This is a genomic window from Asaia siamensis, from assembly GCF_014635085.1.
Taxonomy (GTDB): domain Bacteria; phylum Pseudomonadota; class Alphaproteobacteria; order Acetobacterales; family Acetobacteraceae; genus Asaia; species Asaia siamensis.
Genome location: NZ_BMCH01000009.1, coordinates 1 through 57,671, shown reverse-complemented (window position 1 = coordinate 57,671; position 57,671 = coordinate 1). Strand labels below are relative to the sequence as shown.

At 59.9% G+C, this 57,671-nt stretch carries 46 protein-coding genes and 2 tRNA genes (1 of these 48 running past the window's edge); 26 read left to right on the top strand and 22 right to left on the bottom strand.

Annotation, left to right across the window (positions count from 1 at the left end):
* The 3 genes from IEV53_RS13950 to IEV53_RS13940 form a co-directional block, all read left to right on the top strand.
* Positions 1 to 29 carry the 3' portion of a Hint domain-containing protein gene (locus tag IEV53_RS13950; RefSeq protein ID WP_188427445.1) on the top strand. The gene continues 2,668 nt to the left of window position 1, outside the view, so 29 of the gene's 2,697 nt are visible here — the last part of the coding sequence; the start codon falls outside the window, past its left edge; the stop codon is at positions 27 to 29.
* Between the two features lie 245 nt (positions 30 to 274).
* A complete protein-coding gene (locus IEV53_RS13945; protein ID WP_188427444.1) occupies positions 275 to 1,237 on the top strand; it encodes a bile acid:sodium symporter family protein in 963 nt (320 codons plus the stop codon).
* A 159-nt stretch (positions 1,238 to 1,396) separates the two neighbouring features.
* Positions 1,397 to 2,575: a mechanosensitive ion channel family protein gene (locus IEV53_RS13940; protein WP_188427443.1), complete on the top strand. Its 1,179-nt coding sequence runs from the start codon at positions 1,397 to 1,399 to the stop codon at positions 2,573 to 2,575.
* Positions 2,576 to 2,830: 255 nt separating this feature from the next.
* Here IEV53_RS13940 and IEV53_RS13935 read toward each other — a convergent pair whose 3' ends face one another.
* Complete coding sequence (locus IEV53_RS13935) at positions 2,831 to 3,385, bottom strand: hypothetical protein (protein ID WP_188427442.1); 555 nt, start codon at positions 3,383 to 3,385, stop codon at positions 2,831 to 2,833.
* A 438-nt stretch (positions 3,386 to 3,823) separates the two neighbouring features.
* On the opposite strand from IEV53_RS13935, the gene IEV53_RS13930 reads away from it, so the two are divergent.
* Complete coding sequence (locus IEV53_RS13930) at positions 3,824 to 4,723, top strand: sugar phosphate isomerase/epimerase family protein (protein WP_188427441.1); 900 nt, start codon at positions 3,824 to 3,826, stop codon at positions 4,721 to 4,723.
* Positions 4,724 to 4,745: 22 nt separating this feature from the next.
* Here IEV53_RS13930 and IEV53_RS13925 read toward each other — a convergent pair whose 3' ends face one another.
* On the bottom strand, positions 4,746 to 6,428 hold the full coding sequence (locus tag IEV53_RS13925) for a Na+/H+ antiporter (protein WP_188427440.1): 1,683 nt from the start codon (positions 6,426 to 6,428) through the stop codon (positions 4,746 to 4,748).
* 95 nt (positions 6,429 to 6,523) lie between these two features.
* On the opposite strand from IEV53_RS13925, the gene IEV53_RS13920 reads away from it, so the two are divergent.
* The 6 genes from IEV53_RS13920 (at position 6,524) to IEV53_RS13895 (ending at position 18,414) form a co-directional block, all read left to right on the top strand.
* Positions 6,524 to 7,792 carry a metallophosphoesterase family protein gene (locus IEV53_RS13920; protein ID WP_188427439.1) on the top strand — a complete coding sequence of 423 codons (1,269 nt, stop codon included), beginning with the start codon at positions 6,524 to 6,526 and terminating at the stop codon, positions 7,790 to 7,792.
* Positions 7,789 to 11,178 (top strand): ATP-binding protein, encoded by a 3,390-nt coding sequence (locus IEV53_RS13915; protein ID WP_188427438.1) that lies wholly within the window; start codon positions 7,789 to 7,791, stop codon positions 11,176 to 11,178. Before IEV53_RS13920 ends, IEV53_RS13915 begins: the two co-directional genes overlap by 4 nt.
* Before the next feature lie 10 nt (positions 11,179 to 11,188).
* Positions 11,189 to 12,019, top strand: coding sequence for an SDR family NAD(P)-dependent oxidoreductase (locus IEV53_RS13910; RefSeq protein WP_188427437.1), 831 nt, complete (start codon positions 11,189 to 11,191; stop codon positions 12,017 to 12,019).
* Between the two features lie 80 nt (positions 12,020 to 12,099).
* Positions 12,100 to 15,402 carry an efflux RND transporter permease subunit gene (locus IEV53_RS13905; RefSeq protein WP_188427436.1) on the top strand — a complete coding sequence of 1,101 codons (3,303 nt, stop codon included), beginning with the start codon at positions 12,100 to 12,102 and terminating at the stop codon, positions 15,400 to 15,402.
* Positions 15,403 to 15,411: 9 nt separating this feature from the next.
* Positions 15,412 to 17,382, top strand: coding sequence for an alpha/beta hydrolase family protein (locus tag IEV53_RS13900; protein WP_188427435.1), 1,971 nt, complete (start codon positions 15,412 to 15,414; stop codon positions 17,380 to 17,382).
* 42 nt (positions 17,383 to 17,424) lie between these two features.
* Positions 17,425 to 18,414 (top strand): L,D-transpeptidase, encoded by a 990-nt coding sequence (locus IEV53_RS13895; protein WP_229719909.1) that lies wholly within the window; start codon positions 17,425 to 17,427, stop codon positions 18,412 to 18,414.
* A gap of 10 nt (positions 18,415 to 18,424) precedes the next feature.
* On the opposite strand, the gene IEV53_RS13890 is transcribed toward IEV53_RS13895, so the two are convergent.
* Positions 18,425 to 19,345 carry a LysR family transcriptional regulator gene (locus IEV53_RS13890; RefSeq protein WP_188427434.1) on the bottom strand — a complete coding sequence of 307 codons (921 nt, stop codon included), beginning with the start codon at positions 19,343 to 19,345 and terminating at the stop codon, positions 18,425 to 18,427.
* 108 nt (positions 19,346 to 19,453) lie between these two features.
* Here IEV53_RS13890 and IEV53_RS13885 point away from each other — a divergent pair, with 108 nt between their 5' ends.
* Both IEV53_RS13885 and aspA read left to right on the top strand, forming a co-directional pair.
* Entirely contained in the window at positions 19,454 to 20,494 is a 1,041-nt protein-coding gene (locus tag IEV53_RS13885; protein ID WP_188427433.1) for an aromatic ring-hydroxylating oxygenase subunit alpha, read from the top strand.
* 139 nt (positions 20,495 to 20,633) lie between these two features.
* Entirely contained in the window at positions 20,634 to 22,043 is a 1,410-nt protein-coding gene (gene aspA, locus IEV53_RS13880) for an aspartate ammonia-lyase (RefSeq protein WP_188427432.1), read from the top strand.
* Positions 22,044 to 22,126: 83 nt separating this feature from the next.
* On the opposite strand, the gene IEV53_RS13875 is transcribed toward aspA, so the two are convergent.
* Entirely contained in the window at positions 22,127 to 22,840 is a 714-nt protein-coding gene (locus IEV53_RS13875; protein ID WP_188427431.1) for an MgtC/SapB family protein, read from the bottom strand.
* 125 nt (positions 22,841 to 22,965) lie between these two features.
* Between IEV53_RS13875 and IEV53_RS13870 the strand changes: the two genes are divergently transcribed.
* Positions 22,966 to 24,465, top strand: coding sequence for a replicative DNA helicase (locus IEV53_RS13870; RefSeq protein ID WP_188427430.1), 1,500 nt, complete (start codon positions 22,966 to 22,968; stop codon positions 24,463 to 24,465).
* A 416-nt stretch (positions 24,466 to 24,881) separates the two neighbouring features.
* Here IEV53_RS13870 and IEV53_RS14835 read toward each other — a convergent pair whose 3' ends face one another.
* Positions 24,882 to 25,346: a hypothetical protein gene (locus tag IEV53_RS14835; protein ID WP_229719908.1), complete on the bottom strand. Its 465-nt coding sequence runs from the start codon at positions 25,344 to 25,346 to the stop codon at positions 24,882 to 24,884.
* Positions 25,347 to 25,409: 63 nt separating this feature from the next.
* On the bottom strand, positions 25,410 to 26,279 hold the full coding sequence (locus IEV53_RS13860) for an aldo/keto reductase (RefSeq protein ID WP_188427429.1): 870 nt from the start codon (positions 26,277 to 26,279) through the stop codon (positions 25,410 to 25,412).
* Positions 26,280 to 26,476: 197 nt separating this feature from the next.
* Here IEV53_RS13860 and hisG point away from each other — a divergent pair, with 197 nt between their 5' ends.
* The 7 genes from hisG (at position 26,477) to IEV53_RS13825 (ending at position 30,830) form a co-directional block, all read left to right on the top strand.
* Positions 26,477 to 27,184: an ATP phosphoribosyltransferase gene (gene hisG / locus IEV53_RS13855; RefSeq protein ID WP_188427428.1), complete on the top strand. Its 708-nt coding sequence runs from the start codon at positions 26,477 to 26,479 to the stop codon at positions 27,182 to 27,184.
* The gene (hisD, locus tag IEV53_RS13850) at positions 27,181 to 28,488 is read left to right on the top strand and encodes a histidinol dehydrogenase (protein ID WP_188427427.1); all 1,308 of its coding nucleotides are present in this window, start codon (positions 27,181 to 27,183) and stop codon (positions 28,486 to 28,488) included. The genes hisG and hisD overlap by 4 nt, the downstream gene beginning before the upstream one ends.
* Positions 28,489 to 28,633: 145 nt before the next feature.
* Positions 28,634 to 28,852, top strand: a complete 219-nt coding sequence (gene infA / locus IEV53_RS13845) for a translation initiation factor IF-1 (protein WP_023979930.1) — start codon at positions 28,634 to 28,636, stop codon at positions 28,850 to 28,852.
* A gap of 10 nt (positions 28,853 to 28,862) precedes the next feature.
* Positions 28,863 to 29,471: a Maf family protein gene (locus tag IEV53_RS13840; protein ID WP_188427426.1), complete on the top strand. Its 609-nt coding sequence runs from the start codon at positions 28,863 to 28,865 to the stop codon at positions 29,469 to 29,471.
* Complete coding sequence (locus IEV53_RS13835) at positions 29,468 to 30,544, top strand: ribonuclease E/G (RefSeq protein WP_188427425.1); 1,077 nt, start codon at positions 29,468 to 29,470, stop codon at positions 30,542 to 30,544. Before IEV53_RS13840 ends, IEV53_RS13835 begins: the two co-directional genes overlap by 4 nt.
* Entirely contained in the window at positions 30,541 to 30,726 is a 186-nt protein-coding gene (locus IEV53_RS13830; RefSeq protein WP_188427424.1) for a DNA gyrase inhibitor YacG, read from the top strand. The genes IEV53_RS13835 and IEV53_RS13830 overlap by 4 nt, the downstream gene beginning before the upstream one ends.
* A gap of 28 nt (positions 30,727 to 30,754) precedes the next feature.
* A tRNA-Phe gene (locus IEV53_RS13825) sits at positions 30,755 to 30,830 on the top strand.
* Positions 30,831 to 30,952: 122 nt separating this feature from the next.
* Here the strand turns inward: IEV53_RS13825 and IEV53_RS13820 are convergent.
* The 3 genes from IEV53_RS13820 to IEV53_RS13810 all read right to left on the bottom strand — a co-directional run bounded on the left by IEV53_RS13820 (position 30,953) and on the right by IEV53_RS13810 (position 32,536).
* Positions 30,953 to 31,345 carry a DUF805 domain-containing protein gene (locus IEV53_RS13820; protein WP_188427423.1) on the bottom strand — a complete coding sequence of 131 codons (393 nt, stop codon included), beginning with the start codon at positions 31,343 to 31,345 and terminating at the stop codon, positions 30,953 to 30,955.
* A gap of 139 nt (positions 31,346 to 31,484) precedes the next feature.
* Entirely contained in the window at positions 31,485 to 32,216 is a 732-nt protein-coding gene (locus tag IEV53_RS13815) for an SDR family NAD(P)-dependent oxidoreductase (RefSeq protein ID WP_188427422.1), read from the bottom strand.
* A gap of 92 nt (positions 32,217 to 32,308) precedes the next feature.
* Positions 32,309 to 32,536, bottom strand: a complete 228-nt coding sequence (locus IEV53_RS13810) for a hypothetical protein (protein WP_188427421.1) — start codon at positions 32,534 to 32,536, stop codon at positions 32,309 to 32,311.
* A gap of 132 nt (positions 32,537 to 32,668) precedes the next feature.
* Here IEV53_RS13810 and IEV53_RS13805 point away from each other — a divergent pair, with 132 nt between their 5' ends.
* Positions 32,669 to 33,607 (top strand): AraC family transcriptional regulator, encoded by a 939-nt coding sequence (locus IEV53_RS13805; RefSeq protein WP_188427420.1) that lies wholly within the window; start codon positions 32,669 to 32,671, stop codon positions 33,605 to 33,607.
* Positions 33,608 to 33,717: 110 nt separating this feature from the next.
* On the top strand, positions 33,718 to 33,921 hold the full coding sequence (locus IEV53_RS13800) for a hypothetical protein (RefSeq protein WP_188427419.1): 204 nt from the start codon (positions 33,718 to 33,720) through the stop codon (positions 33,919 to 33,921).
* Positions 33,922 to 34,083: 162 nt separating this feature from the next.
* On the opposite strand, the gene IEV53_RS13795 is transcribed toward IEV53_RS13800, so the two are convergent.
* Together IEV53_RS13795 and IEV53_RS13790 are read right to left on the bottom strand one after the other, a co-directional pair.
* Positions 34,084 to 34,353, bottom strand: coding sequence for a hypothetical protein (locus tag IEV53_RS13795; RefSeq protein ID WP_188427418.1), 270 nt, complete (start codon positions 34,351 to 34,353; stop codon positions 34,084 to 34,086).
* A gap of 75 nt (positions 34,354 to 34,428) precedes the next feature.
* A complete protein-coding gene (locus IEV53_RS13790; protein ID WP_229719907.1) occupies positions 34,429 to 36,588 on the bottom strand; it encodes a protein-disulfide reductase DsbD family protein in 2,160 nt (719 codons plus the stop codon).
* Position 36,589: 1 nt separating this feature from the next.
* On the opposite strand from IEV53_RS13790, the gene hrpB reads away from it, so the two are divergent.
* A complete protein-coding gene (hrpB, locus tag IEV53_RS13785; protein ID WP_188427417.1) occupies positions 36,590 to 39,118 on the top strand; it encodes an ATP-dependent helicase HrpB in 2,529 nt (842 codons plus the stop codon).
* Positions 39,119 to 39,329: 211 nt separating this feature from the next.
* Complete coding sequence (locus tag IEV53_RS13780; protein WP_188427416.1) at positions 39,330 to 40,760, top strand: sugar porter family MFS transporter; 1,431 nt, start codon at positions 39,330 to 39,332, stop codon at positions 40,758 to 40,760.
* Positions 40,761 to 40,781: 21 nt separating this feature from the next.
* On the opposite strand, the gene IEV53_RS13775 is transcribed toward IEV53_RS13780, so the two are convergent.
* From IEV53_RS13775 to IEV53_RS13730, 10 genes are all read right to left on the bottom strand, one after another.
* Positions 40,782 to 41,906 carry a hypothetical protein gene (locus tag IEV53_RS13775; RefSeq protein WP_188427415.1) on the bottom strand — a complete coding sequence of 375 codons (1,125 nt, stop codon included), beginning with the start codon at positions 41,904 to 41,906 and terminating at the stop codon, positions 40,782 to 40,784.
* Positions 41,907 to 42,020: 114 nt separating this feature from the next.
* Positions 42,021 to 42,347: a DUF4282 domain-containing protein gene (locus tag IEV53_RS13770; protein ID WP_188427414.1), complete on the bottom strand. Its 327-nt coding sequence runs from the start codon at positions 42,345 to 42,347 to the stop codon at positions 42,021 to 42,023.
* Between the two features lie 24 nt (positions 42,348 to 42,371).
* Positions 42,372 to 44,033 (bottom strand): hypothetical protein, encoded by a 1,662-nt coding sequence (locus IEV53_RS13765; RefSeq protein WP_188427413.1) that lies wholly within the window; start codon positions 44,031 to 44,033, stop codon positions 42,372 to 42,374.
* A 1-nt stretch (position 44,034) separates the two neighbouring features.
* Positions 44,035 to 44,919, bottom strand: coding sequence for an SH3 domain-containing protein (locus tag IEV53_RS13760; RefSeq protein ID WP_188427412.1), 885 nt, complete (start codon positions 44,917 to 44,919; stop codon positions 44,035 to 44,037).
* 211 nt (positions 44,920 to 45,130) lie between these two features.
* A complete protein-coding gene (locus IEV53_RS13755; protein WP_188427411.1) occupies positions 45,131 to 47,326 on the bottom strand; it encodes a TonB-dependent siderophore receptor in 2,196 nt (731 codons plus the stop codon).
* Between the two features lie 175 nt (positions 47,327 to 47,501).
* Positions 47,502 to 50,564 carry a D-2-hydroxyglutarate dehydrogenase YdiJ gene (gene ydiJ, locus IEV53_RS13750; RefSeq protein WP_188427410.1) on the bottom strand — a complete coding sequence of 1,021 codons (3,063 nt, stop codon included), beginning with the start codon at positions 50,562 to 50,564 and terminating at the stop codon, positions 47,502 to 47,504.
* Between the two features lie 119 nt (positions 50,565 to 50,683).
* The gene (locus tag IEV53_RS13745) at positions 50,684 to 51,037 is read right to left on the bottom strand and encodes a hypothetical protein (protein ID WP_188427409.1); all 354 of its coding nucleotides are present in this window, start codon (positions 51,035 to 51,037) and stop codon (positions 50,684 to 50,686) included.
* A 62-nt stretch (positions 51,038 to 51,099) separates the two neighbouring features.
* A complete protein-coding gene (locus tag IEV53_RS13740; protein ID WP_188427408.1) occupies positions 51,100 to 52,512 on the bottom strand; it encodes a HAMP domain-containing sensor histidine kinase in 1,413 nt (470 codons plus the stop codon).
* Positions 52,513 to 52,530: 18 nt separating this feature from the next.
* A complete protein-coding gene (locus IEV53_RS13735; RefSeq protein WP_025842033.1) occupies positions 52,531 to 53,211 on the bottom strand; it encodes a winged helix-turn-helix domain-containing protein in 681 nt (226 codons plus the stop codon).
* 121 nt (positions 53,212 to 53,332) lie between these two features.
* Positions 53,333 to 54,514, bottom strand: a complete 1,182-nt coding sequence (locus IEV53_RS13730; RefSeq protein ID WP_188427407.1) for a S1C family serine protease — start codon at positions 54,512 to 54,514, stop codon at positions 53,333 to 53,335.
* A 253-nt stretch (positions 54,515 to 54,767) separates the two neighbouring features.
* Here IEV53_RS13730 and rfaE1 point away from each other — a divergent pair, with 253 nt between their 5' ends.
* Positions 54,768 to 56,201 (top strand): D-glycero-beta-D-manno-heptose-7-phosphate kinase, encoded by a 1,434-nt coding sequence (gene rfaE1, locus IEV53_RS13725; RefSeq protein ID WP_188427406.1) that lies wholly within the window; start codon positions 54,768 to 54,770, stop codon positions 56,199 to 56,201.
* Positions 56,202 to 56,246: 45 nt separating this feature from the next.
* Entirely contained in the window at positions 56,247 to 57,404 is a 1,158-nt protein-coding gene (locus tag IEV53_RS13720) for an AGE family epimerase/isomerase (RefSeq protein WP_188427405.1), read from the top strand.
* A 143-nt stretch (positions 57,405 to 57,547) separates the two neighbouring features.
* On the opposite strand, the gene IEV53_RS13715 is transcribed toward IEV53_RS13720, so the two are convergent.
* Positions 57,548 to 57,624 (bottom strand) — tRNA-Met (locus tag IEV53_RS13715).
* Between the last annotated feature and the right edge of the window lie 47 nt (positions 57,625 to 57,671).

Below are 57,671 nucleotides of genomic sequence, written 5' to 3'. Positions count from 1 at the left end.
AAGTGGCCTGCTATCGCATCACGGCCTGACACGTCTTCCAGACCGGGCGGCTTCCTCCGCCCGGTCCGGTCATCCTGCCTGACCACGCTGCCACGAAGACACGACTGCTCCCAGCAGACTCCAGACAAACGGCGCGTTGCTGCTGCCAGCCACAGCCTGCGCGCCGTTCTTCCGCGCTGATCACGGAGTTGCGTCTCCCGATCGCGCTCACTCCGCGCAATAACCCGTCATGGCCTCTTGCCAAACCATGGCTTTGCGGTGGAAATCGCTCCCCATGCGCAAACTCGACCCTTTCCTGCTCAGCCTGATTGCCGCCATCGTGCTCGCGACGTTCCTACCCTGTCACGGGCTGGGCGCAACGCTGCTGACCCATCTGACGACGCTTTGCATCGCCATCATGTTCTTTCTGCAAGGCGCACGGCTTGAACCCGGAGCCGTGCTGGAAAGTGTGCGCGACTGGCGTCTGCAAGGCAGCGTGCTCGGCTGCACGTTTCTGATGTTTCCCGTGCTCGGTATCGTTCTGCACGCGCTCATGCCTGGCCTGCTCAAACCCGACATGTGGCATGGCGTGCTGTTTCTGTGCTGCCTGCCCTCGACGGTGCAAAGCTCCATCGCCCTTACCTCGATCGCACGCGGCAATGTGCCCGCCTCTATCTGTGCGGCAACACTCTCCAATCTGGCGGGTATCGTCGCAACGCCCATTCTGGTCGCGCTGATCGTTCAGCGCGGCAATGTATGGTCCGGCCACGCCATCATCGACATCGCCACCCAGCTGCTTCTGCCTTTCGGGCTGGGCCAGCTTCTGCACACACGTCTGGGCGACTGGGCACGACGCAACAAGAAACTACTTTCACTCAGCGATCGCGGATCGATCATTCTCGTGGTCTATACGGCCTTCAGCCATGCCGTGGTGGAAGGCATCTGGCATCGCGTCTCGGTGCCTGATCTGCTCATTACGGCAGTGTTCGATACGGTGCTTCTGGCACTGGTTCTGTTCCTTTCTCGCGGGATCGGCCGTTTTGCCGGATTCAGTGAAGCCAGCAGCATTTCGCTCATGTTCTGCGGGTCGAAAAAATCCCTCGCAACCGGCGTGCCCATGGCCAATATCCTGTTCCCCGCAGCCGCAGTCGGCACGGTCGTGCTTCCGCTCATGATGTATCACCAGATCCAGCTTTTCATCTGCACGCTGCTCGCAAGACGCTTTGCCGCGCGCCATACCTCCGGCGAAGAAGGTTGAAAAACCTTTTCTTACGGCTCTTTCATGGGAAACGCCTGAGGAGTCAGCGGTTAAACCCCTGACTGGGGCGCCAGGAGAGATCATGCACAGGTGACATTCTGACGCCCCTCCCGCAAAGCGTCAGGAGAGACTGTGATCAAGCAAGACTATGTACACTCCATGTCGAGGCTCCTCGCATGGTTCGACTGGCTGCCGCCCTCACTCGCCTCCACCCTGCTTCTCTGTGCCGCCGCCCTGTTCGCGCTGCTTTTCAGCCGCCTGATCACGGAAGCACTTCCCCGCCTGCCCGGCCTGCGGCGTATCGCCTTCATTCACGAGACGATCGCCCGGCTGCAGAACCATGTCCGCCTGCTGCTGATGATTGTGGCGGCCAGTGCTGCCCTGCCTGCCACAACGGGCTTTACGCCAAAGACCATCCAGTTTCTGGCCCATTTCTTCGTCTTTGCCTCGATCATCACCATCGGGTTCGGGCTGATAAAGGCCTTTCGTTTCGGCACGGATAAATATCTCGACCGCATCGCCAACCGCGCGCAGGTTGACGATATCACCGTGCGCTCGCACCAGACCCAGATTCGCATCCTGCGACGCCTGATCGAAATCACCTGCGGTGTCATTACTGTGGGTGCGGCGCTGATGGTGTTCGAATCTGTCAGACAATATGGCGTCTCGCTTTTCGCCTCTGCCGGTGCGGCCTCTCTCGTTGTAGGTCTTTCGGCCCGCCCGGCCCTGTCCAACCTGATTGCTGGCATCCAGATTGCCATCACCCAGCCCATACGCATGGAAGACATGCTTATTCTCAATGGCGACTGGGCCTATGTGGAAGAGATCAACGCCACCTATGTCGTGCTGCGCACCTGGGACCGCAGACGCTATATCGTGCCGATCGCCTATTTTCTCGAAAACCCCTTCCAGAACTGGACGCACAGTTCGCCCTCTCTCATCGGTTCGGTGTTTCTCTGGCTGGATTACCAGACGCCCATGGACGAGGTACGGCGCCTGTTCCATGAGGAACTCAAGGCCTGCGAAAACTGGGATCACGACATGAATTCGGTCGGCTGTCAGGTTGCCGACAGCAATGCCCAGGTAATCTCGATCCGCCTGATTGCGGGCGCCAGCGATGCCAATGGCATGTGGAATCTCTGCTGCGATCTGCGTGAACGCATGCTCAAACGCCTGCGCGAAGATCTGCCGCAATCCCTGCCGCGTGGCCGCACCGCCATCGTACCCGGCGCCGCAGACGAACCTGCCTGGCCAGACTCACTGGTCTCGCCCCCCGTCAACCGTCCAATGAGTGGCAGCCAGTATAATGGTCCGGACATACGCCCCACCAGCAGGTAGGCCCGGGATTTACCTCACCATAAAATCCTGTGTCTGACAGGCGCGACATGACTTGAGGGGTCGTGTTACGCCCTGTCATGGCAGTAAGTGCCCGGCTTCCCTAATCAGGGAGAGGGTTATTTCCTGTTCATCGACGTGGCTGAGGGTGTGCAGCCTCTGCTAAGTGAAGAACGCGCTGATAAAAGGCGATCCGATTTTCTGAAAATACGGTCGAGCTATGACCCGGCCTAGAATGGGCTCGCCTCCGCCTGCACTTTAGGCGTAATTCGGTTGGCAACGATCCAGCGCCTGCACGGCCACCTCGCCGAATTCGAGATCGCTCAGCTTGATCGAGGCATGAAAGACCTTGCCGAAATTCTCATTGGTGCCCCAGGCGGAATGGCCCGCGCCACGACCGCGGGAAGCGACCATTTCGACCTGATCTTCCCTGTCCTTCGGCCACCTTACGAAAACCATCGCTGATTTTGACATGGTCGTCAGGAAATCCTTGAAGCCGAATTCCTGCTGGATACGCAGCCAGAACTCACGAGACTTCTGGTTTGACTCGTCCTTTGCCGGGCGAGAGACTTCACTTGGAATTGGCGTAGGCAAGTGCGCCCCGAAATCCTCACTGCTATACAGCGCCTTCTTGAGATTAGCCCCGATCCACTCTGTCGTGGCCTCTTTTCGAGGGGTGAAGGTCGACCAGCCGGATCGGGAGAAGTAACTCCCTCCCCAACGCTCCGTGCAGATCACGGCCACATATTTTCTGGTGCGGATGAGCCGGGCGCGACGAGTGGGGATCTGCCAGGAGGGAATGACGGTGCTCATGCGCTATCTGCAATCCTGAAATCGATGATTCTCATAGCCACGGAGTGGGCAAAAACGCAGTTTCCGGCACGCTTCGGGGCTGAACAGATCGCCCCTACGGGGTAGTGATCGGCCAAGCCCCCGAGGCCCTTGAAAAAGGTTTGGATAAAGGCTTGCTGAACGTCGAGCATTTCCCCGCCGGGCCGGATTCCATAAATAAAGGCTCCAACATCAACGCTACACACAAAGCGACAGCGTAAAAAGTTCTAGTAACTTCCAGAATCTCATCAAAAATAGTTTCGTATTTACCACACGGAAAAATGAGACACACCTGCCTCTGATGGTTTTCAATCAATTTCACGCATAACAGCGTGTGGCTGACGCTCTAGACGAAAAGGTGACCAGGCCGGACGAAACACCTGTCAGGTCGGCCTCACCTTTGTCGAAGGGAATTGCCCGGTGAAACTGGTTCTCGACCCCTATATGCAACGCCATCTCACCCTGCCGGAAATTGCCAGAACGGTTTCCGGCTATGGGTTCGACGGTATCGAACTCTCGCCGCGCGCCGATTTTCTGGATTGGTGGGTGATGCCACGCGCCACGTCGCAGCGTATCCGCGATTTCAAGGCTGCCTTGCGCGACCACGGCACCGAGCTTTCCACATTGCAGCCCATGTATCGCTGGTCGAGCCCGATCGAGGAAGAACGACAGATCGCCATGCGCTACTGGAAGCGCGCCATCGAGATTGCCTCCGAAATGGAGTGCCCGCTCATGGTCTCCGAATTCGGGCGCGGCACCTCGCCCGAACGGTCTGCGGGACTGCCACCCGGCGTTGCGACACCGGAAACCTGCGAGGCAGCCTTCTGGCGCTCCATGGATGATCTCGTGCCCGTTCTCGAGCGTGCAGGCATCACCCTGTCTCTGGAACCGCATCCGGAAGACTGGGTCGAAACCTTCCATCCTGCCATCGATATCATCCGCAATATCGGCTCGGATGCGGTCAGAATGTCCTATATCGTGCCGCATACCTTCTTCTACGGCGAAGACATGGCTGCCATGCTGCGCGAGGCGGCGGATATTCTTGTTCATATCCGCGTGGCCGATACATTCGACCACCGAAAATCCTCGGAACTACGCTACATCGTCAACCCGCCGGGCGCGCGCGTGCGAGTGCATCAGCATCTCGATATCGGTCAGGGCGAAATCGACTGGACGGCCTTTTTCGACACGCTGGCAGAGATACGCTTTGACGGTGTTCTGTCCTCCTGTGTCTTCGCCTGGGAAGAGCGTGCGGAAGACTCTTCACGCTTCATGCTCGAGACGATGCGGCGCGAACTGAACAAGCGGCGCCTGATCTGACCCGCCCCCGCCCAGGCTGGGCTCAGATATCCTTCGGCAGGCGCTGGACGCGCGAGCGCAATAACTGCTCCTCGAAATCCAGCTCCTGCTGCAATTCCCATTCCGTCTGGTCGTTGATCCCACGCTCGACGAACAAATCATGCAGCGTCTGTCGCTGCGCGCGCAGAACAAGCAGGCGTGTTGCCAGTTCGAGCCGCTCGCGACGCAGGGCAAGCTGGCGGTTCATCAATGTGGAGTGATGCGATTCATCAATCTGGCTCAGACGGTTTTCATAGCTCTGTGACAGACGATCGATCACATCATGCTTGAGTTCCCTGTCCTGCACGCTGCTATCGGCCGTGTCGGGTGTCTGGAAACGTTCGTCGTGCAGGAGGGAGATTGCCGTGCGCAACAACCTCTGACGCGCCATGATTTCTTCCGAGGCGTAACGATCCATGCCGGGGTCAGGCAAAAAGCGGATGCAGAGCGGCATCAGCAGCCCGGCACCAACAAGAGAAATAACAATCACACCCGCCGCAACCGTAATCAGCAGATCGCGTGATGGAAACGCCCCCAGTTCACTCCCCACCGCAGGCAGGGACAGAACAGCCGCAAGCGTGACCGCACCGCGCACGCCTGCAAAGGTCAGCAGCAGCGAACTCAGGAAACCTGGCCAGGCAAAGGGCTTTTGCGTCCAGCGCGCCACGCACCAGCGCCGCAGGATGGACAGCCATATCCCGATGAAGCGCAGCGTCGTCATGATGAGATAAACCGCGCCGACAAGGGCGACGAGCTGTAGCAGCGACACCTGGCGCTCATGCGCCATCGCCATGCCGCCCTGCACCAGAGCAGGCAGTTGCAGGCCAAGCAGAAGAAAGATCAGGGCGTTGAAGATGTAGTTGACCATGCCCCAGACCGTCGTGGCCTGAAGGCGGGTGGCGGTATTCGTCTCCTCGATCATGCCCATCATCTTGATGACCATGCACGCAGCGACAGAGGCCAGAATGCCTGAGCAATGCACCGCCTCGGCCACGATATAGGTCACAAAAGGCAGCAGGATCATCAGGGTGATCTGCAAGGGCGGATCGTCAAATCCGCGACGCAGCAACACACGGTTGAGCCGCGCCGAGACATAGGCAATGAGCGCCCCGATGGCCATGCCACCAAAGGCAACCAGCAGAAACGCGTCAAAAGCCTGACGGTAGGAGAACTCGCCCGTCAGCGCCGCTGCCGTCGCAAAGCGAAAGCACACCAGACCCGACGCATCGTTGAAAAGCGCCTCGCCTGAAAGAACATGAATCATCCGTTCGGGCACATGGCGCCCGGCCATGAGACTCGAGACTGCCACCGTGTCGGTGGGGGAAAGCGCGGCGGCGAGGGCGAAGCAGCAGGGCAGATCGAGTGTCGGTATCAGCCAGTGAATGGCGTAGCCGCAGCAAACCGTGCTGAACACCACCAGACCGAAAGCCAGAAAGAAGATTGTGCCGCGCAATTCGTGAAACTCACGCAATGGCATGCGAAAGGCATCCGCAAAAAGCAGCGGAGGCAGAAAGACCAGCATGAACAGATCAGGGCGCAGCCCGATCTTTACTCCCAGCAGGGCAGCGCCGATCCCCAGCACGATCTGGATCAGCGGCAGCGGAATCGCATTTTTGACCAGGCGGATCAGCAGACTGCTTGCGGCGGCCAGCACGAGAAGAAAGAGAATATGATCTGCGGGTATCATGGCTTCGGGGCCCGCGTGTGGCACGACATGAGGATAGGAACAGCCTTCGTTATTCGTCCGGCGCACGCCTTTGCAAAATGCGCTAGAATAGCGGGATGAGCTCCTTTCGCTTTCTGCACGCGGCCGATCTCCATCTTGATAGCCCACTCAAGGGGCTGGAGCGGCATGACGATTTGTCCATCGACCGTATCCGCTCGGCATCACGCCGCGCACTCGACAATATGGTTGATGCCGCCATCGAGCATGATGTCGCTTTTGTCGTGATTGCAGGCGACCTCTATGACGGCGACTGGAAAACAATCAGCACCGGGCGCTACATGGCGACCACTCTTGGGCGCCTGATTGCGCATGGCATCAGGGTTTTCCTGCTGCAGGGCAATCACGACGCGGCCTCAGTGCTCACTCGCGACCTGCCGCTACAGGCCGGCATAGACCGTTTTCCTTCCCCCCGCCCGGGCAGCTTTCTGATTGAAGACCTCGGCGTGGCCCTGCATGGGCAGAGCTTTGCCAACCGGCATATGCCCCATGACATGACCCCCGCCTATCCGGCGCCCGTACCCGGCTATTTCAATATCGGCGTCCTGCACACCTCGCTTTCGGGCCATGGGCAGCATGAAACCTATGCCCCCTGCGCGCCCGAGACACTGCGTGCCAAGAATTATGATTACTGGGCGCTGGGCCATGTGCATGAGCGCATGATCCTGACCGATGGCACCCCCATCGTCTTTCCCGGCGTGCTTCAGGGCCGCCATATCCGCGAAACGGGCGAAAAAGGCGTCGTGCTGGTTTCCGTAACCGACCATCGCATCGACTCGATCACCCCCATCGCCTGCGATGTGGTGCGCTGGCACGCTGCGCGTTTCGACTGCACCGGAATCGAGAATTTTTCGGCCTTCGAAGACCGGATCGGCGCTTTTCTGCGTGACATCGCCCACACGCATGAAGGGCATCTCTGCGTGATGCGCCTGACAATAGCAGGGACAACTGCGCTGCATGACACGCTCAAGCGTCAGGGCCAGACTCTGCGCGAAGTCGTGCAGCATCTGGCCGCCATGAGCGGTGGTGAGATCGAGCTCGAAAAACTTCTGCTCGACACCACCCCTGTCGCGACACAGACCCGATTGGCGCCAGATGAGGGCGATGGTTTCGCATTATCCGGCCTCGTGCATGAGGCTGCCAGCGATGAGGCCCTGCTGAAAGTGATTGGTGAGGAGCTCGATTCCTGCCTCAAGACGCTCAATCTCGGTGACATCGCCCCTGATTCCCTCCTCGACCGCATCAACCGTCGCGACTGGGCCTCTATCCTGCCCGAGCTGAACGAGGCTCTTTGCGACAGGCTGTCGGGCAAGGGAGACGCCTCATGAGATTTGGCTCGCTCGACCTCATCCGTTACGGCAGTTTTTCTGACCGACATTACAATTTCGCGCACAGCCCCGCTGACCTGCACGTGCTGCATGGTGCCAATGAGGCGGGCAAATCGACCATGCTCGCCGCGATTGGCGATCTGCTTTTCGGCTTTCCCAATCTCAAATCGCAGGACTGGCTTTTCGACGCTCCCCTGCTGCGCGTCGGTGCCAGTCTCGAACAGGGCGATACCCGGCTCGATGTCGTCCGCAAACGCGGGCGCGCGCAGACGCTGCTCGCCCCTGACGATACCACGCCACTCGATGAAAACGCCCTGCTTCGCTGGCTGGGCGGTGTCGATCGTACGGCTTTCGAGCGCATGTGGAGCCTCGACCATCAGCGTCTGCGCGCCGGTGGCGACGCCATGGCACGTTTTGAGGGCGATCTCGGCCAGCAGCTTCTGGCTGCAGGATTCGGACTCGAAAACGTGCAGAACGTGCTTGAATCTCTCGACGCTCAGGCCAGCGCCATCTGGAAAAAAGGCGGTCGCGGCACACAGCTCAATGAGCTGAAAAAGGAATTCGATGCGGCGCGCAGCCAGTTGAGCACCGCCGAAAGCGCCCGCTCAACCTGGACCTCCCTCACCAACGAGGCCAGCGCACTCGAAAACGACCGCCTGAGCCTTGAGCAGCGTATCACCGCCCTGCGTCAGGAGCGCAGCCGGCTGGAAAGACTCAAACGGCTCAGATCGGCACTGACCCGTCTCGATGCGCTCAACGATGCACTGAACGCCACCCCCGCCCCGCTCCTCACCCTGCAGGAGCATGAGAGTTTCGAGCGCCTGCTCAGGAACTGGACCGAAGCACTGCAGAAACGGGCTGACCTGCAACACGCCCATGACGGGCTGGTCGAAACCCGTGCGGGCTGCCAGCCTGATCTCGTTCTGCTGGCGCAGGCAGAAAAAGTTCGCGACTTCAAAAGCCGGTTCGAAGCGCTCGGCCCTGAGCGTCTCGATCGTGAAGAGGAAACCAGCCTGTCACAGTTCGAAGCCGCGTTGCAGGCACAGGGCCACACCGGGACAGCAGAAGAGATCCTGTCGCGTCTGCCGCAGGAGAGCCTTCTTGAGAGGCTACGCCCTCTGGCAAAAGCCCGTGATGCGCTCACCCTGCGTGAGACTGAATGGCACCGCAATCATGAAGCCGCGCAGGAAAGACTGGCCCGCGCCGAGGCAACGCGCGGCACGGCCAGGGCAAGCGATCTGCGCCCCCTGCAGATCGCTGTACAACAGGCCGAGGCTCTAGGAGATATCGACAGCACCGTGACTGCCCTCGGCCGCGCCTGCCATGAGGCAGAAGCAAGGATGACCCAGTCCCTGCGCGATCTGCTGCCCTGGAAAGGCACCCCGGAAGCGCTCGGCATGATGGCGCTTCCCGAACCCGGATTTCTGGAACGACAGAAGGAGATCTGGCGTGAGAGGCAGAAAGCCGTTGTTTCTGCCACAGAAGCAGCTCAGGCTTTGGGCGACACCAGAGACCGCCTCCTGCTCGACAAGGCCCAGCTTGAACAACGCGACATCATCTCGCACGCCGCGCTGAGCCAGGAACGCGTCCGGCGTGACACCCTGTTTGACGCGTTGATGACCGCCCCCCACGATGTCGACAAACGGGCAGACTATCTCGCATCACGCCTCACGGCCGATCAGCTCGCCGATCGCCGCTTCGACGATGCCGAGGAATCGGCAAAGCTGACCCAGATCGAGCAGGCACTCGAACGTTGTATTCTGGAACTGGCCCAAGCCGACTCACGACGCGATACCCTGCTGCAGACAGAGCAGGAAGCCTCGCGCTCATGGCAGGACGAAGTGGAAAAACGGGGCCTGCCGATCTTGCCGCCCGATCGTCTGACAGGCTGGCTGGAGCTCAGGCACAAGGCGCTTGAGGCGCAGGCGCGCCATCAGGCCGCACAGGCCGATCACGATGCCGCCTGTACCCGCCGGGCCGCCATGCTCACAACCCTGCATGGACTTCTGCCCGATCTCAAAACGCGTGATACGCTCGCCGACAGTCTGATCGAAGTCAGAATGCACTTGCGTGACCGCGAGAAAGAGGCCCAGCGCCTCGCCGAGCGCGAAACAGAATGCGATCTGGCCCGGCGCGAAGCTCTGTCAGAGCAGCGCAAGGGTGAGGCGCTTGTCGCCGAGCGACAGGCGCTGCTTGCGCGCTGGGCCGAGACACTTCCCGGCACAGAGCCATGGCCATCGGAAAAAGTCGAAACTCTTGAAGACGCGCGCAGAAAAGTCAGCACCCTGCTGGTGCGGCGTGCAGCCCTGACAGCACGCAAAGCCGATAGCGCCGCCCTCGAAGAGGCTTTCCGCCATTTCATGGTGGGTCTCGGTCGGGGGGAGGCCCTCGCTCTGGCGACAGCTGGCGCAGCCATGGCCTCACTGCATGAGGCCCTGCTGAAAGCACAGCTCGACAAGGCGCAGGCCGATCTTCAGGACACCCGGATCAGGGAGCACGCCGATGCCTGTGCTCTTGCCGACACCAGGCTCGACGCACTGCGCGCCACATTCACGCCCTTCATGCAGAAGCTTGGCGCCACTGAAATCGAGACCATACGCCCGGTTCTCGATGCGGAAATGCGTCACTATCGTGATCAGGAAGAGAGGACACAGCTCGAACGACAGATCATCGACCATTCAGACGGGCTCGATCTGGCCCAATTGCAAGAGCAGGCCAAAGACACCGACCCCGCTCTGACAGAAACCCGTCTCGGTGCCGTCGAGAGCGAACAGGCAGAGCTTGAGCGCCAGCGCGATGCGGCCTTCTCGCGAGGAGGCGAGATCAGGGCGTTGCTGCGTGACATCGAGAAGGACGAGGCAGCGCTGAGTGCCGCTTTTGACATCGAGTCCTGCCGCGCCAAAATGGCACGCGCTGCCGAGGAATGGGCAACCTCCCGCATCCAGTCGCTGGTTCTCACCCATGTGGCGAGACGTCAGAGGCTCGAGAACACCAACCCTCTTCTGAAAGCAGCAGAGACGATCTTCGGTTCACTGACATGCGGGCGCTATCAGAAGCTCGTCATTTCAGAGGATGGCCGGACACCAGAGCTTGCAGGCATGCTGCAAGACGAGAAAATGGTACGCCCCTCGGCCATGAGCGAAGGCACGCGTGATCAACTCTATCTGAGCCTGCGCCTTGCCGCGCTCGAACAGGCACGGGCACGCGGCGTCACCCTGCCCTTCATTGCCGATGACCTGTTCATCACCTTTGATGAAAACCGTGCCGAAGCCGGTTTCGCGACATTGGCCAGAATCGCGCAGCATCAGCAGATTCTTTTCCTGACCCATCACGCGCATCTGGCCGAAATGGCGACGCCATTTGGCGCCACGCGTCACAGCGTGTAAGCCCGAAGGCATGAATTACGGGACGATCTTCATCACCGGGGCGGCTTCCGGTATCGGGCGTGCCCTAGCCGTCGCCCTCTCTGCGCCCGGTCGCGCGCTTCATCTGGCCGATTGCCAGCAGAACGGCCTGGAAGAGACAGGCGCAGCCTGTCGGGCAAAGGGTGCCGAAACCTGCCTGACCTGCCTTGATGTGACAGATCAGGACGCCATGACCCAGTGGTGCACCCAGGCCGCCGACCGACCGGTCGATCTGTTGCTGGTCTGCGCCGGTGTGACCGGCGGTGTGGCCGCCTTGGAAGGCGACGGCGCCGCCTTTGAAAGCATCGAGCAGGTTCGGCGCATGATGGCCGTCAATCTCGATGGGGCCCTCAATGCCATCCTTCCCATGATGGCGCGCATGCGCGCCCAGCCTCTGCGCAAGACCGGTCGGCTTGCCCGCCAGCGGGGGCAGATCTGTGCCATCGCCTCGGTTGCAGGGCTCGTTTCCTATCCCGGCACACCTTCCTATTCCGCCTCTAAAGCGGCGCTCGACCGCTTTATGGTGGCCAGCGGCGCCTATAGCCGCCGGGCAGGCATTCACCTCTCCAGCGTCTGCTGCAGCTTCGTCGATACCCCCATGGTGGCGCAGAACCGGTTCCCCATGCCGGGGCTTTCGAGCGTGGAACGTGCGGTCGCGCAGATCCTGCGCGGTCTGGCGCGTCGCAAGAGACGAATCATTTTCCCCGCCTGGCTGGTTCTGGGCTCGCGTTTCATGGATGTGCTGCCCGTGCGTCTGGCCGAGGCCTATTACACGCATCAGCCCACTGGCTGCCCCGGCTCGATGCCACCGCTCGACCAGTAGCCAGGGTCAAAATACGAAAAGATCAAGACAAGAGCGTCCCGGGCTACGTATTCCCGCAAAAACTTTGCTATGAAGACGAAATGAATTTCTGTCGTCTCTTCATCATGCGTCCCGTGGCGACGATTCTGCTCGCCCTTTCGCTCCTGGCGGCAGGGGCCATCTGCTATCCGCTGATGCCCGTCGCGAGCCTGCCCGATATCGGTTCATCGACAATCAATGTCGAGATCGAACAGCCTGGCGCCAGCCCCGAGCAGATGGTCAGCTCGGTCACCACGCCGCTGGAACGCTATCTCGGACAGATTGCCGGGGTGAAGCTGATCGAATCAGACAGTGAAAACAGCTTCGCCTATATCCGCATCGATTTTGTGGAATCCCGCAATATCGATGGTGCCCTGCGCGATGTTCAGGCAGCGCTGAGAGCCGCACGCGCCGACCTGCCGCAAGGGACGCTCGACCGTGACCCCTACGCCTACAAGGACGACCCGACTTCCCAGCCGGTCTATCTGCTCTCTCTGACCTCAGACGTCATGACGCTGCCGAAGCTGTTCGACCTTGCCCAGATCAGGGTCAAGCCGCTTCTGGCGCAGATCAAGGGCGTGGGCCATGTGCAGGCCGTCGGCTCTGCCGCCCCCGCCGTGCGCGTGGATGTGAACCCCTATGCGTTGTACAAATGGGGCGTAGGCTTTGAAGACGTTCGACAGGCCCTTGCCTCGGCCAATGCCAACACACCCAAGGGCTTTCTCGATTCCGGCGGCCAGCGCCTCATGCTGGAGACAAACGACCAGGCCGAGGATGCAGCGCAATATCGCGATCTGATCATCGGCTATCGCAACAACATCAACCCGATACGGCTTTCTTCTGTCGCCGAGGTCAGTGACAGCGTTCAGGATCTGTATCAGGCGGGGTATTTCAACAACAAACCTGCCATTACCCTGATCGTTCGCGGCCAGCCCAAAGCCAATACGGTCAAGATCGTCGATGCCGTCAAAGCCCGCATGGCCACACTGCGTGCGGTTCTGCCACCCGGCGTCGAGATGGATACGGCCATCGACCTCTCATCGAGCATCCGTGCCTCACTCGATGATACGCAGCTGACGCTCGGCATCTCGATCATTCTCGTGATCGGCGTCATTCTGGTGTTTCTGCGCCGCCTGCGCTCGACCATCATTCCTGCCGTCACCGTGCCCATCGCGCTGATCGGCACGTTGGCCGTGATGAAATGGCAGCATTTCACCCTCGATATCATGTCGCTCATGGCGCTCACCATCTCGGTGGGCTTCGTGGTGGATGACGCCATCGTGGTTCTGGAAAACATTGCGCGCCATATGGAAGCCGGCATGGACCGCATGAGTGCGAGCCTGAAAGGCTCGTCGGAGATCGGCTTCACCGTGCTCTCGATCACGGCCTCTCTCGTGGCCGTCTTCATTCCGCTGCTGTTCATACCCGGTCAGGTCGGCGCGATCTTCTACGAATTCTCGATGACCATCGTCTCGGCGCTGCTCATCTCGCTGGCCCTGTCACTGACCCTCACCCCCATGATGTGCGCCTACTGGCTGGATGTCGAACATGAAGAGCCAACCGGGCCGGGGCTGCGTGACCGCACCTTGCGTCTGATCGATTTCGTGCTCGATGGCATCATTGCCCTTTACGCCCGCACGCTGCGCGTGGCGCTGCGCCATCACATCCTGACGGCGCTTACCCTGCCTCTGAGCTTCATCGTGCTCGTCACCTCGATTGTGCTGATGCCCAAGACGGGCGTCCCGGCGCAGGATATCTCTCTGGTGGGTGGCTCGATCAGCGGCGACGACACCATGTCGTTCTCCCAGATCACCCGGCGTATCCATTATGTCGGTGAGGTCATGAAAGCTGACCCGGATGTTCTGTCTGTCACCAGCTGGAACAACAGCAGCAGCGATGGTCAGCTTTTTGCCCGGCTGTCTGACAAGCGTACCCGCACACGCACCGATGTGCAGATCGTCGACAGCATACGCAAGAAGCTGGGCGATATGCCCGGCCTGCGTACCTCGTTCTTCTCGGCGGGTGATCCCAATGGTGGCGGCGGTCAGCATCGTAGCGGCGCCTATCGTTACGTGCTGCGCGACCAGGATCCGGTCGAGCTCAAGCTCTGGGTGCAGCGTCTTGCCGCAAAGCTGCGCAAGAACCCGATGATGACCACGGTCACGACCAATGTCGAAGGCCATGGCGCCTCGGTACACGTCAAGCTGCGCCGCGACACCGAGGCCCGCTATCTGGTCACGCCACAACTCGTCGGCAATGTGCTCTATGATGCCTATGGCCAGACCGTGGCGTCACGCATCCATACAGACATCACCACCCATTCCGTGGTGATGGAAGTCGCCCGCGCCTATCGGGAATCGCCTGAGCAGCTTCGCAGCGCCTGGATCTCGACCGCTTCAGGCACCCCCTCGGGCGCCGTGCGCTCGAACCAGATCCGGGTAAAAACCACCGGCAGCAGCTCGGCCTCGACCGCGACACAGCTCAGCGAGGCCTCTCTGCGCAACGCCATCGCCAACCAGATCACGGGCAACAACTCCAATGGTTCGGCAGTTGCCTCTTCCGTCGAGACCATGATCCCGCTCATCAACGTGGCCGATCTGGTGATGGAGCCCACCCCGATGGAGATCGACCATCAGCAGGGCATGACCTCGACCGCGATCAGCTTCGATCTGACCGATGGCAAGACCTATGAAGACGCCCGCAAGCTGATTGAAAGCACGATGAAGGACATGGGCGCGCCGCCCGGTCTGACCGGCGAGTTTTCGGGCCTTGCAGGTGAAACGAAGGACATGCTCGTCAACGAGCTTCTGGCTTTCGTGGCCGCGCTTTTTGCCATGTATATCGTTCTGGGCGTGCTCTATGAGAGCCTGATCCACCCCTTTACCATTCTCTCCACCCTGCCCTCAGCCGGTATCGGCGCCATTCTCGGGCTCTGGATTGGGGGCGAGTCGTTCAGTCTCATTGCCATGATCGGCATGATCCTGCTTACCGGCATCGTGAAGAAGAATGCGATCCTGATGATCGACTTCGCGCTTTATGCCGAAAAGGAGCTGGGCCACACGCCGCGTGAAGCCATCTACGAGGCCTGCCTGACGCGGTTTCGCCCCATCCTCATGACAACCCTCGCCGCTGCGCTCGGCGCTGTGCCTCTGATGGTCGGGCATGGATACGGGTCGGAAATGCGCCGACCGCTCGGCATCGCCATTGTTGGCGGCATGCTCATCAGCCAGTTGCTGACACTCTACACCACCCCTGTCGTCTATCTTTACATGGACGCGATCGGTCGTTTCGGCACACGGTTGTGGCACCGTTTTGTGCCCAGGCGCTCTGCTCCGCTCACAGCCCCGCTCCCTTCTGAAAGCTGAAAGCCCGTCATGTCTCTCAAAACCCTCAGCCCGGCCTTTCTGCTTTGCGCCAGCCTGCTGACACCCGCTTTCGCAGCGTCTGCCGCCCCGCTGCATCTGTTCAATGCGCCTGCCCTCTCGCCTGATGGCAAGCTTCTGGCGACACTGGACACCACCGAACAGCCCGATTCCGATACGACACCTGTGCCGTTTCTCGTTCTTCGCAGCCTGCCGGACGGCAAGACGATGACGATTCTTCTGCCCTGCAAGGACTGCATCCCCTCCAGCCCGAGCTGGAGCCCCGACGGCACGCATCTGGCCTTTATCGTCAGGCAGAAAAACACGCAGAACCGCCAGATCATGCGTTTGACCAGCACGGGCAAAGACCTGGAAACCCTGCTGAAATTCACGGGTTCGCTGCAGGATCTGCGCTACGGCCCCGACGGGGGGCTGGCCGTGCTCGCCATTGCCGATGCACGACGCGACCCCGGCGCCTTGCAGGCCGGTGCACCGGAAACAGGCGAGATCGACGCAAAGGAAGACGAGCAGCGCATCGCCACGGTCGAGAAGAACGCCCTGCACTGGCAGTCGCCCGATGGGCTCTATGTCTATGAGTATAGCTGGCAGAAAGGCACCCAACCCGCCTTTATCGGCACGGCGGCCAAAGGCAATGGCGACGCCCATTGGTGGCAGGCCCATCTGTCGCGCTTTTCAGACGGGCAGGAGAAAATTCTCTACACCCATGCCCTGTCTCAACAGATTGGCCTGCCTCTGGTGGCGCCCGATGGCAAGAGCGTGAGTTTCGTGGCCGGTCTGATGAGCGATTTCGGCTTTTTCGGTGGCGATGCCCTGCAGATCGATCTGACCACGCCGGGCGCGGCGCCTGTCACACTGACACGGAACAGCAAGAGCACCGTGACAGGGCTGAGCTGGTGTCAGGGACGATTGATCGCCTCAGCCATCGCCAGCCCCAAGACGATGCTTCAGGCCCTCGACGACAAGGCGCCCCTCATGGTGAGTTCCGATGATCTGCTTTCCGATGGCGGCGGCGAACCGCGCCTGATCTGTGCAGGCGACCAGAGCGTCGTCATCCGCCAGAACTTCACAAAAGCCCCTGAAATCTGGGCAGGCAGGATTGGTGACTGGCAGCAGGTCACCCATCTCAATGAGGGCCTCTCCGTACCGGTCAAAGCCGCAAGCGTCAGCTGGACGAGCGACGGGTTTGCCGTTCAGGGCTGGCATCTGGCCCCCGTCTCGCGCCCCACGCCCATGACCCATGACGGCAAGGTGCCAATGATCACCGTCATCCATGGCGGCCCGTCTTCAGCCGTCACACCGCGCTTTCTGCGCGCCAATGGCGATGCCGCCGTGCTGCTGAAGGCAGGCTATGACCTGTTCATGCCCAACCCGCGCGGCAGCTATGGCCAGGGCGAGGCCTTTACCATGGCGAACCGACGCGATTTTGGATATGGCGACCTGCGTGACATCCATCGCGGCATCGACGCGCTCGAAAAAACGGCCCCGATCGACGAGACCCGTCTTGGCATTACCGGCTATTCCTATGGCGGTTACATGACCATGTGGATCGTGACACAGACGAACCGCTTCAAGGCAGCGGCAGCCGGTGGCGGCATTGCGAACTGGCAGTCCTATTACGGACAGAACGGCATTGATGCCTGGATGCCTCCTTTCTTTGGCGCCACGGTCTATGACGATCCGGCCATCTACGCCCATTCTTCCCCGATCACCTTCATCAAGCAGGTCAGGACCCCGACCTTCATTTATGTCGGCGCCAATGATGTCGAATGCCCGCCTGCACAAAGTCTTGAATTCTATCATGCCTTGCGCGCGCTCGGGATTCCGACCAGCCTTGTGATCTACCCCGGTGAAGGGCACGGCATGCGCGGGCGTGACCATGCGATCGATGCCCAGAAGCGTATGCTGGCCTGGTTCGATCGCTATCTGAACGCCCGGGATACAAAGCGTGCCACGGCGAACTGAGGGCGTTCAGTAACGTTTGGCCCGAGAAGCTTTGGAGTCGAGATGCGTAATAAAAACCAGGCACCGTTCGCCAATCTGCTGGCCCCAGTCAGGCTGGTTGTCCCGGCTTTCGTTCTCGGCTGCGCGCTCTCGGCCTGTGCCAAAGCCCAGACGGTCGAGGCCCCGCCCCTGCCCAGTGCAATCACCACGGCAAAACCGGCGGCGCCTTCCGATCACCCGGCATCAGCCCCCATCATCATTCCGCCCCTGCCCGTGGTCCCGGAAGCGCAGGCGCGTCTTGAGGCAAGCCGCCTGACCGTACAGATGAAGAAATCGGTCAAGCGTTTCACCACCTATACTCCCGAGATCCGTCAGCGCTTCATCCGCCTCGCACGTGCCGCCATTGCCAGCACCAACACGCCTATCGACCGCCCCCAGCTTCTGATGGTCGTCGATCGCAATCCCAAGGTGCAGCGCCTCTGCTTCGTGCTGGCCATGCCGGGCAACGCAGATTGGGAGACGCTGGGCGGCACGCCTGTCTCGACGGGTCGGGCCGGACGCAAATTCTATTACATCACCCCGACAGGCGTGTTCATCAACACGCCTGATCGTCTCGGCTATCGCGCACTCGGCACCAAGAACGAGAACGGCATCCGCGGCATCGGCGCCAAGGGCATGCGGGTCTGGGACATGGGCTGGCACAATGCCGTCAAGGGCTGGCGCCCCGATCACGAAACGGGCGATATCCGGCTCGAAATTCACGCGACCGACCCCGACTTCCTTGAGCAGCGCCTAGGCCAGACGGCGTCGGAAGGCTGCATTCGCATCCCCGCGACCATGAACGTCTTTATGGACAAGAATGGTCTGCTCGATGTGCAATACGAACAGGCGGCCAGCTATGACGAACGTTTCCGTGCGCTCCTGCCCAAGGACCGTACACCGAGCCCTATTGCAGGCGATGCGCTCGTTGTCGTGGACTCAACCGAAGCCGTTCAGGCCATTTCTTCCGCCACGCTCGGGCATCAGACCCTGCCCAGCCATCACGAGGGCTGATCCCCCACGCTCACGCCCGCCGTTCCGGCAAGGCAAGACCGGGAAAGGCCGCCTCAAGCGACTGCGCAACGAGGCGCGTGGCAGCGGGAAGGGACCGGGCCTGATCGACGCAGAAGCATAATTCGAACGGTCTGATCTTGCGGTTGGCAAGCGGTACGAAGGCCAGAGACCCGTCGCCTACCTCCTGCATGACATCAACAGAGCTCAGGATACTGATCCCAACCCCGTTTCTGACCAGCGATTTGATGGTTTCGATGTCGTCGGATTCACAAACCGGAAGTCCCTCCTGACCCGTCTCGGCGCTCAGCCAGGCAATCTTCTGCGCCAATGCCAGCGGTGCAGAAGGAGCAATCAGCGGGTAGGCAACTCCCTGGCTGAACCGTGCCTCATCCTGTTCCGCCAGAGGATGGCCGGGCAGGGTAACAAACCCCAGAGGGCAGGCAATGCTGGCTCTGACAGAAAGCCGCGAGGACATCACCGGATCAAATACCAGCGCCAAATCACCCTGCCCCTCAATGAGGGCTGGCCCGATCTCATGATTGGCCCTTACCAGCACACTCAGCGTGATGCCCGGATGCTCGGCGCGCAGGGTCGCGACCACACCCGGCACCATTCCGCGCGCCATGGCTTCGGGTATGAGCAGCGTCACATGACCCCGCCTCAGCCCCTTGAGATCGTCGATTTCCGTTCGGCACGCCTCCAGTTCGCGCTGCCAGCGTCTGGTCTGTACCAGAAGAAGCGCCCCCGCCGCGGTCAGCCTGAGCCCTGAGGGCAGCCGCTCGAATAGCGGCGAGCCGAGGGATTCTTCACCGAGCAGGATCTGACGATCGATCGACGACGCTGAAATGCCCAGAGCCTCCGAGGCGCGCCTGATGGAACCATGCTGGGCGACGGTCATGAAATAACGCGTGAAGCGGGAAAAGACAGGCATGGCAGGCGCTCTCATTTTTAGAACGGTCAATGAGATATTTCGATATATCGTCGAACACGTTGATAATGGGATTGTTCCTGATGTTCCAGCATCACCCGGCGAGGCCCCATGTCAGAAACTCTCGAGCGTCCGGTCCAATTGCCGCGTCAATGCAGCTTCGATGCCGCAGATTGGGCGATCCTCTCGCGCTTCTGGTATCCGGTCGCCCTGTGCCGCGATATCGGTACAGCCCCCACGGCGGCAGTACTGCTCGATGAAACGCTGGTGATCTATCGCGCGGGCGACGAGATTGTGGTCGCACAGGATCTCTGCCCGCATCGCGGCGTGCCTCTCAGCCTTGGTTCGGGCAATGGCGAGAGCATTGCCTGTGCCTATCACGGCTTTCGTTTTGGTCAGGCGGGGCGATGCGTCAAGGTGCCTGCGCATCCTAGTTCGGCCATCCCCGGCAAGCTGCATCTGAAGACCTTCCCGGTGCGTGAGCGCTACGGTCTGGTCTGGACCTGCCTCGCAGGTGAGACAGCTCATGACGTGCCGGAAATGCCGCACTGGTATGAACCCGGCTATCAGCAGATCACCTGCCCCTCGATCGACATTGCCGGATTTGCGGGAAGACAGGTAGAGGGGTTTCTCGACGTCGCGCATTTCGCATTCGTACATACCGACACCTTTGCCGACCCCGAAAACCCGGTCGTCCCGCCCTATATGCCCAGAAGAACCGAAGCGGGCTTCGAGGTCGAATATCGCAGCTCCGTTGGCAATTATCCTATCGGTGTGGAAGGTCGGGCGCCCGAGGGCTTCGAATGGCTTCGCCATTTCCGCACCTCGCTGCCGTTTACGGCGACGCTCGAGATCCATTTTCCTGATGAGGGTCGGCTGGTGATCATGAATGCCGCCTCTCCCGTTTCAGCCCGCAAGACACGCATGTTTGCGCCGATTTGCCGCAATTTCGATCAGGATATTCCGGTGGAGGCCGTCTATGAGTTCAACCGCCGTGTCTTTGAGGAGGACCGGTTGCTCGTCGAGGCACAAAAGCCCGAATGCCTCCCTCTCGACCCAACACTTGAGGCCCATATCATGGCCGATCGCAGCTCCATCGCCTATCGCAAGGGCCTGCGTGATCTGGGGCTGAGCCGCTTTTTCATCGCCTGAAAATCGACCGGCGCGTGGTTCTGACGGGAAATGCATGGCTCCTGCGCCGAGAAATCATATCCCGTCAGGCCTGTGCGTCTTGCCTCGTCTCGCCGGGTGGCTTCCTCTGACACAGGAAAAGAGGGAGCTTCTCAGGATCATGGTCACGACCAGAACCGAACACGATCTTCTCGGCACACGCGAAGTCCCACGTGACGCCTATTACGGCATCCATACACTGCGTGCCGTCGAGAATTTTCCGATTACCGGCCGCCAGATCAGCGCCTATCCGGAACTCATCAACGCACTGGCTGCCATCAAGCAGGCAGCGGCCCTGAGCAATCGCGATCTGGGGCTTCTCGACGCCTCGAAAGCACGCGCCATCATTGCCGCCTGCGAGGATGTGCGTAGTGGGCAGCTGCACGACCAGTTCGTCGTCGATGTCATTCAGGGGGGCGCTGGCACCTCGACCAACATGAACGCCAATGAAGTGATCGCCAATCGGGCGCTCGAGCATCTCGGGCGCCAGCGGGGCGATTACAGCGCGCTCCACCCTATCGACCACGTCAATATGGGCCAGAGCACGAACGACGTTTATCCCACGGCCCTGCGCATTGCGGCCATTCATGGGGTCAACCACCTGACCGACGCCATGACCGTGCTTCGCAAGGGCTTTATCGCCAAGTCACGGGAATTCCATGACATTCTCAAGATGGGACGTACCCAGCTTCAGGATGCCGTGCCCATGACGCTGGGGCAGGAATTCCAGACCTATGCCGTCATGCTGGATGAAGACCAGAAACGCCTCAGGGAGGCGACCCTTCTGATCAGCGAGATCAATCTGGGCGGCACCGCCATCGGCACACGTATTGCGAGCCATCCCGATTTTGCCGTCACGGTCTGCTCGCATCTCAACCGGATCACCAATCTTCATCTTCTGACGGCGAGCGACCTGATCGAAGCCACTCAGGATTGCGGCGCTTTCGTTCAGGTTTCCGGCGTGCTCAAGCGCTTTGCCGTCAAGCTCTCGAAAATCTGCAACGATCTGCGTCTGCTTTCCTCAGGCCCTCGCGCCGGGCTGAATGAGATCAACCTGCCGCCCATGCAGTCGGGCTCTTCCATCATGCCGGGCAAGATCAACCCGGTCATTCCCGAGGTCGTCAATCAGGTCGCTTTCGAAGTGATCGGCAATGACCTGACCGTCACCATGGCCGCCGAGGCCGGTCAGCTTCAGCTCAATGCTTTCGAGCCGATCATTGCCCATAGCCTTTTCAAGAGTCTGACCCATCTCCATGCGGCCTGCCTCACTCTGGAATCGCGGTGCATTCGCGGCATCACCGCCAATACGGCCCAGCTCGAGGCCATGGTAACGCACTCCATCGGCCTTGTGACCGTTCTGAACCCCTATATCGGCTATGAAACTGCCACGGCTATTGCGCTCGAAGCGCATCGTACCGGACGTGGGGTGATCGAAATCGTGCGTGAACGCCAGCTTGTGCCGGAAGAGACACTGGAGAAGATTCTCTCTCCCGAAGGGCTCTGCCATCTGCACAAGGCTGAGCCGCTCTGACGCGCTTAAATTCGGGACGCCTGCCTGAGGGGCCGGCGCCCTTAACGACAGGCGTTTGTACCAAGCGTCAGAATGGTCAGGGTTCAGTCCAGAGATTCGTCGGGCTTTTCGCTCCAGGCTGCCTGAACGCCGGGGATGCGCATCAAAGGCGTGATGACCTCATCGGGTTTTTTCATGCCGTGCACATGGATGGTGAGCAGAAGCGTTTCGCCCTGTCTCTCCTGCGAGACATGACCCAGCGTGAAACCCAGCCCGGTCAGGGTAGTGGCAACGGTCTCGGCAAAATCGACGTCCGGGTCGCCCCGTACGCTTATCTTGAACCCGTGACGTGGCGCGCGCGGCATGCGCAACAGCCAGCCAGGGGTGAGAAACATGATCACCAGATAACCAAGTGTTGTCAGCAGGGCAACGATGGTCATGCCCGCACCGCAGGCCATGCCAATGGCAGCCGTGAGCCACACTGAAGCGGCAGTCGTCAGGCCGCGCACGGTGTCACGTCGCATGAAAATGACGCCGCCGCCGATGAAGCCGAGACCCGAGACAATCTGTGCCGCCACACGGGAAGGGTCGACTTCGACACGGCCCGGCACCAGCACGTCATCAAAGCCGTATTTCGAGATGAGCATGAAAAGGGCGGCAGACACGCCAACAAGCGTATAGGTACGAAAACCTGCCGCTTTCTGTCGGTATTCGCGCTCGAGCCCGACCAGTGCAGACAGAAAAAACGCCAGCCCGAGCTCCTGAAGCTGGAGCAGCCCCTCACCCGGAATATGTGCAAACAGACCCGCCGCCTGCATGACAGCCTCCCCTCGAAACAACGCCCTTGCGGACACGAAGCGGAGTATCGCTCACTCATGACAAGTGCGACAGCCTCTTGGCTTGCTCGAATCGCCCGCGCCCATGATAGAGGGACGCTGTGACTATGACCGATACATCCAGACCTTCCGCGGCCGATGATGGCCTTACCGCGCTGCTGCGCCGCTCGCCCCCGGCCAACCCTGAGGCCGAACGCGCCCTGCTGGGCGCGCTTCTGACCAATAACAAGGCCTATGAGCGCGTTTCCGACTTTCTGGTCGCCGCGCATTTTGCCGACCCGCTGCACGGGCGCATTTTTGAGGCGATCGCCCGGCGTATCGACCGTGGCATGCTGGCTGACCCCATCACCATGCGCGCCGAGTTCGAACATTCCGGCCTGCTGGATGAAGTCGGCGGTCCGCAATATCTGGGCCAGTTGCTCATGGCCATGGTGGGCATCGTCAATGCCGGCGATTATGGCCGCGCCATTCATGATGCATGGATCAGGCGCCAGCTGATCGAAATCGGTGAGACGGTCGTCAATAACGCCTATGGCGCCCGTGCCGATCTGGAAGGTGGCGACCAGATTGCCGCCGCCGAGGAAACCCTGTTCAAACTCGCCACCGACAAGGGACAGGATGGCGGATTCGTCAGCTTCGAACGCGCCCTGACAGGCGCGCTCCAGGTGGCAGAACAGGCTTTCCAGCGCACGGGCGATGTCAGCGGCCTTACCTCGGGTCTGCGCGACTTCGACAAGAAAACCGGTGGTCTGCATCCTTCCGATCTTCTGATCCTTGCAGGCCGTCCAGCCATGGGCAAGACGGCTCTGGCCACCAAGGTCGCCTTCTCGGCTGCCCAGGCCTTGATGCGCGAGGCGGAAGACAAGGGAACGAAGCCACGCGGCGCCGTGGCAATCTTCTCGCTCGAAATGTCGGCCGAGCAGCTCGCCACGCGTATTCTGTCAGAACAATCTGAAGTCTCGGGCGAAAAGATCCGACGGGGCGATATCGGCCAGCGCGAATTCGACCGCTTCGTGCGCGTCTCTCGCGAATTGTCAGAACTGCCGCTGCATATCGACGACACGCCAGCCATCTCGCTTTCGGCCATGCGAACACGCTGCCGCCGTCTGGCGCGCACAAAGGGGCTGAGCCTTGTGGTGGTCGATTATCTCCAGCTCATGCGCCCCGCCATCGGCACCAAACCGGAAAGCCGCGTGCTTGAAATCTCGATGATCACGCAGGGGCTCAAGGCGATTGCGAAAGAGCTTTCGGTACCGGTCATCGCGCTGTCGCAGCTCTCACGTCAGGTGGAATCGCGCGAGGACAAACGCCCGATGCTCTCGGATCTGCGTGAATCCGGCTCGATCGAGCAGGACGCTGACGCCGTGATGTTCGTCTATCGCGACGAGTATTATCTGCAACAGCGCATGCCCAAAGACAGCGCCTATGAAAGCATGGATAAATATCAGGTCGCCATGGAAGAGTGGCAGCGCAAGATGGCGCTCGTGCACAACAAGGCCGAGCTGATTCTGGAAAAACAGCGTCATGGACCGACTGGTACCATCTCGCTTTTCTTCGAAGGCGAATTCACCCGCTTCGGCGATCTGGATACCGTCCACGACGTGTGATCGAGGCCGGCGCCATAGCAGACATGCCGGTCGTTCCGTTCTGTCCGCACAGATCTCTGAAAGATCGGCGGGCGAGCGGCGCCAATGGGTGCAGGGCGTCTTGCATGGACCGTACTCGCCAAGCGCGTTCCGCCCGCACAAGCCATCGCCGTATGCGAATATGATTCTTTTCAATAGGCGCCCATTATTGGCAGATAATTCTCTATAATTACTGCAATAAATCGACCCGTGCGGCGGAAATTACTAACAGACCACCAGCACGTGTTGTCCTGTTTCGTTTTTTCGCAAGAACGCGAGTTTGGCTCCCACAACCAGATCAATAAGCCACGATGCAACAGTGTCGGCACACCAGATTACGCTATCGTCAACGATACTTAACAGTTCACGCACCACTATAAATATTAGGGGCCCGATCATTACCAGCGCCATCGGATTCCACCGGTCACGGCCGCTGAACCCGGTGGCGCGCCGAGGCGGGTGTCGCGATGACCTGCAAAAAAATTGGCCGTGAGATCGAGGCCGGGAATACCGGCAACGGGCAGGGCAAAGGTGGTGGTAATGCCGTGCTCCATCGCGATGGGCGATGACTGGTTCTGCTCGACCGATATCGGGCCGTATCGCCGCAGCACAGACTGCATGGAAGGCGCGAAAAAGGTCTTGGGCGGGGCTTTGGCCGAAATGCTCAGATCAAGCCCTGAGCCGTGGGGCAAAAGCGGAGCTTGGGTCAGAAGGCTGCGCTTGCCGGGTTCGGCAGGAGATCCGTGCGACCGGGGTGGCGGGACGAAATACCCGGCCTCGGCAGCAAAACAATGCCCCTGCGATACCAAAAGGCATAACAGTGAATAAAACAGCGCTTTCTTATTATTTCTGTTTTCAGGCATAGAATCAGTTCTATACCTGAAAAAGCACAAAAGGGCGTCACTTTTCATGACGCCCGGTTACTGTCAGAACGAAGCCGTATAAGGGTTGGGGCCCGTGCGGCCATCAGCGCGATCAAGCGTTTCGATGCGCTTCATATCGTCCTCGTCCAGGCGGAAATCGAAAACGTCGAGATTTTCATCGATCCGCTTCGGATGAACCGATTTCGGGATGACAATATTACCGAGTTCGAGATGCCAGCGCAATGTGACCTGCCCCGGCGTCTTGCCGTGCTTCTTGGCGATGCTGGTAATGATCTCGCCATCGAACCCGGCACCGCGTGCAAGAGGACTCCAGGCCTCGGTGCGGATATCGAGCGACTCGTTAAATGCGCGCACTTCCTTCTGTTGGAACGAGGGGTGCAGCTCGATCTGGTTGAGCACCGGCTTGACCCCGGTTTCCTCGATCAGTTGGGTCAGATGCTCTGGCTGGAAATTGCACACGCCGATCGACCGGATACGCCCGTCATTCTTGAGTTTGATCAGTGCCTTCCAGCTTTCGACTGCGAGGCCCGTTTTCGGCATGGGCCAATGAAGCAGATAGAGATCGACCACATCGCGACGCAGCTTGCGGGCGCTCTCATCAAAGGCGCGCATGGCATTGTCGTAGCCAAGATCATTCGCCCAGAGCTTGGTCACAGCATAAAGATCGGGGAAATCCTGCAGCGCGTCACCGACGCCACTTTCATTGCCGTAAAATGCGGCCGTATCGACCATCTGATAGCCTGCCTTGGCCGCATAACGCACGATCTCCGCCGTTTCATCAGCGGGGGTCTTGTAGACACCAAGCCCGAATTGAGGGATGCGCGTGCCGTCATTGAGCGTCAGATGCACCTGCTCGCCATCGGCGCGCAGGGTTGCAGAAGAAAGCCCTGCGGAAGAATCGGTACGAGACATGAAGATCTCCTTGCTGTCGCTTTGAGAGCGATATTTTTCAGTAGTCTAGCGGCCCGATCTACGCCGGGTTGCAACACGAAACCGAAAACCGGTCATCAACGCGTGAACAAAGAGACGCGAGACTAAGGTCCATGGGGCAAAAACTCTTCGCTCGCCCGGTTCTTGACCGTGAGACTCTGTGTTAGGAACGAGGTGTCATGATCGCTGCAGCAGAAACCCAGTCTCACACCCCGTCCGACCCCACGGATGCGCCCCTCATTCTGGCGTTGCCGAAAGGCCGTATTCTCAAGGCGCTCGGCCCCGTGCTGGAACGCACCGGACTTTTCAAAGATGGCAGTGCCATCGGTGAAGGGACACGCAGCCTGCGCTTTCCGACGCTCGACCCCAATGTCGATGTGGTGCGTGTGCGCTCTTTCGACGTTGCGACCTTCGTGGCCCATGGGGGCGCGCAGATTGGCGTTTGCGGTGCCGATGTGCTGATGGAGTTCGACTACCCTGATATCTATGCCCCGCTCGATCTGGGTATCGGCGGCTGCCGTATTTCCCTTGCCCAGCCTGTCGGTATGGGCACGCATGACACCAATGCCGCCAGCTCGCATATCCGGGTGGCGACCAAATATCCCACCATCACGCGCCGCCATTTTGCCGCCAAAGGCGTCAATGCCGAGATCGTGCATCTGCATGGCGCGATGGAGCTGGCGCCGACACTCGATATGGCAAGCGTCATTGTCGATCTGGTCGATACCGGCTCGACACTCAAGGCCAATGGTCTGCGCGAAACCGATGTCATCGCCCATGTCACGAGCCGCCTCATCGTCAATCGCGTTGCCCTGAAGACCCGACCCGATGCCATTCGTGCCCTGATCGAGCGCTTTCGCAACGCCCTGCAGGAGAATGCCGCATGAAATGGCTCCAGAGCAGCGACACGGATTTCGAGACCCGCCTCAGCAGTCTTCTGGCCGATCGCAGCGCGGTCGAGACCAGCGTCAGCACCCCGGTTCGCGACATTATCGCCGCCATACGCACCCAGGGCGACATGGCACTTTGCGATTACACCGCGCGCTTTGACCGGCTGGCCCTCACGCCGGAAACCATCCGTATTTCCGAAGCCGAGATCGCCCAGGAGGCGGACAAGGTCGATGCAGAACTGATGGAGGCACTGACCCTCGCCGCCACGCGCATCGAGTCCTTTCATCGGGCACAGATGCCGTCTGACCTCTCCTATACGGATGATGCCGGTCTGACGCTTGGCATGCGCTGGACATCGCTTGATGCGGTCGGGCTGTACGTGCCCGGCGGCAAGGCCGCCTATCCTTCATCTGTTCTGATGAATGCCCTGCCCGCCCGTGTGGCCGGTGTCGAGCGCATCGCCATGTGCGTGCCCTGCCCCGATGGTGTGCTCAACCCCCTGGTGCTTGCGGCAGCCCGTGTCTGCGGGGTGAGCGAGATCTATCGTATCGGCGGGGCTCAGGCCGTGGCTGCGCTCGCTTACGGCACCGCTACCATACCGCCGGTCGATCGTATCGTCGGGCCGGGCAATGCCTATGTGGCAGAGGCCAAGCGTCAGGTCTTCGGCCATGTCGGCATCGACTCGATTGCAGGCCCTTCAGAAGTGGTCATCGTCGCTGATAACCGCAACGAGCCGCGCTTTGTCGCGCTCGATCTGCTGGCTCAGGCCGAACATGACGAACTCGCCCAGGCCGTACTGATCACCGATGATGCCGCCTTCGCCCAGACCGTGGTCGAGGCGCTCGAAAACGAACTGCTGACCCTGCCGCGCGCCGCCATCGCCGGTAAATCATGGGCCGATCACGGCGCGGTGGTGATCGTGCGCGACTGGGCAGAGGCCGCGCAGATCGCCAATCGCTTTGCCTCCGAGCATCTGGAAGTGATGCTCGACGACCCGGAAGGGTTTGCAACGCAGATCCGCCATGCAGGCGCCATGTTCCTCGGGCGCAACTGCCCCGAGGCCGTAGGCGATTATGTGGGCGGCCCGAACCATGTGCTGCCGACCAGCCGCACGGCGCGTTTTGCCTCGGGCCTGTCGGTTTTCGACTTCCTCAAGCGCACGACATCTATCGCCGCCGATGCCAATGGCTTGCGCGCGGTCGGCCCTGCTGGTGTTGCGCTTGCCCGCGCCGAAGGGTTGGGGGCTCATGCGCTCAGCCTCTCGGCCCGACTCGACGCGCTTGGGTGGAATCAGGGCTGATAGGGCCTTTTTCACCCCGGCAAATAACCAAGAAACTTGACGTAACGGCCTACAGCCAGCACATACGCGGCAGAATTTTTACTGCCGGGGCTGGCACAGCCCCTTTTTCTGGCCTGTTTCAGCTTCAATCCCCATAAGGACCCCAATGTCAAAAGAAGACATGATCGAATTCAGCGGCACCGTTACCGAGCTGCTCCCCAATGCCATGTTCCGCGTGACCCTCGACAACGAACACACCATTCTCGCCCATACCAGCGGCAAAATGCGCAAGAACCGCATCCGCGTTCTGGCCGGTGACCGCGTCAATGTTGAAATGACGCCGTACGACCTGTCCAAGGGCCGCATCACCTTCCGTTTCAAGTAAGAGCGTTTTCATGACGGACGGCACAAGGCCGGAGCTGATCCTCGCCTCGGCATCGCCCCGGCGGGTCGATCTTCTCCGCCAGATCGGTCTCGTCCCCGACCGCATCGACGCTGCCGATCTGGATGAATCGCCGCGCCAGAACGAGACACCACGCCTGTGCGTGGCCCGTCTGGCCCGCGCCAAAGCCGAAGCGGTTGCCGCCCGCACGACAGGGCCAGGCCTGATCCTTGCCGCCGACACGCTCGTTGCGGTGGGTCGGCGCATCCTGCCCAAAGCCGAAGATCGCGCGACGGCAGAACGCTGCCTGCGCCTGCTCTCGGGGCGGCGCCATACCGTACTGACCGCAGTCTGCGTCATGCCGAGTGCCGCCTGGGCAGAAGGACGCATTGTGGAACGTCTGGTCGAAACCGACGTGACCTTTTCCCGCCTGACCAAAGGCCAGATTACCGCCCTGCTCGATCAGGGCGACTGGCAGGGCAAGGCAGGTGGCTATGCGCTTCAGGGCGCGGCAGCGTCGGTCATACGCTATGTCGGGGGTAGCCCCTCCGCCGTGATCGGCCTGCCCCTTTTCGAAACCGCCCAGATGCTGCGCGGCCAGTCCTTCCGCTTTCTGGCATGAAAGAGTGCCGTATCGCCTGGTCACCGGGCGAGGCACGCATTGCCGTTTGCGATGGCGATGACCTGATCGATTTCGCCCTCTGGCGCCCTGGCATGCCCGATGGCTATGGCGACACGCATCTGGTCAGGGTGCAGAAAGCAGCCCCTGCGCTTGGTGGCGCGTTTGTCACTCTGGCCGATCACAGCACAGGCTTTCTGACTGGCACCCATCAGGAAGGCGCTCTGACAGCCGCTCGTGTGACCCGCAGCGCCCAGAACGGTAAGGGACTGCGCCTCAAGCCCGTTTCCGGCAAGGCGCCTGAGGGCGACACCCCCCGACTTGTCGCGTACGGCCCGACGCCACTTGAAGACATTGCCGCCCGCTATCCCGATCTTTCTTTATGCTGTGACGATCCGGCGCTCATGGCGCAGATACCGGCAGCACTGAAGCCACGTATCGAACGTGTTCCCCAGGCTTTCGACGCCGTGCTCGAGGCCTACTGCGATGAGCTGGCCACACCACAGGCCACGCTGCCGAACGGACTGCGCGCCACCATCACCCCGACCCCGGCCCTGACAGCGATCGATCTGGATGATCCCTCTCCCGATCAGCGCCGCCAGATGGATGGCTTTACCGCCAATCGCAACGCCTTCCCGGCTTTGGCGCGTGAGATATCTTTGCGCAATCTGAGCGGGGCCATTCTGATCGACCCGGCAGGGGTTCCTCTTCGCAAGCGACCGGCGCTTGGGAGCTTTCTGGCCGCCGCCTTCGCAGATGACCCGATGCAACCCAAGATGCTCGGCGCCACTTCACTCGGCCTGCTGGAAGTCGTGCGTGTCAGGGGGCGCGCGCCTCTGCACGAAGCGCTTGCCAGTCCCGGCGGGCGCGGCCTCTCGGCGCTAAGGCAGATCCTGCGTGACAGAAGCGGCAGGAAAGCTGGTGGCACCCCGGTGCTGCGCGCTTCTCTGGGCGTCGTGCGGGCTCTGGAGGCCGATCCGGAGGCGCTGGCGCAGTTTGCGCTATGCTGGGGCGCCTCTCTGACCCTTACGATGATGCCCGATTACCCGGATGCCTATTGGAGTTTTGCACCATGAGCCTCTGCCCCATCTGCAAGCGCCCCACCGAGACGGCGTTTCGCCCGTTCTGCAGCAAGCGTTGTGCCGATATTGATCTGGGACGCTGGTTCAATGAGAGTTACAGCGTGCCATCCGTGTCGGAAGACGAAGAGGAAAAAAACGTCTTCCCCCCGCTTGATCAGCATGACGGGTTAGAGTAAACCCCCTCTCACACCGTTTGGTGACGGTGCCCAAGTAGCTCAGTTGGTAGAGCATGCGACTGAAAATCGCAGTGTCACTGGTTCGATCCCGGTCTTGGGCACCATTTTCTTCCTGAAAAACTTATTTCTGCTTCTGCCAGGTGCAAGATATCCTGCAGGTAGACGCATTTCGACATTCCAGATCGGATGGACCTGGAACGTGCTCTGTCGAGAAAACGGTCGTCGCTCAGTTCGCCCAGGGCATGAAACCGATCTTCCCGAAGCGGTTCTCATCTGGGTCACCTTTCATGAAAAAAAGGACCGCGATGCCGATAAAGGGAATGAGCGAAAGGAGCGCTGCCCAGCCAGACCAACCGCAATCATGGCAGCGTCTAACACTGGCAGAGATCGTTGCTATCAGAACAAAAAGACTGATGAGCAAATAGGCGGCTGTCAGGCCGAGCTGGATGATCTGGGCGTGAGCATCCTGATCATCCAGGAGATGCGTAGCATAATCAGAAACGCGTGTACAGGCAGGCATAAACAGCCAGCAGGCAATGATAAAGATAGCGTAATCGGCTCTGGAAGTACGTCCCTGAAATTGAAATGCCTGTTTCAGTCCCATCAATACAGCGTCCATATTCTTGTTCCTTATTCAGTCTATTTCGCTTTTTAAGGCAGAAAGAGAGAATTGGAACAGCACCATTACGCGATAACGTTATGCGACAATAAGAAGCTCTTGCCGCCCTCCAATATGAGCCGGGAAGAGCCTGCTCAACTCAGGCCAGCAGACCGCCATCGACCGCGAGGGCAGACCCGGTAATATAGCTTGAACGCTCATTGACCAGGAACGACACGACATTGACGATGTCTGCAATCTCGCCATAGGCGCCGGTCGCAACAAAGCCTGCGAGTACTTTTGCGGCTTCAGTATCCGACGGATTCATGGCGGTATTCACAGGTCCCGGCTCGACAACATTGATGGTGATGCCACGATCGCCGAGATCGCGCGCCACACCCTGGGCAAAGCCGCGCAGCGCCGCCTTGGTGCTGGAATAGAGCGACAGACCCGGCAGTGGCGCACGTCCACCGAATGACGAGCCCATAAGAACGATACGGCCACCGCGCTGCATATGCCTGACGGCACACATCGTTTCGATCATCGGGCCGCGCACATTGAGATTGAGCCCGGCTTCGATGATTTCGGGCGTGATGTCGTCAATCGTGCCCTTGGGATACATGCCCGCATTGCACACCAGCACATCGAGACGACCAAAAACGCGAATTGTTTCCGCAATGACCTTCTCATTCCCCTCAACCGTGCTGCCATCGGCATTCACGGCCAGAACACGACGACCAAGCGCCTCAACTTGCCTGATCGTATCCTGCGCACTGGCTGCATCACGCGGATAGGAGAAAGCAATATCATAGCCTTCGCTGGCCAGCTGGCGGGCAATACCAGCGCCGATGCCGCGGCTGGCACCGGTCACGATAGCAATTTTTGCAGTCATCACTTTGTTTCCCTGTTCTGAAAAATGGCAAGAAAGGCGTTCAGCCCGAGATATCTGAGAGCGTCCGTCACCAGGATGAATTCGAGCATCGCTCAGGCCTGCAACAGGCGACAGGAGCGATCCAGCGCCCTGACATTGCGGCAGAAATCCTTGAGCATCTCTCGTTTCTGAGTTGCAGACAGACGAATCTGGCGTCGCTCGAGTCTGCTGATCTGCTCACGCCAGGCACGATACAGAAGCCGGATATCCTTCCGGCACGCCGTAGTCCGGTACGTCTGTGCGACATTGCCGGTGCGGGGTGCGAGGATATGGTTCTGCATGACTGGCTCCTGTTCGGGGGTAAAACACCTGTCCCTTTCGGACAGGCGCAGAATGCGCAGACACGAGCCGCCTGCGTTATCTCAGGATTCCGAAAAACTTGCCTTTTTTTCCCACAATGTGATGATTGGGCCATGATAAATCAGGATACGACTGCGCAACTCAGAGAGGTTCAGGCGCTCGTTCGTCTTCACTGCCCGCGCAAGAGCACGAAGACCGCTATCGACTATCTGACGCTCTATCACTCCGACACGACCACTGACCCGCTCCTTGTGGTCTATCAGCCGCGCATCTACCTGATCATCCAGGGTGCCAAGACCATACGCATCCATAAACGCAGCTTCGATTACGATCAGAATCACTATCTGGTCGCGACAGTCGATCTTCCGCTGTCGGGCCGCATCACCCGCGCCTCGCCTGATGAGCCCTATCTTGCCGCCTGCATTGCCTTCGATCCCGCTGAAATTGCCGAGATTATCACGCAAACCCATGCCGATCCGGGGCTGAAAACACCGCTGCGCGCCAGCCTGGGCCTGAGCCCGGTCACTCCTGATCTGCTGGACGTGCTGCGCCGTCTACTCCACGCTCTTGATAACGAGCAGGACCGGGAGTTTCTTGCGCCCATGCTCAAGCGTGAAATGATCTATCGGGCGCTGCAAGGCGACCAGCGTCATGTGCTGCACGAAATTGCCGATCAGAAAAGCGATGCCTCACGCATCAACCGCGCTCTGGCATTTTTGCGTGCGTATTTCATGGAAGAGACTGACATGGCGCATCTGCTGCGCCTTGCCGGAATGAGCCAGTCGACCTTCTACCGCAAGTTTCAGGAGGTTACGGGCATCTCGCCTGTGCAATATCGCAAACGCCTGCGCCTGCAGGAAGCACGCCGCCTGATGCTGAGCGAAGACAGGCTGGCCGCCGATGCCGGATTTGCCGTGGGTTATGAAAGCCCCTCGCAGTTCACCCGCGAATACAAGACGATTTTCGGCCTGCCCCCGCATCAGGACGTCAAACGCATTCGTACCATCGGCGTGGAGCGCTATCGCGAGCTGAACGAGGATGTCTGGATCTGAAACGCCCGCTCCCCGTCATGATGCATTGCGTTACACGATCATTCGCCCCCGCTTCTTGGCTGAACCGTGTTTTGAGCGCAGGCTGATCGGAAAAAGACCGAGGTATCGTTATGCGTATTCTGTCCCTTTGCGGCGCGATTCTGACCCTGACCGCCTGTTCGCATCCACACCCGCCGCAGGATGACAGCCGCGCCGCCCTGCTACGCCCTGTAGCCTCGACTGGCAGCGCGCCCTCGAAAGACGCCCCGCCCTCAGACCACAAGCCTCATGGCCATATGTATATGGGCTCAGGTATGGGCGCCTCGCATCTCTGATCTGCTGCTGAGGCATACCGACGGCAGAAAAAGAAACTTAGTCCTGCGTATCCGGGAGGTTATCGCATGGGGCTTTTGCGACTCTGGCTTTTTTCGAACCAATCAGTCGTCTGAGCGAGAAAGTGTCCCCTACAAAACAGCGTCTGAAAAGCAGCAGGCAAATCAGCACAAGACAGGACATGCTGAAAACCCTCGCCAGAGCAGCTTGACTGCAATGCCATAGCTGATCTGGAGATATCTCGAAGCAGGCTGAAAAGAGATCTCATGCCATAACAGGCCAAAGAGATAGATTGTGCCATTGAACGCCAGAACGAGCGCCGTAATTGTATAGCGGACGAGAATATAGAATAGGATGATCAGAATCGCGATATCGAGCAGCTTCGAAAGCGATCGTGTTTTTCTTATCATGCCAATTGCGCCCTTCCCGCTCATCAGTCCCCTTCTTTAATAGGAAGAGACGAGCAGGTCAGCACCTAGGCCGGACAGTTCTGCGTGAGAACTGCTGCTTTACTTGATCGCGTCGAGCACGCCTGAAACGGTCAGGATCTGCGGCAGGACGACGCCCTCCTTATGGGGAGCATAATAGACATAGAGGGGCACGCCATCGCGCCAATGCGCCCGCAGATAGGCACTGATGGATTCATCGCGATTGGTCCAGTCACCCTTCATATAAGTGATGCCCTGAGCCTCAAAGGCCTTCTGCACAGGCGCAGATTGAAGGGCCACGCGCTCATTGACCATGCAGGTGATGCACCACGCCGCCGTCATGTCGATGAAAACCGGCTTGCCCTCCTCACGCAACGCGGCAAGGCGCTCGGGCGAATACGCCACGGCTCCTGTCTCAGCCTTTGCCTCGACAGGCGCATTGGCGGCAACACCGTTATCGATACGCGCCAGGCTGATCCCGGCCAGAACCAGAACCACCACAGCCACAACACGACCAAAAATCACGCCCGGTGTGGCGCCCTTGATCATGGCCTGACGCTGGGTCGTGCCGAACAGCCAGGCCACAAGCCCCAGCCCTACCGCACCGCCAAGACCTACAGGCAGGATCATCGCCCCACGCTGCACACAGGCCACCCAGAAAAGCCAGACAGCCGTGCCAAGAAGCGGGAAGGCCAGAGCCTGCTTCAGCACCGCCATCCAGGCACCCGGTTTCGGCATATGCCTTGCGAGGAAAGGAATGGTGGCAATCGCAACATAGGGCGAGGCCAGACCGAACCCCATGGCCAGAAACAGCGCGAGTCCTGCCCAGGCCGGTCCGCTCAGCGCAGCTGCAATGGCGGCCCCCATGAAAGGCGCCGTGCAGGGCGTCGCCACGATCACGGCCAGAAGCCCCGTCAGCATGTCACCCCAGACACCATGGCGCGGCGTGACATCCTGGCCGATACGCCCCAGCGTCACCTCGAAAACACCCAGAAGGTTGAGCGCCATCATGACCAGCAGCCAGGCGACGCCGATCACGAAAATCGGTGACTGGAACTGAAAACCCCAACCGGCAGCGGAGCCGACACTGCGCAGCACGATCATGGCCACGCCCAGAGCGGCGAAGCTGCCCATCACCCCGGTCGTATAAGCCAGAGCACTCCTGATCTGTTCATGGCGATGACTACCCCCCAGACGGGCGAGCGAGAACGCCTTCATGGCCAGAACGGGAAAAACGCAGGGCATCAGATTGAGGATGAGCCCACCCAGAAACGCGAAAACAAGCATACGCCACAATGCCGCCTCGGCCGGGGCTGGCCCTGCGGGAGCGGATTGTGCCACTGCCATCTGGCTGGTCTTGATCCAGAGCGCCGTCTGCTGACCGGCCTTGTCCTGAAGCACGACGATCCCGGACAGACCCGTCGGCTTGTGCGCTGCATCGATCCAGTTGAGCTTGAGGGTCAATCCGCCCTCGCTTACGCCCAGCTTCTGCGACGCAACCTGATCGATGATCCCGGTCTCAGAGGGCATGAACCACGCCCTGTCGATGCTGGCCGAAGAAAGGCCCTTGCCACTGAGGCTCAGCAGGCCGTCCGGTGCGAGGGAGGCCGCAAAAGGTGATGGCACAGGACTCGCCTGAGCTGCATGAACGAATAATGGCCCTTCGGCAGAACTGTTCGCCACAGCCTTGCCAGCAGGCAGATCAAGGGTGAAATCGCCTTGTTCGGGCACACAGGTGGCCGCGCAGACCAGCCATTCAGCGTGAGCCTTGAGCGTAACGCCCCCTGCCTGCCCTTCGAGCTTCAGCGCCTGGGGCAGAAGCACATCGCCCGTATAGGCGTAGGACATCAGCCCGCCTTCACTGATACGGACAGGCGTGGGGAAATTAATCGTCTCGCTCTGCCCCGTCATGGCGCCGCTTGCCGTCACCTTGAGCGTTGGCGGCTCACCGGCATCACCGGCATTGAGCCAGTAGGTATGCCAGCCGGGTTTGAGCTGCAGACGCAAACCGACATGCAGGGTGTCGCCGGCGGCGACCGCATCACGATCGGTTACCAGTGTAGCGGTGTCATGAGAGGAAATGACAGGCTGGCTCTCTGCGGCAGAAGCAGGTGCGTTGCCCAGGGCAAACAGGAACACAGGGAGAGACAGGACAAGAAAAGACAGCTTGCGCAGCATCAGACCGATCGCATCGTTGGAAGAGAATTGCCGACCGCCCCAAGGACGCGCCATAGAGGTCATTATGACCGGTCCCGTATTGCCCGCCAATCTCATTTCGCTTCCCGTTCTTCCTGTCTCGGCCGCCCTGCCCGAATTGCAGGACGTGCTGGCCTCCGGCCGCAATGCGGTACTGGTTGCGCCGCCTGGCGCAGGCAAGACGACTTTGGTGCCGCTTCATCTTTTACAAGCCCCCTGGCGCGAAGACGGCCGATTGCTGGTGGTCGAGCCACGCCGCGTGGCTGTGCGTGGTGCCGCCCATCGCATGGCATCGCTGCTGGGTGAGGAAACCGGCAGAACAATTGGCTATCGCACACGCACGGACTCGGCCGTCAGCGCGGCCACCCGCATTGAGGTGGTGACGGAAGGGCTTTTGCTGCGTCGCCTGCTGACTGACCCGCTTCTGGACAATGTGGCCGCCATTCTGTTCGACGAGGTGCATGAGCGCTCTCTCGATCTCGATACGGCTCTGGCCTTCGCACTCGATCTGCAACGCACGCTACGGCCCGAACTGCGCCTTGTCGCCATGTCGGCCACGACAGACGGGCGGGCGTTCACGACCCTGCTCGATGGCGCCCTGGTCGAGAGCGAGGGCCGCGCCTTTCCACTCGATATCCGCCATGCCAAACGCGATCTGACGGCCCTGCGCGAATTGCCTGACGTCATGGCCAAAAACATTCGCGGCCTGATGGCAGAGGAAGAAGGCGATCTGCTCGCCTTCCTGCCGGGGGTTGCCGAGATCAGACGATGCGCGGCAGCCCTTGCCGGGCTGGATGCGCTGATCCTCCCGCTCTATGGCGAGCTTGATACACGCGAGCAGGATCTGGCTCTCAAACCCTCCGACAGACGCAAGGTCGTGCTGGCAACCTCCATCGCCGAAACCTCGCTCACCGTGCCTGGTGTGCGTCTGGTGGTCGATGGCGGTTTTCGGCGGGAGCCACGTCTCGATGTCGGCTCGGGGCTGTCGCGTCTCGAGACATTGCGAATCTCACGCGCCACCGCCACGCAGCGCGCAGGACGCGCAGGGCGTGAGGCACCGGGTATCGCCCTGCGGCTCTGGACCGAAGCCACCGGCCGCGCCATGATCCAGCATGACCTGCCCGAAATCCTGAGCAGCGATCTGGCCGGGCATTGCCTCGATGCGGCCTCGTGGCAGGAAATCATGGGCACGGCGCCCGACGCCCTGCCCCTGCTCGACGCCCCGCCTACAGGCGCGAAACAGGCTGCCATCGCCCTGCTGCAAACCCTTGGTGGGCTGGACAAGGCAGGCAGGGTCACGCCGCTCGGCGCGGCCATGGCGCGCCTGGGCGCGCAGCCACGTCTGGCCGCCATGATGTGCGCAGCCCGCACGCCAATCGAGAAAGCCACCGCCGCCGCTCTCGCCGCCCTTCTGGAAGAGCGCGACCCGTTGCGCCCGCGGCCCGTGCCGGGTCAGCGCGCGCCAGTCACTCCAGCTGATATCCAGTCGCGTCTGGCGCTGATCGAGGGCGCGGAACACCACCCGACGGCTGACAGGGCGAGCCTTGCGCGCATACGTCAGTCGAGCCAGCGCTATCAGAGGCGGCTCGGCCTCTCCCAGCGCCTGCCCCCCGACCCGCACTGTGCCGCTGCCCTTCTGGCCGCTGGTTTTCCCGACAGGGTCGCCATGGCCGCAGGCGAAACCGGGCGCTACCGACTGGCAGGCGGCGGCTCGGCAAGGCTGAGCGCCATCGATCCGCTGGCTCGCGAAAAACTTCTGGTAGCCCCGTCTCTGCATACACGTACCGCCACCGAAATCTGTCTGGCCGCGCCGCTGGACCTCGATTCCCTGCCGCCTACCCTGCTGGCCAGAACGGAAGAACAGGTCGAAACGGCACTGGATACTGCAACAGGTGGAGTCATTGCCCGCAGGAGGCTGCGTCTTGGTACGCTGGTCCTGCGTGACCGCTCGGCCCCTGCCGATCCGGAAGAAATACAGTCCCTGCTTCTTTCACGGATCCGGGCCGATCTGTCGGGCAGCCTTGACTGGAGCGAGGCCTGCCAGCAATTCCGCGCGCGTCTTGCTCTGGCGCGGCTTCACCTCGATGAAACCCTGCCCGCTGCCGATGACGAGACCCTCGCGGCCACTCTCGAGGAATGGCTCCTGCCCTATATGGACGGCATGACGAGGCTCTCGCAGATTCAGGCACTCGATCTTCTGTCACTGCTGCGCCAGAGACTCGATTATGCCCAGCTCAGGCGCCTTGATCAGGAATTGCCGACCACGCTCGGCCTGCCCGGCGCCTCACCCTCGATCGATTATCGCGAAGCTGTTCCTACAATCTCGGCACGGGCACAGGCTTTCTATGGGCTGAAGGAAACGCCACGCATCGCCAATGGCAAGGTGAAGCTGCAATTCGCGCTGCTATCACCGGCCGGAAGACCACAGGCGATTACCGCCGATATTGCTGCCTTCTGGCAGACCGGCTGGCCGGATATGCGTCGCGATATGCGTGGCCGCTACCCGCGTCATGACTGGCCTGAAAACCCTGCTCTCGCGAGCCCACCACCGCCGAGACGACGGCCGGATCGCTGAATACCGGAGTGAAACATCGCGATGAAAAACAATAACACCAAGATGTGATGTTTACCCTTCCCATGCCGTAATTCTCGTCTTCGCGCTTGTTTCCACAGCGCGAAAGCCAGAGATCGTCTTTCAGCACGAAAACTTGTCTTTCGAATCGCAAGCTTCTCTCCCACTCCTTTCGGAACCGAACCGTGCTTTCCGACCGGGATGAGAAACGACCATGACTCTGGCCGCCCCCTTGCCTTCCACCCCCACCATTACCCCCACCCTGTCAGCCGCAGGGCAGAGACGGGTGTTTATCGCCTCCTGTGTGGCAGGGTTGGCCGGTGTCCTTTTCGGCTATGACCAGGGCATCATCTCGGCTGCCCTCCTGACACTGGGGGACAGTTTTCCACTCGATACCTTTGGCAAGCAGGCTATCGCCGCCGGTATGGTCGCAGGCGCCCTGCTTGGCTGCATGGGGGCAGGCCCGCTCTCGGACCGCTGGGGCAGACGCCTTCTGGTAGGGCTTGCAGGAGCGCTGTTCCTGCTGGGCTCGGTTGGTTCTGCCATGGCCATGTCACCAACCGAACTCACCATCATGCGCGTGATTCTGGGCCTTGCTGTCGGCGGTGCCAGCCAGATCGTACCTGTCTATATCGCAGAACTGGCTCCCGCTTCGCGGCGCGGCAGGCTGGTGCTGCTGTTTCAACTCGCCATCGTCGGTGGCGTTCTGGTGTCATCGCTCATCGGCTGGGCACTGAGCGATAACCCGCTGCTGCTTCGCCTGCTCAGCCGGGGTGGCGACTGGCGCATGATGTTCCTGCTGGGCGCGGTACCGGCACTGATGCTGCTGATCGGCCTGGTCTTTCTGCCGGAAAGCCCCCGCTTTCTTGCCTCGAAAGGCCGCAAGGACGAGGCCCTCGCCATCCTGCGCAGCCTGCGTGGACCGGAGGAAGACCCGGAGGGCGAAATGGCCGAAATCCATGACGCTGCCGGACAGCGCGGCAGCTGGCGCCTGCTCTTCTCGAAACGGCTGCGCCCGGCCCTCATTGCCGGAACGGGGCTTGCGATGTTCAGCCAGGTCACGGGCACCAATGCCGTGCTGACCTATGCCCCGACGATACTGGCTGGCGCCGGGTTCGATCGTAACTCAGCCCTGCTGATTTCCATCGCCATCGGCGTGACGATTACGGTCGCTACCATTTTCGGCTTCTGGGCGGTCGATCACTGGGGCCGCCGTCGCCTCATGTTGCGCGTTCTTCCCGGCTCCATTCTCGCGCTGATCGTACTCGCCTTCGTCTTTTTCGGGGGTGACCCACAGGGCATCGGCAAGAGCCTCGCCGTAGCCGGGCTGCTGCTCTATGTGCTCTGCACACTGGGCAGCATCAATGCGTCTCTCTGGCTCGTAGGGGCCGAAGTCTTTCCACTTTCGGTGCGCGGCAAAGGGATGGGTCTTGTCACGGTCTCGCACTGGTCTTTCGACCTGCTGGTCTCGATGATCACCCTCTCGATCATCGAGACCATGGGCATCTCGGGCACGTTTGTCCTCTTTGCCGGACTAACGACCCTCGCCTGGCTGTTCATCCGCCGCTGTATCCCCGAAACCAAAGGCCGCTCGCTCGAGGATATCGAGCGCAGCCTGAACACGGGCGATTTCCTCTCCAGATGATATAGTTGTCTGCGATCCGCCTCAGGGAGTTGTTACAGACACATCTGCATGAGTTGCCCGAGCAAGACCCGGTAGACTTTCCAGGTCGGCGTTGAACTGCGAGCCGAACATGCCAGGTCTCATCAGCGGGACTGGCTGATCCGGGTGACCATGCATCGACATCTTCCCCCCCAGAAGCATGAACCGCATCAGAGGCGGTTTGTCCGCCAGAGACGCAGTAGGGACCTTGGGCTCGGGAATCGGCGTATCAGGCAATGCCGCAAAACGTTTCTGCAGATCCATCGAGTCGAGCTTCACGCGAAGGTCAGACAGGGCGACCTGCGACAATTGCTGCTCGACACCAAGGAGCACAAGCGGGTTTGCCTGTAGCAAACTGCCAAAGCCGTAGGTGTTCAGCAAGTCTCTTACACCTGATGGAACATTGACCAGTGTCACCGACACATCATACGTACCGGCATTCTCGAATTGTGCCCAGTGACGCACTGAAAACGTATTGCCGGATAATTCGTAAGAGCCCGCCATCTTTCCGGAGATGGAAGTATAGCCAGCCTCCAGAAGGAGGCCTCCCTGCGATCTGGCACCAAATATCTTTTGAGCCTGCAGCAAATCGACCTTCATCCCTGACGCGGAAAAAGACAAATGAGACGGAATATGCCCGGAGCTGTCGAGACCGTTCAGTGTAAAAGAGGCAATCCTTATTGCAGGGGGGGCACCCGGCTGTGCATTGAGCACATCAATACCGTTCAGGGTTACGGTACCGAAAGGCGTCGCCGTGATGCGGCGTATCGTCACGCTATCGCCCAACCCGGACGCAGCCAGAATTTCGCGTATCTGTTTGTCCGCCATCCCGCTCGCACTCTGACAGGCGAGTTCCCATCCTGCGGCGACAACCACTAGCAGAACGGCTCCGCCAATCAGCAGATACCGCCCGTAGCGAGTTCGGAATTTCTGACGTGATTCAGGATCCTGCGCGGCTGTACGCGCATCACGGACCATCTCGCCAACACGACCATGCACCTTTTCCGACAATGCCCCAAGTTTGGCATTAGCCTTGCGAGCGGCCTCTTCCACGCGTGGCCCGTGGGTCTGGGTGAAACTCTCGACCCGCCCGGCCCATTCTGCTGCCACGTCGCCAGCGTGGCGCATATCTGACGCCTCCGCGAGCGGGATGCTCGGTGGTGCAAGCACCAACACCGGCGGCAATAAGAGCCGTGGATCGGAGGGGATCCTGGCCATCAGGCCATGTGCGCTGTTCATCAATTAGCGCGGCGTCTTGAGCGCATTTTCACGCTGCCAGGCCAGTTCGTCACGAATCATAAAGATGACAAGGGTCAACTCGCTTGAAACGCGCGCAAGAACAATGCCTACAACCGCTACAATAACGCCACCAATCACCCCCCCCACCAAGCCGAGCAAGGCGGCGATAATTTTCGAGGTTCCGGCAGCTTGAGCCATTGCCATGGACCCGGAAAAAATAGAAATCAGTGTCCCGAGTCCACCCAGAATACAGATCACGACACCGATGTAGAAAAAGAACTTGATGAATTTCGGGGTGATAAGCGTATCAAAAGAAAGAAGTGACTTCACAGCTGGGGAATCCTCTCTGAGGTTTTAGCGGTTTATCTGGGGCTGCTTTGAAAGTTTGCGAGCAGAAAGAGCAACCGGATCGGTCGTTTCGGCACATTGCGCGTCGTGGCAGGCATAGAATTTCGTGGCGTCAAGCAAGGCATCGCTCAATGCTGTTCCATTCGACGGCGATACTGAGAGTTGACCTGAAATCAGGTACCACTGGCCAGAACTAAAAGCGGTACCGTCTTTCCCTACGGAAACCCGCAGATGACCAGGCCAACGTGTCGGCACCTTGTCCTTCCCGCTACCCTCTACCTGCACGAGAAGCGTGGCGGTTACCGGCGCTCCGGTTACAACCGAAGACAGCCTTGCCGCTCTGATCGTATCCAGCGTCCGACCCCATTGCAGATCGGGGGAATCATTCAGCCAATTAGCCATCATAGCAGGCTTTGACAGACTACCCGCCGCTTGCATCATGCGAGTCTTCTGAGCTTCGAGCGCGGCAGCCTGCTCATCTGCCTGTTTTTCAGCTGCAACCCGCCGCTGCTCTACGACCAGCTTGTTGATTTCGTCCTCGCCGATCAGCGCCAGACGTTGTGTACGCGCGCGATCTGCAAAAACCTGAATACCCTGCAACGACGCCTTCAGCTCCCCCTGGAGCCGCTGTCGAGCAGCGGCAAGAGTTGTCGCATCAGCTTTCAAAGTGAGCGCAACGTAGACGGATCGATTTTCCATTCCCCACTGCGTACGTGCACGCAGAAAGGTCTGAGCATCACTCTGCTGCATCGGCACGAAAAACGGCAACTCACCGTTTTCGACCTGCAGAGTTACCATGAACGGAAAACTTCCCCCGCTGCATTCCCCATGCATTGATATCTGGTGCAGGGGCATTTCAAGCGGAAAGCCTTGTTTAGTGAAATCATACGGACCAAGAGTCGTCTGTATAACCGTCTCAATTCTCTCCGACGACGCCATGTTCGCACTCTGACGCAGATCGTCACGAGCACGTTGCATCAAGGCATGCCGCCCAAATTCATCCGCTCGAAAAAAATCACGTTGATAGCGAAAAGCTGCCCAGCAACGCTGCACGGAGTCGTCATCAAGCCAGGCAGGATTGGCCTTCGCTGCCAATGCCACGAAAGCATAGTACCCTTCGAGCGGTGGCGCAGCAGGCTGAGGCTGAGGCTGAGGCTGAGGCTGAGGCTGAGGCTGAGGCTGAGGCTGAGGCTGAGGCTGAACAGTAGAAGCAGACTGCGGCTGGATGGAAGGGCTTGCAGAAGGTCTTTGCTGCGTATTGTCGGAGGCAGACGCAGCGGAGGCGGGAACGAACTGCCACCCCTTCTCCCGCGTCGCATCGAATTGTTGCACCTTGCCGGAAGGTTCCACAACGCTCACGGTAACGCTTTGCGCAGCCACACAACGCGGATCACGCTGAAAGACGCCCGCAAGAAGCTGTACTAGACCTTGCTCGGCATCCACCTGTGCTATGGCAGGGCTTTGCGCATCAAGAAACATCCGCAAGGCAACGTGGCTGGCCTGACATCGGGTTGCGAGGTCGACAAAATTGACCCGAAAATGCCTCTTGGTCGAGACCACAAAGAGCGTAGGGTCGCTCTGTTGCGCCAAAACTGGGGTAGACACGAAACCCAAGGCGGCAAAGCCCGCCGCGCCCAGAAGAATTTGCCTGAAAAATTGCCGACGCATGTCAGTTTACTTCCCAGACCCCTTGTGGAGACAGGCACGCATTGCTGTTCGTAGTAGCAGATTGTGCTCCACCATTTGCCACCGTGCGGAGATCGCGACAGGTCACGCTTGCCGTGACGACGGTTGGCACAGCATTGGCAGTTGCGACCTTGTCCACGGGCTCGAGATCATCGAGATTGATCGGCGCGTTGTCATTGGCGGATTGTACGACCTGACCGACCGCTTGAGCCTTTGGAGCCGCGGTGACAACACGAGTCAGCAGTGTCGAAGGCACGTAGCCTATAGCTTGGCCGCCTCGTGAAACGAGATACCAATTACCATCTTGCACAGACCCTGTTACCCAGATTTTGTTACCATTATGCAGGGTCTCAGTAACAGAAGCGCCTGCTTCCGGAGCACTGTGCACGGCAGCTGTCTTTTTGACGCTGTACCTCTTGCCAATCGAAACGAGCCTCGTAGGCGCGGCAACAGAGGCTTGGCGCAACAAACTCACTTGCTTGGTTTCCGTACGCGTGTTGGAGGCCGTGATGACTGCCGTGGCCTTGCTATGGGTAGAGGCCCAGTTTTCGGAATCCCCATCACTCTGCTGGCTCAGAACCTGCTGCTGCTGACGCAGCAAAGCGGCACGATCATCATCATCGAGCATGGCACCGACGCGATTACCGATAAGACCAGCCAAGGCTGCACCACCGACTGCCGCAAGAGCGGCATATTTACCGCCGAAAAGCCCACCGAGTGTACCGCCCAGAGCCACACCGACACCAGTACCCACACTCTCTTTCTGACCCATCCCCAGAATACCGGCATTGGGGTCGTTGCTACACCCGGCAATAGGTAGGCAGAGCGACACTATCAGGAAACCTGCCACAGCCTGTCTGCTCTTCATCTCGCCATCACCTTATGAAATCTAATATCGTTATAAAATGTAACCTCCGCTTTAAGCTGTTGCAATAATGGAACGTTAAAATTTCACAAAAAACATTATTGACCATCATAGACCAGTGAAGCCTGCCACACGCGACGGTACCTCCACAGAAACAGTCGCATATCCTGTTCATGCGCAAAATGACGTGCGACACGTAATGCAATCCGGATCCTTACCAGCGCTGCGACAGGGTTACGAATACAGCACGACCCGGAGCCCAGGCGCAGGCAACGTCGCGTGTGCACATCGCAACATATTTGCGATTGGCGATATTGGTCCCGTTGAACTGGATGCGCGTGCGGCCTCTGTCGATATGGGCCTGAAGATCCCAGACAAGCTGCGAAGGCACTGTGAAGGTCAGGGGAATAGACCCTGCCGTATTGCCCGTATAGCGCATGCCCGCTCCAATTCCGGCCTGCCACAGGGCCGAGAAAGCAACATCGCGCTTCAGAAAGAGCGATGCCATATGCGAGGGAATGGCCACTGGCCGCTGGCCGATCTGGCTCACCGTGTTCGACTTCAGAACACGCGGGTCCTGATAGGTGAAACTCGCAATGAAATCGATCTTGTAAGGCAGGCGACCCACCCCTTCGAACTCGAAACCGCGCGTTCTCTGTCGCCCCGTCTGCACGCTGAAGGACGTATTATTCGGGTCTGCCGTCAGGACATTATCCTGCACCAGATTGAAGAAATCGGCCGTTAGCATGAAATTGTCGACGCCACGCAACGGTGTGACGGGCTTGTATTTCACACCGGCCTCGATCTGCTTGCCTGTGGTGGGCACGAAAGCCGATCCGGAATATGTCGTGCCGACCTGCGGCTGGAATGAGGTCGCATACGAAACATAGGGGTTCAGCCCGATAGCCGATTGGTAGACCAGCCCGAGACGCCCGGTGAAGGCGTTATTATTCTGCGGCGTACGCCCCCCGGTCAGGTTGCTGACCGTCATGCTCTCGGTAAAATCGCCACGGCCCGAAAGGGTGAGATACCAGCGCTGCCAGTTTGCCTGTTCCTGAGCATAGATGCCCGTATCGGTTTCGGTCTCGTTGGTGCTGGTGTTGGTGGCATAGCTCGGCCAGGTGATGGCGCGATAAACCGGCGCATAGAGATTGAGCGCAGGCGCCGCACGCTGCCCGCGACGATTGGCGAGAAAATCACTGCGAAAATCAACGCCAGTCAGGATTTCATGGTGAATCAGGCCGGTATGAAAAACGACGTCGGAGCGCGTATCCAGCGTGACGTTATTATAATTGCCCTGCTGATTCAGCGCTGTACGGTTGATGCTCTGCTGGTCAGCTGAAAGCGACGAGGTGGTGACGAAGCGGTAAAGCACATCGAGATGCGCGTAACGCATGTTCTGCGTGATGGTCCAGTTGGGCAGGATATGGCGCACCAGATTATAGCCCACCGCCACCTGACGCTTGGAGTAAACGTCGTAATCAGCGTCGCTGCTCAGGAAATTGCGGGCGATCTGCCCCCATTTCGACGGCAGGACCGTGCCTCGCGCTGGCAGAAACTGGGCGGTAGATCCGGCATCGAGCTGTTCGAAGCTGGTCAGCAGGGTTGCGACCGTCTTGTCGTCCGGATGCCAGCTCAGCGACGGTGCGACATAGATTTCGTTATTCTTGATATTCTTCGCATAGGTGTCGGATTTGCGGATCAAACCGTTGAAACGCCAGAGAAGCGTCTTGCGGCTGTTGAGGGCGCCGCCAACATCCACCGCGCCCTGCACACGCCCATACGAGCCGGTCTGGAAATCGATTTCATTCACCTGATCCAGATGAGGCCGCTTGCTGACGGCATTGATGATGCCTCCCAACTGGCCCGAACCATAGAGCGCCGATGACGCGCCGCGCAGCACATCCATTTCTTCCAGCCCCCAGGGCTCGATGCTGAAGCTCTGGGAAGTGCTGGCATCGGGCGCACGCGTGCCATCGAGATAGATATCCGGCGTGAAGCCGCGAATAGTCCCGAAATAGCCGCGAGGGTCATCCTTCGATCCGTAATCTGACACACCTGCCGCATAGCGCACCGCCTCGGAAAGACTGCGCGCATTAAGCACGCTCATTCGCTCCTGCGTGATGACTGTGATGTTCTGCGGTGTGAGTTCAAGCGGCGTTGAGGTCTTGGTCGCGCTGCTCGCTGACGCAGGAAGAAATCCGCCGCGCTTGGCCGAAACACGGATCGTCTCATGAACAGCCGCCTTCTGTTTCGTTGCTGACGTTTTCTGCGACTGGGTATTCTGGGCACGCGTTGCAGGAGCTCCCGGTTTCTGTTCTGCAGCCGAAGCCGGATGGAAAACGGCCCCGGACAAGGGAAATGAGACAAGCGTAGACAGACAGAAGGCAGCACGATGCGTGGCGGACATATTTTTCCCGGGAGAATACGATGAGTAGCTGTTACAAATGAGAACGTTTCTCATTTGCATCCGGGTCGATAAAAATCTAGCTGTCTGCTGTCAATCGACCGTTGCGGTTGACTGACCGGACAGGAAAAATTGTGGTGATTATGTCACGTTTTCGTCAGATCGGGGCGCGCCACCGTCAGGATATGAGGAGCTCGCTTCGAAGTCTTTCCAATAGCACCACAAGGGGGTGGTCGAGCTTCTGCCCTCTGAAACGCTTCACCTGGCTGCGGCAGGAATAGCCGCTGGCCAGAAAGCGCTGCTCGCCTTGCCGGTCGAGATGCGCACCCCAGGATTGCTCGAAAATGACGCGCGAGGTTTCGACATTACGCGCCTCATGGCCGAAGGTGCCCGACATGCCGCAGCAGCCTGTCTTTTCAAGCTGCAGGGTGAGCCCGACACGGGCGAACAAGGCCTGCCAGTCACTGCCTGATCCGGCAAGGGCGGTCTTTTCTGTGCAATGGCCGAGAAAGACATGCTGCGTGCCAGAGCCCGCTTCCACAGATGTGACCGACGCCTCCTGCCCCGGCAGAGCCTTGAGCAGAAACTCCTGTGGCAGCAACACCGTGGGCAGGGTCTCGATGCCCGCAATCTTGCGGTATTCCTGCCGGTAGACGAGTGTCATGGCCGGGTCGAGCCCGACAATCGCGACGCCGGATGCGCCGATCCCGCGCAGCCAGGACGCGTTGCGTCTGGCCTGGCTGGCAAACATCCGCAGAAACCCGTGCACATGCAGCGGTTTGCCACATGCCAGACTCTCGGCAAGATAGACCTGATAGCCGCATCGCGAAGCCAGCTCGATCAGCGCGCAGACAAGGGGCGTCTCGAAATGGCGCGTAAACAGGTCAGGCATCACTATGACGCTGCGGGCCTTCTCCTCTGCCGAAAGAGAAGCCAGCCGCTCAGGGCGCGCCGGCTCCACGCCCCAGCGCATGCAGGTCTCGGCCAGTTTCGCGCCCTGCATAGACGGCATGTCCACAAGACCGAAAAAACGCTTCCCGAGTGCCTGAACCACAGAAAGCCGCGTTCCGGCATTATAGAGCGGCGCGATACGGGCCATGAGCGGCAGGGCATATTCAATCATGCCTACCAGATAATCGCGAAAAGGCCGCGCATAACGCTGATGGTACAGATTGAGAAAACGCGCCCTGAAATCGGGTACATCCACCTTGACCGGGCACTGGCTGGTGCAGGATTTGCACGCAAGACACGTCGCAAGACTGTCGTAGAGCTGATGAGAGAAATCGCGTGGAGCCGCTGCACGGCGCCGCAGCATGGCGCCGATACGCTGTTTCAGCGGTGGGCGTGTGGCCTCGAGCGCCGCCACGTCTGTCCCTGCCCCGGCCTGGAGACGCAGCCATTCGCGCAGCAGCGATGCGCGCCCCTTGGGTGAGAAGCGACGGTCGCGTGTCGCCTTCCAGGACGGGCACATCGGGTCGTCCTGATCGTAATTGAAGCATGCGCCATTGCCGTTGCAGTGCATGGCGGTGCCAAACCCCTTCCAGACCGGATCAGGAATCTGCGCGTCCTGCGTACCGCGCAAAGGCACGTTATCCACGCGCAGAAGCGGGCGCGCCGACGCGGCAGGGGCGGCAATCTTGCCGGGGTTGAGCTGGTTATACGGGTCGAAAACGGCCTTGATCTGCTGAAGACGCGGATAAAGCGGCCCGAATATCTCAGGCACATATTCCGAGCGCACCCCTTTGCCGTGCTCCCCCCAGAGCAGCCCTCCATAGCGGCGCGTGAGAGCCTGAACCGCATCACTCAGGGGGCGGATGCGTGCCGCATCCTTGGGGTCGCGCATGTTAAGAAGCGGGCGCACATGCAGGACACCGGCATCGACATGACCGAACATGCCGTAATCGAGCCCGTAGCCATCGAGCAGGGCACGAAACTCAGCAATGAAATCGGCCAGTTTCTCCGGCGGCACCGCCGTATCCTCAACGAAAGGCTGCGGGCGGGCTTCGCCCTGCACATTGCCCAGCAGGCCCACGGCGCGCTTGCGCATGGCATAGACCTGCGAGACGGCCTTGCGCCCCTCGGCCAGCGTATGGCCACGACGAGGCACCGTCCTGTCCTGCCTCAGATGATCGAGAAACGCGTCCACTTTCTCGCGCAGCACGGCCTCGTCATGCCCGGCGAATTCGACCAGATTGAGCCCCCTGGCCGGGCCTGCCTCATCTTCGGGAAAATAGCTCTCGACCGAACTCCAGACGAAATCCTGCATGGCCAGACCCAGCACCTTCGAATCGATCGTCTCGATCGACAAAGGCCTGAGGCCGATCAATGCGCGTGCATCGCGCAGCGCCTCCATGAAGCTGCCGTAGCGGATATTGACCAGAATACTGTGTTTCGGAATGGCGAGCAGATTAAGCTTTGCTTCAGCCAGAAACCCGAGCGTGCCCTCTGATCCGCAGATCAGGGAGGTGAGATCGAAACGCCCCTCTGCGTCGCGCAGATGGCGAAGATCATAGCCGGTCAGACAGCGATTGAGCTTTGGGAAAACACGCTCGATCGTTTCCTTTTCCTGCTCGTGGATACTGGCAACGCAGTCATGAATACGTGCCACATGGCTTGTGCCATGGCGCTGCGCCGTCAATGCAGCTTCATCGAGCTTCTGAGTATCGAGCGTCTCGCCGCCGAGAAGCACGGTCGACAGCGCCAGAACATGGTCGCGTGTCTTGCCGTAGGTGCAGCTCCCCTGCCCGCTGGCATCGGTGCTGATCATGCCGCCGATCGTGGCCCGGTTCGATGTCGAGAGTTCGGGCGCGAAAAACAGGCCGTATGGGGCGATGGCAACGTTCAGCTGGTCTTTCACCACACCCGGTTCGACACGTACCCATTTCTCTTCGACATTGATCTCGAGAATACGGTTCATATGCCGGGAAAGATCGACCACAATCCCGTCGGTCAGGGACTGACCATTGGTGCCCGTGCCACCGCCGCGAGGCGCCACCACGACATCGTGCCATGCATCCTGACCGGCCAGACGCGCCAGACAGACGAGATCGGCCTGGTGTTTAGGAAAGACGACCGCCTGAGGATAACGCTGATAGATCGAATTATCGGTGGCGTGAACGAGGCGCGTATCGTGATCAGTCTCGATCTCGCCGATAAATCCGGCATTGCGCAGCGCATCCAGAAAAGCGGCATGCTGCCCTGACGTGCCAGGCAATCTGTCGAGAACAGCGATCATGGTCATGGCCGGTCATCCATCGTCAATGGTGCGCCAGAGATCCTCCGGCAATGCCGGACGGCGCGCGTCCCTGAATTACTCCGAACCGGCGATGAACGATAGAGAGACGAAAGAGACGTCGCGCCTCAGGAACGTATGAGCACCACAAGGGCGCGCCGTTCCTGCGCGATCCCGGAACGCAGATGGCCGTGGGCGCAGAGCGCCTCACCTTCATGTTCGAGATACATGACCTTATTGACGACGGGCGCTGGTGTCGTCACCGATTGCCGCAATGTGCGGTGAACCTTGCGCGCTAGCGTCTTGCAATAATCCAGCGTATCGCTGGTAATGGCCATCGGCACAGTTTCGGTACGCGCAGGCATAAAAGCCGGATGTGTGCCGTTTCCCGCCTTGGCCGTGCCAGGCAGACCAAGGGTGCAAGTCAGGCAAAAAAGCGCAAAGGCTGTTTGGGTCATATAATCGATACTGATCAGGTCCATATTGCATCACGATGGGCGATGCATGAAGACTTGGTTAAGTAGTCAGATTCTGGACGGATTGCTCAGGCCAGCCCGTTTTCCTCGACGGGCAGACTCAGCACCACACGCAAACCACGCTGGAGCGGTTCAAGCGCCAGACTGCCGCCATGAAGCTGAGCCACTGCCTGAACGAGCGACAGCCCGAGCCCGGCACCAGGTGTGTTGCGCGCCTGATCGGCACGAAAGAACCGCTCCGAGGCACGGGCCAGATCTTCCGCAGACATGCCCGGCCCTTCATCGGTCACGCTGATGCGCACCAGATTGGTCGATACGCTACCACGCAGGGTAACGGTCGTTCCGGAAGGAGAGAACTTGATGGCGTTATCGATCATATTTGCCACGGCCTGCTGAATGAGGCGGGCGTCGCCGTGAAAGAACAGGCGCTGGGGGAGGTCGAGCGCAATCTGCAGCCCGGCATCCTCAGCGGTCGCTTCGTAAAGCTCTGCGATATCATGAAGTGGTGCAATGAGATCGGTCGTCTCGAATGCCGCGCGGCGCGCGCCGGCCTCGATCTGGGCGATACGCATGAGCGCATCGAAAACAGCGGTCACATGGTCGAGGTCTGCCACGGCGCGATAGATAGCGTCATGCATCTCTTCGGTGGAGCGCGCATGAAGCGCTGCATCTTCCAGCCTGTTGCGGGCACGGGTGATCGGTGTGCGCAGGTCATGAGCGATGGAATTCGAGACCTGCTTGACCCCTTCCATGAGCTTTGAAATGCGGTCGAGCATGCGGTTGATGGAATGAGCCACCAGATCGACGTCATTGCCCACAAGCGGCATGCGCTGACGCATATCGCCATTGGCCAGAGCTGTAGTCGTGCGCGCGATGGAACTCAGGATACGGCTAAAAATACCCCGCACCACCCAGGCGCCACCCACCGCCAGTGCCGTAACCATGAGCCATGACCAGATAAAGGTCTCGGTCAGAACACGGCGCAGGATGTCCCGCCCCCTGATGTCACGGCCGACCAGCAATTGCAGACCGTCAGGCAACACATAGGCATGCATGGCCGCAGAGGTCGTGTTCCCCGCCCGGCTGATCTTGAGTGTGTAGAAACGATCGGCACGCTGCACGGCATCGGGCCATGAGGGCATGTTACCGGCCAGACGCTGGCCGCCAGGCGTGATCAGCAGATAGAGATCCTGATCCTCGACGTCCTGATCGAGTCGATCCTGAATGGCGCGTTGCAAGCTCGACAGCCCGCCCTGCATCCAGCGTTCGGCCAGCCCATGTGCATCGGCATCGACCGCCTGACCGACCTCGCGCTCAAGCGCGCCGATCGTGTGCCACCAGAGAAAGGTAAGGAACAGCGTGGCCGAGAGGGCAAAGACCAGCCCGTAGCCCAGTGAGAAACCAAGCCCCGCCGAGCGGAAGCGCCAGGCGCGCTTCCACCACAAACGAAGTATGGGAAAGCGCGACAGGCTGAACCTCATGAAACCGGCAAACCCTGCTCAATTGGCGCGCAGGATATAGCCTGCATTGCGGATCGTATGGATCAGCGCGGTTTCGAAGGGCTTGTCAACTTTCTGGCGCAGGCGCGACACATGAACGTCGATCACGTTCGTCTGCGGGTCGAAATGATAGTCCCACACCCGCTCCAGAAGCATCGTGCGGGTGACTACCTGACCGGCATGGCGCATCAGGAATTCCAGCAGGCGGAATTCGCGTGGCTGAAGATCGATCTTCTCGTCCCCACGTTTGACCGTACGCGACAGCAGATCCATTTCCAGATCGGCGACGGTCAGCTTGGTCTGCGGTGCCTGCTCGGCGCTGCCACGACGGGCAAGGGCCTCGACACGCGCCAGAAGCTCGGAGAAGGCGAAAGGCTTGGTCATGTAGTCGTCGCCACCAGCCTTGAGGCCGGCAACACGCTCATCGACATCGGCCAGAGCCGAGAGAAGCAGGACAGGTGTCGCGTTATTCTGCGCACGCAGCGTTTCGAGAATACGCAGACCGTCAATGCCACCGGGAAGCATGCGGTCGAGAATCACGATGTCGAAATTCTCGCTAACGGCAAGAAACAGACCATCTTTCCCGTTATCGGCTTCCTCAACAAGGTGCCCGGTTTCCTTCAGGCCCTTCACTATGAAGCTCCTGACGGTTGGATCATCCTCGACAAGCAGAATACGCATGGTCAGTCCTTGGTTTTGAAGACGGCTTTCGCGAAGATACGTGGTGCCGCCCTCAATTTACAGTGACCTTATTATCTTTCAGTTACGCCCCGGAAGAAAGGGCGAAGAAGCGCTTCTGTGTTCATTCATCGGCATCTGCCGGTCGTTTTCCGATAGGAAGCGTGACAGTGCTCGTCTTGCCCTTGCGAATTACCGTGAATGTAACGGCATTTCCGGGCTTGCCTGCAGCCACAATCCTGAGCAGAGCCCGCCCATTCTCGACTGGCGCATTATTGATCGCGGTGATCTTGTCGCCTTTCATCAAGCCGCCCTTCTGCGCGGGGCCGTTGCGATCGACATCCACCAGCACGACCGAACCGTCGCCGTCATCGAGCGTGACCCCAAGCCAGCCATGATCGACATGGCCCGTGCGCCGGATCTCATCGACAATCGGCGCCACGATCTCGGACGGAATGCCAAAACCGATTCCCACCGATCCACCCGCAGGTGAAACCATGGCGGCATTCACAGCCACCACCTGCCCACGCATGTTGAAGGCTGGCCCACCCGAATTGCCCGGATTGATCGGGGCATCGAGTTGCAGGAAGTCGTCGAGCGACCCGGCCCCAAGATCGCGCCCACGCGCCGAAACGATGCCCGCACTGACGGAAGAGCCGAAGCCGAAAGGATTGCCTGCCACCAGAATCCAGTCGCCCACATTCACCTTGTGGCTGTCACCCCACGTCACATAGGGAAGCGGCTTGGGCGATTCGACCTTGATGACCGCGATATCGGTCAGGGCATCCACCCCGATCAGCTTCGCCGGCAGTTCCTGTCCGTTCGAGAGCGAGACCGTGACATTATCGGCGTCACCCACGACGTGATCATTGGTGACGATAATGCCCGATGGATCGACGATGAAGCCTGACCCGGCACCCAGGATTTCTTCCTGATGACGCTGCATCTTCTCGCGATAGCGCTTCTCGAGCGGCGTGCCCTTGATCTGGGCGGGCACCTTGCCGCCGCCCTCCGAACTGATCTGGGTAATGGCGATATTCACCACAGCCGGAATCACGCGTTGCACCAGCGGAGCGAACGACAGTGGACCGGACTGCACAAGGACGGGCGGCAAGGCAGGCGTGCCGTCGGGAACGGCTGCCTGAGCCGGAATCTGCACGGCACTGGCCGGTGGCACAGCCGGAATGACAGGATGGCTCGGCTGCGGCGGCGGATGCGGCAGAAATTTTTCGAGGAAAGACGGCAGGGCATAGGCCTGCGAGACGCCAAACCCGGCAAGGACAGCGAGAGCAAGAACTGCGCGCATCAGGAAACCACAAGCGGGGTAGGATCGGGGGTCATGGCGACACGATAGCGCAGAAATGAAATGATTCCATCTCTCATCGCCGCCTCTTTTCCCTCTTCGTTCTCATGCTACAAAACAGGCCCCGCTCTGCCGGGTCGAAGAGGAAGGATTGTCATTCCTGCAAGGCTTTGGCAGGACGAGAAGGACGTACCACGCGAAAAGCGCGTCCTTCTGCCCCTGACGCTTGCATAACGCGATCTATCAAGGACGACAGATGATTAACGACTTTACTTTTGGCCGCGTCCTGATCATCGGCGATCTTTTACTCGATTGTTATATTCACGGTTCTGTCGACCGCATTTCACCAGAAGCGCCCGTTCCTGTCCTGCTGCGCGCCAAGCACAGCACTGTGCCCGGTGGGGCCTGCAATGTTGCCATGAATGCCGCAGCTCTGGGCTGCACTGTCAGTCTGGTTGGCCTCGTGGGGCAGGACGCCTCCGCGCATGAGTTGCGGCAGGCCCTGGCACAGCAGAGCCGCATCTCTCTCGACCATCTGGTTGACGATGCAGACTGGGTGACCATCACCAAGACGCGGGTTCTGAGTGGTCGCCAGCAAATTGTGCGTATCGACGACGAACCCTCCACTGTCGTCGCGCCCATCGTTCAGGAGAAGCTCATTGCAGCCGCCCTGAATGCGCTCGATACGGCAGATGTCATCGTCTGCTCAGATTATGCGAAAGGCGTGCTGAGCGACGAGGTCCTGCAGGCTGTCATTCAGGCGGCCAATCTGCGCGGCATCCCTGTTGTGGTCGATCCCAAACGAAAGGATCTCTCAGCCTATAAGGGCGCGCAACTCATCACGCCCAATCGCAAGGAGCTCTCTTCCGCGACCGGGCTGCCGGTCGGCAGCGATACCGAGATTCACTTCGCGGCGCTTGCCGCGCAAGAGCAGTTCGGTGGCGATGTTCTGGTCACCCGTTCGGAAGAGGGCATGACGCTTCTCGAGCGCAGCGGGCGCATGACCCACGCCCATGTGCCGAAATCAGAAGTCTTTGACGTCTCCGGTGCGGGTGACACGGTCGTGGCAACCATTGCCGCCATGATCTCGGCGAAAGCCGATCTGCAGACTGCGATGGTCATCGCCACGAATGCGGCCTCGATCGTCGTAGGCAAGCTCGGCACAGCCACTGTCTCCCGCGCAGAGCTGAGCGCGGCGCTCAAGTCGAAAATCGAGAAGGACGGTGTGATCGCGTCTCTTGCCGAGGCTCAGGGCATTGTTGCCGCCTGGCGCCAGCATGGCGCGCGCATCGTCTTCACCAATGGCTGTTTCGACCTGCTTCACCCCGGGCACATCGCCCTGATCCGTTCCGCCGCGCGTGAGGGCGACAAACTGATCGTGGCACTGAACAGCGATGCCTCTGTGCGACGGCTCAAGGGAATGGAGCGACCGCTGCAGGATGAACAGGCACGGGCCACTGTCATGGGGGCTTTGCGCGATGTCGATCTCGTGGTGATTTTCGACGAAGACACGCCCTATGAAACGATCGCTGCCCTGAAACCCGATATTCTGGTCAAAGGCGCCGATTATACGGAAGATCAGGTCGTGGGCGGGGATGTCGTCAAATCTTATGGTGGTCGCGTCGTGCTGGCCGATCTGGTATCTGGTCGCTCGACGACCTCTATCGTCAGGAAGATGAAAGCCGATTAAGGCACGGGCGCCACGCTCGCAGGACACGTTTGAAATCTGGGTGACATGACGCGCGAGATCGAAGATACGACCCCCGAAACAAAGGCGCGCTGGCGCAACTGGCTTTTCGGCCAGGCCCTGCCCTTGTGGAGCCAGGCGGGCTTCGATGACAAACGTGGCCTCTATCACGAACGCCTGGACTGGGCCTCACGCCCGGTAACGATGCAGGCCCTGCGTCTGATGGTGCAGGCAAGGCAGATATCTACCTTCTGCCGGGCCGCGCTCGACGGTGTTCACGAGGCGGGCGCTCAGGCGCTGAGCTGTCTCGATACTGTGCAGCGTCTCTATCATCGCGCCGATGGTCAACCCGGCTGGGTCTTTTCGATAGCTTCGACAAATCGCCCCGCGCAGACAAAGCGCGATCTCTACGCCCATGCCTTCATTCTCTTCGCCTATGGCTGGGCCATACGCTACGCCAACCGCCCCGAAGACCGGGCCATGGCACGGATCATCGCCGAAGAAATCGATCTGATCTTTGCTGCGCCCAATGGCGGTTATGTCGACGCCGTGCCCGATGAGGGAGTCTTGCGCAGCCAGAACCCTCATATGCACCTGCTCGAAGCCTATCTCGTTGTTTTTGAGGCAACCGGCGACAGCTTTTATCTCGAGCGCGCAAAAGCACTGGTCGAACTGGCAAGAACGCGGCTCATCGATCCGCGCAGCGGACTACTGCTTGAGTTCTTCGGCCCTGACTGGCACCCGCTTAAGAGCTTCGGCGAAAATCAGGTCCAGCCGGGGCACCTCTTCGAATGGTCGTGGCTGCTGAGAGACTACTCTCGCCTCGCTGAGTGCAAAGGCGATGAAGCCGATTCTCTGGCCCGAAGCTCAGGCAAGCTGTTCGAGGCAGGCTTTGCTTCCGGCTGCGATCATGCCCGGTGCGTCGTGCTGGACAGCATCACTGATACCCATGTCGTTCTGGAACGTTCCGCGCGTATCTGGGCACAAACCGAGCTTTTGCGCCTGCTTCATACGGGCGAGCAGACACCGGAAAACGCGGCAAAAGCGACGCTTTTTGCCGCTTCCTTTCTGGAGCTGTTTGCCCCTCTCTCGCTGAGTGGTGGCTGGATTGACCATATTGATGGTGCTGGTGACAGGCTGGTTGAGTATATGCCGGCGAGTTCGCTGTATCATATTTACGGAGCGGGCCGTCAGATTGCGCTGTAGCGCTGCAACTCCTGTAGCGCTGCAACTCCTGTAGCGCCACCCGCCGGACGCGCGCCTGCTGTGTGGGGGCGCGTCTGCTTCATGATTTTGTATGGGGATTTTTGTGCAAAAAAAGCCCGCTTGGATTGAGCGGGCTGATGTGTTGGTTGCGGGGGCAGGATTTGAACCTGCGGCCTTCAGGTTATGAGCCTGACGAGCTACCGGGCTGCTCCACCCCGCGGGGGTGGTGTTTTTGTGGGGTGGATCAGGGGACCTGGCGGCGACCGA

Bases quoted from the DNA above. Each gene is read 5' to 3' on its own strand.
- IEV53_RS13945 (WP_188427444.1), top strand. From the start codon at position 275: ATGCGCAAACTCGACCCTTTCCTGCTCAGCCTGATTGCCGCCATCGTG.
- IEV53_RS13940 (WP_188427443.1), top strand. From the start codon at position 1,397: ATGTCGAGGCTCCTCGCATGGTTCGACTGGCTGCCGCCCTCACTCGCC.
- IEV53_RS13935 (WP_188427442.1), bottom strand. From the start codon at position 3,385: ATGAGCACCGTCATTCCCTCCTGGCAGATCCCCACTCGTCGCGCCCGG.
- IEV53_RS13925 (WP_188427440.1), bottom strand. From the start codon at position 6,428: ATGATACCCGCAGATCATATTCTCTTTCTTCTCGTGCTGGCCGCCGCA.
- IEV53_RS13920 (WP_188427439.1), top strand. From the start codon at position 6,524: ATGAGCTCCTTTCGCTTTCTGCACGCGGCCGATCTCCATCTTGATAGC.
- IEV53_RS13915 (WP_188427438.1), top strand. From the start codon at position 7,789: ATGAGATTTGGCTCGCTCGACCTCATCCGTTACGGCAGTTTTTCTGAC.
- IEV53_RS13910 (WP_188427437.1), top strand. From the start codon at position 11,189: ATGAATTACGGGACGATCTTCATCACCGGGGCGGCTTCCGGTATCGGG.
- IEV53_RS13905 (WP_188427436.1), top strand. From the start codon at position 12,100: ATGAATTTCTGTCGTCTCTTCATCATGCGTCCCGTGGCGACGATTCTG.
- IEV53_RS13900 (WP_188427435.1), top strand. From the start codon at position 15,412: ATGTCTCTCAAAACCCTCAGCCCGGCCTTTCTGCTTTGCGCCAGCCTG.
- IEV53_RS13895 (WP_229719909.1), top strand. From the start codon at position 17,425: ATGCGTAATAAAAACCAGGCACCGTTCGCCAATCTGCTGGCCCCAGTC.
- IEV53_RS13890 (WP_188427434.1), bottom strand. From the start codon at position 19,345: ATGCCTGTCTTTTCCCGCTTCACGCGTTATTTCATGACCGTCGCCCAG.
- IEV53_RS13885 (WP_188427433.1), top strand. From the start codon at position 19,454: ATGTCAGAAACTCTCGAGCGTCCGGTCCAATTGCCGCGTCAATGCAGC.
- aspA (WP_188427432.1), top strand. From the start codon at position 20,634: ATGGTCACGACCAGAACCGAACACGATCTTCTCGGCACACGCGAAGTC.
- IEV53_RS13875 (WP_188427431.1), bottom strand. From the start codon at position 22,840: ATGCAGGCGGCGGGTCTGTTTGCACATATTCCGGGTGAGGGGCTGCTC.
- IEV53_RS13870 (WP_188427430.1), top strand. From the start codon at position 22,966: ATGACCGATACATCCAGACCTTCCGCGGCCGATGATGGCCTTACCGCG.
- IEV53_RS14835 (WP_229719908.1), bottom strand. From the start codon at position 25,346: ATGCCTGAAAACAGAAATAATAAGAAAGCGCTGTTTTATTCACTGTTA.
- IEV53_RS13860 (WP_188427429.1), bottom strand. From the start codon at position 26,279: ATGTCTCGTACCGATTCTTCCGCAGGGCTTTCTTCTGCAACCCTGCGC.
- hisG (WP_188427428.1), top strand. From the start codon at position 26,477: ATGATCGCTGCAGCAGAAACCCAGTCTCACACCCCGTCCGACCCCACG.
- hisD (WP_188427427.1), top strand. From the start codon at position 27,181: ATGAAATGGCTCCAGAGCAGCGACACGGATTTCGAGACCCGCCTCAGC.
- infA (WP_023979930.1), top strand. From the start codon at position 28,634: ATGTCAAAAGAAGACATGATCGAATTCAGCGGCACCGTTACCGAGCTG.
- IEV53_RS13840 (WP_188427426.1), top strand. From the start codon at position 28,863: ATGACGGACGGCACAAGGCCGGAGCTGATCCTCGCCTCGGCATCGCCC.
- IEV53_RS13835 (WP_188427425.1), top strand. From the start codon at position 29,468: ATGAAAGAGTGCCGTATCGCCTGGTCACCGGGCGAGGCACGCATTGCC.
- IEV53_RS13830 (WP_188427424.1), top strand. From the start codon at position 30,541: ATGAGCCTCTGCCCCATCTGCAAGCGCCCCACCGAGACGGCGTTTCGC.
- IEV53_RS13820 (WP_188427423.1), bottom strand. From the start codon at position 31,345: ATGGACGCTGTATTGATGGGACTGAAACAGGCATTTCAATTTCAGGGA.
- IEV53_RS13815 (WP_188427422.1), bottom strand. From the start codon at position 32,216: ATGACTGCAAAAATTGCTATCGTGACCGGTGCCAGCCGCGGCATCGGC.
- IEV53_RS13810 (WP_188427421.1), bottom strand. From the start codon at position 32,536: ATGCAGAACCATATCCTCGCACCCCGCACCGGCAATGTCGCACAGACG.
- IEV53_RS13805 (WP_188427420.1), top strand. From the start codon at position 32,669: ATGATAAATCAGGATACGACTGCGCAACTCAGAGAGGTTCAGGCGCTC.
- IEV53_RS13800 (WP_188427419.1), top strand. From the start codon at position 33,718: ATGCGTATTCTGTCCCTTTGCGGCGCGATTCTGACCCTGACCGCCTGT.
- IEV53_RS13795 (WP_188427418.1), bottom strand. From the start codon at position 34,353: ATGAGCGGGAAGGGCGCAATTGGCATGATAAGAAAAACACGATCGCTT.
- IEV53_RS13790 (WP_229719907.1), bottom strand. From the start codon at position 36,588: ATGACCTCTATGGCGCGTCCTTGGGGCGGTCGGCAATTCTCTTCCAAC.
- hrpB (WP_188427417.1), top strand. From the start codon at position 36,590: ATGACCGGTCCCGTATTGCCCGCCAATCTCATTTCGCTTCCCGTTCTT.
- IEV53_RS13780 (WP_188427416.1), top strand. From the start codon at position 39,330: ATGACTCTGGCCGCCCCCTTGCCTTCCACCCCCACCATTACCCCCACC.
- IEV53_RS13775 (WP_188427415.1), bottom strand. From the start codon at position 41,906: ATGCGCCACGCTGGCGACGTGGCAGCAGAATGGGCCGGGCGGGTCGAG.
- IEV53_RS13765 (WP_188427413.1), bottom strand. From the start codon at position 44,033: ATGCGTCGGCAATTTTTCAGGCAAATTCTTCTGGGCGCGGCGGGCTTT.
- IEV53_RS13760 (WP_188427412.1), bottom strand. From the start codon at position 44,919: ATGAAGAGCAGACAGGCTGTGGCAGGTTTCCTGATAGTGTCGCTCTGC.
- IEV53_RS13755 (WP_188427411.1), bottom strand. From the start codon at position 47,326: ATGTCCGCCACGCATCGTGCTGCCTTCTGTCTGTCTACGCTTGTCTCA.
- ydiJ (WP_188427410.1), bottom strand. From the start codon at position 50,564: ATGACCATGATCGCTGTTCTCGACAGATTGCCTGGCACGTCAGGGCAG.
- IEV53_RS13745 (WP_188427409.1), bottom strand. From the start codon at position 51,037: ATGGACCTGATCAGTATCGATTATATGACCCAAACAGCCTTTGCGCTT.
- IEV53_RS13740 (WP_188427408.1), bottom strand. From the start codon at position 52,512: ATGAGGTTCAGCCTGTCGCGCTTTCCCATACTTCGTTTGTGGTGGAAG.
- IEV53_RS13735 (WP_025842033.1), bottom strand. From the start codon at position 53,211: ATGCGTATTCTGCTTGTCGAGGATGATCCAACCGTCAGGAGCTTCATA.
- IEV53_RS13730 (WP_188427407.1), bottom strand. From the start codon at position 54,514: ATGCGCGCAGTTCTTGCTCTCGCTGTCCTTGCCGGGTTTGGCGTCTCG.
- rfaE1 (WP_188427406.1), top strand. From the start codon at position 54,768: ATGATTAACGACTTTACTTTTGGCCGCGTCCTGATCATCGGCGATCTT.
- IEV53_RS13720 (WP_188427405.1), top strand. From the start codon at position 56,247: ATGACGCGCGAGATCGAAGATACGACCCCCGAAACAAAGGCGCGCTGG.